Raw genomic sequence first — 56,110 nt, 5'->3', positions numbered from 1 at the left:
AGCTCGGCATCTGCGGCGAGCATGGCGGCGACCCGGCCTCCATCCAGTTCTGCGAGGAGATCGGGCTCGACTACGTCTCCTGCTCGCCCTACCGCGTGCCGGTGGCGCGCCTCGCCGCGGCGCAGGCGGCGCTGCAGGGCGGCGGCGTGGACCGCACCGCCTAGCGCCACCTCATCCCGCGTGCGCCGCGCCCGGCGAGGCGCCGCCGCGGCGCTACCCGGCGGCGCCCTGGGCGCGCCGCGAGGCCAGGGCGTAGGGCATGGCCGCGAAGTCGCGCAGCCGCCGCTCCACCGCGGCGAAGGCGCTGCGCTGCGCGGGCGAAAGCGGCGCGTCCGGCGTCTCGGTGCGGTGCGCGAGGTAGCGTGCGACGCTGCCCGCGCCGCGCCGGTGCGCGGCGGCGACCAGGCCGGCCTCGGTCAGCGGCACCGCCTCGCCGTCGAGCCCGCGCACCGTGCCGCCGGCGCGCGCCAGGCTGCCGTTGCGTTCGAGCTGCGCCTCGGCGCGGCGCAGGAAGGCGTCCATGGCCGCCTCCTGCGCCGCCGGGCTGGCGAGGAAGTCGGCCTCCGAGGCCACGCCGTGGCGGGCGGCCAGCGCGGTCCAGCCGCCCGCCGCGTCCTGCCAGCCGATGTCGCGCAGCGCCACGGGCAGCATCTGGTAGCGGCCGAGGGCGCCCGAGGCCGGGTTGCGCGCCGCGTGGCCCTGCCCCGGCCCGGCGCCGCCGCTCTCCAGCCGGGCGATGGTCTGGCGGAAGGGGCTGCCGGCCTCCGCCGGGGCGGCCTGGGGAAGCCGGATCGGCCGGGGCGAGGCGGGGCGGGGCCCGGCCGGCCCCTGCGGCCCTTCCATCGCCCGCGCCAGCTCCCGCTTGAAGGCGCCTGGCTTCGCGGCCGGCCGCGGCTTGCCCGCGACCCGTTCCATGCTGGCGGCCTTGCCCGCCGGTGCTGCCCGTTCCATGCCGCGAGCCTCGGCCGGCCGGGTTAAGCCTCCGTTGCGCCGCCGCCCGGCAACCCTGCCGCCGCGCCGGCCGTTCCGCAGCTCGGCTTGCAGGAGACCCCGCGCCATGCCCGAGCAGGACACCCCACAACCCCCGCAGAAGCAGGACCGCCAGCCCGGCCTCGAGGGAGAGATGCGGCCGCAGCCGCGCGACCGGATGGAGGGCTGGCGCGCCAGCGGCAAGCTCGCCGGCAAGACCGCCCTCGTCACCGGCGGCGATTCCGGCATCGGCCGCGCGGTGGCGATCGGCTTCGCCAAGGAGGGCGCGGATGTCGCCATCCTCTACAAGGACGAGCACGAGGACGCCGAGGAGACGAAGCGCCACATCGAGGCCGCCGGGCGCAAGTGCTTCGCCATGGCCGGCGACATCGGCGATGCCGCCTTCTGCCGCGAGGCGGTGGCGAAGGCGGTGCGGGCGCTCGGCGGGCGGCTCGACATCCTGGTGAACAACGCCGCCGAGCAGCATGTCTGCAAGGATTTCGCCGCGATCCCGGAGGACCAGGTGGAGCGGACCTTCCGCACCAACATCCTGTCCATGTTCTGGGTGACCAAGGCGGCGCTGCCGCACATGCCCGAGGGGGGCGCGATCATCAACAGCACCTCCATCACCGCCTACCGGGGCAGCCCGGAGCTGATCGACTACGCCTCGACCAAGGGCGCGATCCTGGCCTTCACCCGCAGCCTGTCCCAGGCGCTGTGGGAGCAGCGCAGGATCCGCGTCAACGCGGTGGCGCCGGGCCCGATCTGGACGCCGCTGATCCCCGCGAGCTTCGACGAGGAGCGCACGGCCAGGCACGGCGAGGGCTCCACCATGGGCCGCGCCGGCCAGCCGGACGAGGTGGCGCCGAGCTACATCTTCCTCGCGAGCGAGGCGGACAGCAGCTACATCTTCGGCCAGACGCTGCACCCGAACGGCGGCACGGTGGTGAACGGCTGAGCGGGGCGGGCCGGTGCGGGTGTGGGCCTGGCCGGGACGGCCTGCCCCCCGCGCCGCAGCCCCGAGGAGCGCCCCAGATCCTGGCAAGCCGGTGTCCTCCCCGAGGACCGGGCGCTCTGGTCCATCGGCAGGGCCGGGGAGGTCCGGGCTGCACGGCTGAATTGCCGGGCACTCACCGGCTTCGTGCGGCAGGGCCTGCCGCGGCGCCGGGGTCGGCCTAGCCTGAGCCCGCCCCGGCGGGCGGCGTGCCCGAAGCGGTCCGCCCCCGCCGGCGCCTCGCCGCGGGAGGTGGTCCGTCGGCCCCGACCCTTCCCCGCGAAACCCTTGCGTCGGCGCTATGTTCCTGGTATGTTCCATATCCCCGCCGGACCCGCCCGATGCCCCGCCCCCATCAGCGCCTCCCCCCCGACCTCCTCCCGCCCGACTTCGTGGCACGCCACGACCTCGTCCGCCGTCTGGTCACCGACCCGGTCGAAAGGCTCACGCCGCCCCATCCCTGGGCGCCGATGACCGATGCGGAGTGGCACCTCCTCCGCCCGCTCCTGCCCGGCAGCACCGCCGGCGGCGCCGGCCGCCCGCTCGCCGATCCGCGCGCGCGGCTCGACGCCATCTTCCGCGCCGTCACCCTGAAGCGCCCGGCCGCGCAGGGCGGCGGCCGCGCTCCCTGGGGCGCCCTGCCGCCGGAATACGGCAAGGCCGACACCGTCGCGCGCCTGTTCCGCCGCTGGGCGCGGCAGGGGCTGTGGGAGCGGCTGCTGCGCCTGGTCTCCGGCCGCGCCACGCCGCTCCTCCTCGGCCTGCGCTGGCGGGTCTGCTGCGCCTTCCGCCGCGCCATCCGCCTGCTCGGCCTGCGCGCCATCGTGCTGGCCCGCCGCCTCGGCCTGTTCAGCGCCCTGCCCGGCCCCTCGACGCTGGTGCCGGATCCGGATTTGTCCGAACTCTACCAGGGCGTGATCCGGCGCACGCTCGACCGGCTGCGCGAGAGGCCGGAATGGCGCCCGCCGCGCCGGGTGTGGCGCGTCTTCCGCGGCATGCTGCGCCTCGCCGGCGGCCGCGCCCGCCTGCCCCGCCACCTGGAGCCGGCATGAGCCGCCGCGCGGTTGACGGCCGGTCGCGCGGTGCGCGAGGCTCGCCCGAACCCGAGAGGCGACGCCGATCATGAGCCCGCTCGACCAGCCGCGCCCGCCGCGCAACAGCGACCTCGACGCCGCGCTCGCCGAGGCGCACGAGGCCTACGCCGCCCGCCGGCCGCGCAGCGCCGCCCTGCACGCGAGGGCGCGCGAGGTCATGCCGGGCGGCAACACCCGCACCGTGCTGTTCTACACCCCCTTCCCCACCGCCATGGCGCGCGGCGAGGGCTGCCGGCTGTGGGATGTGGACGGCAACGCGTATCTCGACCTGCTCGGCGAATACACCGCCGGCCTGTTCGGCCATTCCGAGCGGCGCATCCTCGATGCGGTGAAGCGGGCGCTCGATGGCGGCATCAACCTCGCCGCGGTGGGCGAGAAGGAGGGTGAGCTCGCCTCGCTCATCGTCGGGCGCTTCCCCTCGATCGAGATGGTGCGCTTCACCAACAGCGGCACCGAGGCGAATCTGATGGCGCTCGCCGCCGCGCGCGGCTTCACCGGGCGGGTGAAGACGATGGTGATGCGCGGCGGCTACCATGGCGGGGTGCTGACCTTCGCCACCGAGCACAGCCCGGTGAACGTGCCGATCCCCCTCGCCTTCGCCGACTACAACGACGCGGAGGGGGCGCGGCGCGCCATCCTGGCCGAGGGCGATCAGCTCGCCGCGGTGCTGGTGGAGCCGATGCTCGGCTCGGGCGGCTGCATCCCGGCCACGCGCGAGTTCCTGGCCGCGCTGCGCGAGGCGACGCGCGAGACCGGCGCGGTGCTGATCTTCGACGAGGTGATGACCAGCCGCCACGCCGCGGGCGGGCTGCAGCAGCGCCTAGGCGTCACGCCCGACATGACCACGCTCGGCAAGTACATGGCCGGCGGGATGAGCTTCGGCGCCTTCGGCGGGCGGCGCGACATCATGGCGGTGTTCGACGGCCACCGCCCCGGCGCGCTGCCCCATGCCGGCACCTTCAACAACAACGTCTGGTCCATGGCGGCGGGCTGCGTCGCGATGGGCGAGATCTTCGGCGCCGAGGCGGCGGAGGCGCTGTTCGCCCGCGGCGAGCGGCTGCGCGAGCGGCTGAACGCCGCCTGCGCGCGGGCGGGCGTGGCGATGCGGTTCACCGGCGCGGGCTCCATGCTCACCGTGCATTTCCGCGCCGGGCCCATCACCGCCCCCTACGCGGCGAGCGAGGCCGAGAACAAGCTGCGCGAGCTCTACTTCTTCGACATGCTGGCGGCCGGCATCTACCTGGCCCGGCGCGGCATGGCGGCGCTCTCCCTGCCGGTGACGGAGGCCGACTGCGACCGCTACCTGGCCGCTGTCGAGGAGTTCATCGCCGCGCGCCGCCCCCTGCTCGGCGCCGCCGCCTGATGCCGCCCTGGCTCCACCCCCTCCGGCCGGGCTAGGGTGCGTCGCCATGGCCCCCTCCGACCGTCCCAGGCCGGCCTCTGCCGGTCCGCGCCGCACCCTGCTGCTGACCGGCGCCTCGCGCGGCATCGGCCACGCCACGGTGCAGGTGTTCTCCGCCGCCGGCTGGCGCGTCCTCACCGTCTCCCGCCAGCCCTTCCCGGAACAGTGCCCCTGGGAGATGGGGCCGGAGGACCACATCCAGGCCGACCTGGCGAGCCCGGAGGACACGCTGCGCGCCGTCGCCGAGGTGAGGCGGCGGCTGGAGCCCGAGGGCGGGCGGCTGGAGGCGCTGGTGAACAACGCCGGCATCTCGCCCAAGGGGCCGGGCGGCAGCCGCCTCGGCAGCATCGAGACCACGCTCGACGACTGGAAGTGGGTGTTCCAGGTGAATTTCTTCGCCCCCATCATGCTCGCCCGCGGGCTGGTGGAGGAGCTGACGCGCGCCCGCGGCTCGGTGGTGAACGTCACCTCCATCGCCGGCAGCCGGGTGCATCCCTTCGCCGGCGCGGCCTACGCCACCTCCAAGGCGGCGCTGATGGCGCTGACGCGCGAGATGGCGCACGATTTCGGCCCGCTCGGCGTGCGGGTGAACGCGCTGAGCCCGGGGGAGATCGACACCTCGATCCTCTCCCCCGGCACCGAGAGGATCGTGCAGGAGCAGATCCCGATGCGCCGCCTCGGCAAGCCGGCCGAGGTGGCGAAGGCGATCTACTTCCTCTGCACCGAGGCCTCCTCCTACGTGAACGGCGCCGAGATCCACGTGAACGGCGGCCAGCACGTCTGACGGCGGCTACCGCCCGCCGCCCACCGGCAGCAGCGCCGCGTTGACGTAGCTCGCGGCGTCGGAGAGCAGCCACAGCACCGCCTCCGCCACCTCCTCCGCCGTGCCGCCACGCCCCATCGGCACGCCGGCGGAGAGCTTCGCCACCCGGTCGGGGAAGCCGGCCGCGGCGTGGATCTCGGTGTCGATCAGGCCGGGGTTCACGGCGTTCACGCGGATGCCCTCGGCCGCCACCTCGCGCGCGAGGCCGACCGTCAACGTGTCCACCGCTCCCTTGCTCGCGGCGTAGTGGATCCACTCGCCCCCGCCGCCGATCTCCGAGGCGCGGGAGGAGATGTTGACGATCGCGCCGCCCCGCCCGCCGCGTGCGGTGGACATGCGCCGCACCGCCTCCCGGCAGCAGGCGGCGAGGCCGACGACGTTGGTCGCCATCACCTGCGTCCAGGTTGCGTCGGTGGTCTCGGCCAGGCGCTGGCGCGGGCCGGTGATGCCGGCGCTGGTCACCAGCCCGTCCAGCCGCCCGAAGCGCGCGTCCAGGGCGGCGAAGCTCAGCGCGACCGCCTCCGGGTCGGCGACATCGGCCTGCAGCGACAGCGTCTCGGCGCCGGCGGCGCGCGCCGCCCGCTCGGTCTCCGCCGCGCGGGCGGCGTTGCTGGCGTAGGTGAAGACGACATTCCAGCCGCGCGCCGCCGCGAGCCGCACCGTGGCGGCGCCGATGCCGCGCCCGCCGCCTGTCACCATCAGCACCCTGCGTTCCGCCATGCCTCCACCCCTCCGTGCCGGCGCCCGGGAGCCTGCACGGAGACGGGGGGCTTGTCACGCCCGCCCGGCGGAGGTGCCCGGGCGCAGGCAGGCGGCGGCGATCTCCGCGATGTGGACGGTGCCGCGGCCCGTTCCCTGCTCGATCTGCTCGCGGCAGCTGAAGCCGTCGGCGATCACCCAGGTGTCCCGGTCGAGAGAGCGCAGCGCCGGGAACAGGCCGAGCTCGCCGATGCGCTGCGAGACCTCGTACTTCTCCGCCTCGAAGCCGAAGGCGCCGGCCATGCCGCAGCAGCCATAGGGCAGGATCTCGTGGTCGAGCTCCAGCCGGTCGAGCAGCGCGCGCTCCGCCTTGGGGCGGATCACCGCGTGGTGGTGGCAGTGGATCTGCACCTTCGCGCGCTCGCGCGCCGGGCGCAGCGGCAGGCGCTCCGGCTCGCGCATCAGGAAGTCGCTGAGGTAATGCGTGCCGGCGCTGAGGCGCCGCGCCAGCGGATCCTCGGGAAACAGGGCCGGCAGCTCGTCGAGGAAGGCGGAGACGCAGGCCGGCTCCAGCCCCACCACCGGAATGCCGGCCTCGATCTCCGGCCGCAGCGTCTCGAGCGTCCGCCGCCACAGCCGCTTGGCGCGGCCGAGCATGCCGATGTCGTAGAGCGGCCGTCCGCAGCAGAGCGGGCGGCGCGGGATGTGCACCTCGTAGCCGGCCGCCTCCAGCAGCCGCACCGCCGCCTTGGCGGTTCCGGGGCGGAAGTGGTTGTTGAAGGTGTCCGGCCAGAGCAGCACGCGGCGTCCGCCGCGCGGCGAATCGCGGCGGGCGAACCAGCGGGTGAAGCTCTCCTCGGCGAAGCGGGGCAGCGCGCGCGCCTGGGCGATGCCGCCGGCGAATTTGGCCGCCTGGGCGAGGCCGGGCGTGCGCGCCAGCGCGTTCACGAGCCGCGGCGCGAGGCCGGCGAGGCGCGCCCAGTCCTGGATCAGCCCCATGGAATAGGCGGCGCGCGGCCGCAGTCGGCCGCGGTAGTAGTGCGCGTGGAACTCGGCCTTGTAGGTGGCCATGTCCACGTTCACCGGGCAGTCGCTCCTGCACCCCTTGCAGGCGAGGCAGAGGGAGAGCGCCTCGTGCACCGCCGCCTCGCGCCAGCCGCGGCGCAGCGGGTCGCCGTGCAGCATCTCGAACAGCAGGCGCGCCCGCCCGCGGGTGCTGTGCCGTTCCTCGCGCGTGGCGAGATAGCTCGGGCACATGACGTCGCCGTTCATGTCCACGCGCCGGCACTTGCCGACGCCGACGCAGCGCTCCGCCGCGCCGGGGAAGCCGTCCTCGCCGGGAAAGCGGAACCATGTGCGGACCGGCGGCGGCCGGTAGCCGGGGCCGAGGCGGAGATTCGAGGTGATGGGATAGGGATCCACCACCTTGCCCGGGTTCATCCGCCCCTCGGGATCCCAGATCGCCTTGAACTCGCGGAAGGCCCGGACCAGGTCCGGGCCGTACATCTTCTCCAGCAGCTCGGCCTTCGATTGCCCGTCGCCATGCTCGCCGGAGAGCGAGCCGCCGTAGCGCACCACCAGATCGGCGGCCTCGTCCATGAAGCGCCGCCAGGTCTCGATGCCGCGCTCGCTGCGCAGCTCGAAGCTGACGCGGGCATGCACCAGCCCGTCCCCGAAATGCCCGTACATGGGCGTGACGTAGCCGTAGCGCTCCACCAGCGCGCCGAAGTCGCGCAGGTAGTCGCCGAGCCGCTCGCGCGGCACCGCCGCGTCCTCCCAGCCCTCCCAGGTTTCCGGCCGGCCCGGGATGTAGGCGCTGCCGGGCAGCCCGGCCTCGCGCACCTTCCAGACCTTCTCCTGGTCCTGCTCCTCCTTCACCAGCTTGGCGCGGATCCGCGGATGGTCGCGGAAGGCGTCCTTCAGCCGCTCCGCCTTCCCCGTCGCCTCCTCCTCGGTCGCGCCGCCGAACTCCACCACGAGCCAGTCATGCGCTTCCGGCATGATCTCGAGGTTCTGCTCGTTCAGCTCCTTCCGCCGCATCGCGTCCACCAGGAAGTGGTCGATGCCCTCCACGGCCAGGGGGCCGAATTCCAGCACGCGCGGCACCGCGTCGGCGGCCTCGGCGATGCCGTTGAAGCCGAGCACGACCAGCGCCCGCTCCGGCGGGCTCGGGATCAGCCGCAGCTCGGCCTGCAGCACCGTCACCAGCGTGCCCTCGGTGCCGACCAGGGCCTTGGCGACATCGAAGCCGTGCTCGGGCAGCAGCTTGTCGAGATCGGCATAGCCCGAGACGCGGCGCGGGATGGGGGGGAAGCGGGCGCGGATGAGATCGGCGTGGCGGTGGCGGAAGGCGTCGAGCGCGCGGTAGATCTCCGCCCGCCGCCCGCCGGCGGCGAGGATGGCCCGCAGCGCCTCCTCCGTGGTCCGGCCGACGGTGAAGCACGCCCCGTCATAGGTCAGCACCTCCAGGGCCTCGACATTGTCGGCGGTGCGGCCGGCCACCACGGAATGCGGCCCGCAGGAGTTGTTGCCGATCATCCCGCCCAGGGTGTTGCTGCGGTGCGTCGCCGGATCGGGCCCGAAGGTGAGGCCGTGCCTCTCCGCCGCCCCGCGCAGCGTGTCCAGCACGCAGCCGGGCTCCACCCTTGCCCTCCGCCGCGCCGGATCCAGCTCCAGGATCCGGTGCATGTGCCTCGAGAAGTCGAGCACCACGGCGGTGTTGACGGACTGGCCGCAGAGGCCCGTGCCGCCGCCGCGCGCGACGATCGGCACGCCGTGGCGACAGCAGATGGCGACGGCCCGTATCGCGTCCTCGCGCGTGCGCGGCAGCACGACGCCCAGGGGCACCTGCCGGTAGTTGGACGCGTCGGTGGCGTAGAGGGCCCGGCTTCCGTCGTCGAAGCGCACCTCGGCGCCGGTTCCGCGCGCAAGGTCGGAGGCCAGGGCGCGCGCATCGGCCCCCGCCCCTGCGGTGTAGGCGATGCGCACCCGACCCCCTTCGGTCCGCTCCACCTTCCGGCGCAAGGCGGGGTGTCGCTGCATGGATGCCGCGCCCTCCCTCATGCCTGCACCGCGAAGCGCCGGGCCTCCGCCTCGCGGAGCGCGAGACCGTGGCCGGGCCGCGACAGGTCGGGCCGGATCGCGCCCGCGCGGGGCTCGGGCGCGCCCTCGAACAGCATCGCCTCGATGCGCGCATGGTCGTGGAACCACTCCACGTGCCGCAACCCCGGCACGGCGCAGCAGACGGGCAGATGCAGCGCGGGGGCGGTATGGGCCGAGAGCGGCACCTGATGCGCGGCCGCCAGCGCCGCCGCCTGCAGGAAGCCCGTGTAGCCGGCGCAGCGCGTGGCGTCCGCCTGCAGCACGTCCACCGCTCCGGCTTCGAGGAGGCGGCGGAAGTGGAAGCGGTCATAGCCGTACTCGCCCGCGGCGATCTCCACCGGCGCCGGCGCGCGGTCCCGCAGCAGCCGCAGCCCCTCAAGGTCGTCGCTCGAGACCGGCTCCTCGAACCAGGTCACGCCAAGCCCGGCGGCCCGCTCCGCGATGGCGAGCGCCGCCTTGCGGGTGCAGGCGCCGTTGGCGTCGATCATCAGCTCCGCCGCGCCGATCGCCTGCCGCGCCGCCCGCAGGCGCGCCTCCGCCAGGGACGGTTCGCCGCCGATCTTCATCTTCACGCAGCGGCAGCCATCCTCGGCCACCCAGCGGCCGAGCTGCTCCCGCAGCCGCCCTTCGTCGTAGGTGGTGAAGCCGCCGCTGCCGTAGATGGGCACCTCCTCCCTGGCCTGCCCGAAGAGGAGCGCCAGCGGCACCCCGAGCAGCCGCGCCTTGAGGTCCCACAGCGCCACGTCGAGCGCCGCGATGGCGCAAGCAGCGACGCCGCGCGAACCGTAGTTCCGTACCGCGCCGAGCATGGCCTGCCACAGCGCCGGAATGGCGAAGGCGTCGCCGCCCCGCAGCAGCCCCGCGAGAGGGTGCGCCACCAGGCTGGCGACGGAGGCGTGCGCGTAGGTGTAGCCGAGGCCGACCTGCCCCCCCGCCGCGACCTCCGCCACCACCAGGGTGGTGCTGTTCCAGGCGTGGGTGCCGTCCGCCTCCGGCGCGTCGGTCGGAATGGTGAAGGCGCGCGCGCTGACGCGCTCGATCGCGGTGCGTGGCAGCATGGGCTTCCCGGCCGCAGGCGCATGGTGGAGCGGGTCCAACAGCCGCGGCCGGCCCCCGGTTCCTTGCCCGCGCGTCATGTCCCGCCGCCGCGGAACCGCCCCCATTTCCGCCCCGTTCCGCTGCTTCGTGGCAGAGCAGAGAGGCAGCGGAGACGCCCATGCGCAGCAAGCTCGTCCATTCCGCCCACGGACAGCGGACCTTCGTCGTGGTGCTCGACACCGGCGACGAGATCCGCGACTGCCTGACGCGCCTTGCCCGCCAGGAAGGCATCACCGCCGCGCAGATCACCGCGATCGGCGCGTTCTCGCGCGCCGCCTTCCGGTTCTACGAATGGGAAAGCCGGCGCTACGAGCCGATTCCCTGCGAAGAGCAGGTGGAGGTGGTTTCGCTGAACGGGGATATCGCCGTGGACGAGGAGGGGCGTCCCTCCCTCCATCTGCACGCGGCGCTCGGCCGGCGCGACGGCAGCCTGGTCGGGGGCGATCTCGAGGCGGGGCATGTCAGGCCGACGCTCGAGGTGATCGTCACCGAATCGCCGGCGCATCTGCGGCGCGTCGCCAACCCGTCCCTCAACCTGGCCCTGATCCGCCTCGAGGACTAGCGGGAGGGGCGGAACACCCCCAGCCGCGGCGCGTTGCGCCCCATGCACGGGCATGGCCACGGCCGCCCCCCTGGCGCCGGGAGGATCGGGATATGGCGAAGACGGTCGGCGACTATCTCTGGGAACGCCTGCACCAATGGGGCGTGCGCAGGGTGTTCGGCTACCCCGGCGACGGCATCAACGGCCTGCTCGGGGCGCTCGACAGGGCGCAGGACAGGATCAAGTTCGTGCAGGGCCGGCACGAGGAACTCTCGGCCCTCATGGCCTGCGGGCATGCCAAGTACACGGGGGAGGTCGGCGTCTGCCTCGCCACCTCCGGGCCCGGCGCGATCCACCTGCTGAACGGGCTTTACGACGCCCGGCTCGACCACGTGCCGGTGCTGGCGATCGTGGGGCAGCAGGCGCGGTCCGCCCTCGGCGCGCACTACCAGCAGGAGGTGGATCTCCTCACCCTGTTCAAGGACGTGGCGGGCGCCTTCGTGCAGCAGGCGAGCGTGCCGGCGCAGATGCGCCACCTCATCGACCGCGCCATGCGCATCGCCAGGGCCGAGCGCCGCGTCACCTGCATCATCATTCCGAACGACCTCGGGGAGATGCCGGCGGTCGAGTCGCCGCCGCGGGAGCATGGCACCACCTTCTCCGGCATCGGCTACGAGGCGCCGCTGGTTACCCCGTCCCAGGACCAGCTCCAGCGGGCGGCGGAGGTCCTCAACGCCGGCTCGAAGGTGGCGATGCTGGTCGGCGCCGGGGCGCTGCACGCGACCGACGAGGTGATCGCGGTCGCCGAGCGCCTGGGGGCGGGCGTGGCCAAGGCGCTGCTCGGCAAGGCGGCGGTGCCGGACGACCTGCCCTTCGTCACCGGCTCGATCGGGCTGCTCGGTACAAGACCGAGCTGGGACATGATGATGGGCTGCGACACGCTGCTGATGGTGGGCAGCGGCTTCCCCTATTCGGAGCACCTGCCGAAGGAAGGCCAGGCGCGCGGCGTGCAGATCGACATCGAGCCGGGGATGCTCTCGCTGCGCTATCCGATGGAGGTCGCGCTGGTCGGCGACAGCAAGGCGACGCTGCAGGCGCTGCTGCCGCTGCTGAAGCCGAAGCAGGACCGCTCCTGGCGCGAGCAGATAGAGAAGGGCGTCGCCGAGTGGTGGCAGGTGCTCGAATCCCGCGCCATGCACAAGGCCGATCCGCTGAACCCGCAGCGGGTCTTCTGGGAGCTCTCCCCGCGCCTGCCGGAGGGGTGCATCATCGCCGGCGACAGCGGCTCGCACACCAACTGGTACGCGCGCGACGTGAAGCTGCGGCGGGGCATGAAGGCGACGCTCTCCGGCGGGCTCGCCACCATGGGGTCGGGCATGCCCTACGCGGTCGCGGCGAAATTCGCCCATCCGGACCGCCCCGTGCTCGCCATCTGCGGCGATGGCGCGATGCAGATGAACGGGCTGAACGTGCTCATCACCGTCGCCAAGTACTGGCAGGAGTGGTCGGACCCGCGGCTGGTGGCGGTGGTGCTGAACAACCGCGACCTGAACCAGGTGACCTGGGAGCAGCGCGTGCTCGCGGGCGACCCGAAGGCGCTGATCACGCAGAGCCTGCCGGACGTTCCCTACCACCGCTTCGCGGAGCTGCTCGGCCTCAAGGGGATCTACGTGGACAGCCCGGACCAGGTCGGCGCGGCCTGGGAGGCCGCCTTCGCGGCCGACCGGCCCGTGCTGCTGGAGGCCAAGACGGACCCGAACGTGCCGCCGCTGCCGCCGCACATCACCCTGAAGCAGGCGCGCGCCTTCCTCGCCAGCATGGCGGGCGAGCCCGAACTCGGCAGCGTGCTCGTCAACACGGCGCGGGAAGTGGTCTCCTCCCTGCTTCCCGGCTCGGGCGGCAGGGAGGGGCCGGAACGGCGCTGAAGGCCGGGTCCTCCCCGCCCCGGCGCGCGGGGCGGGCGCCCGCTGGACAGCGCCCGCCCCCTGCCCTACCTATCCCCGCATGCGCGCCGATGCAGAAGCCTTGCACGAGCAGATCCGCCATTCGGTGGCCCTGCTGAGGAGGCATCTTTGACTGGGATGCCGCCCTTCGCCGCCTCGACGAGCTGAACGCCCGCGCCGAGGACCCCTCCCTCTGGGACAGGGCCGAGGAGGCGAGCCGCGTCATGCGCGAGCGCACCCGCCTCGCCGACCAGGTGGAGGGCGTGCAGCGGCTGGAGCAGGCGGTCGGGGATGCCGTCGCGCTGATCGAACTCGCCGAGGCCGAGGGCGACGAGGAGGCGGCGGAGGCCGCCGTCTCCGACCTGCGGGCGCTGGCGGCCGAGGCCAAGCGGCGCGAGATCGAGAGCCTGCTCTCCGGCGAGGCCGACGCGAACGACTGCTACGTGGAGGTGAACGCCGGCGCCGGCGGCACCGAGGCCCAGGACTGGGCCGAGATGCTGCTGCGCATGTACACGCGCTGGGCCGAGGCGCACGGCTACAAGGTGACGCTGACCGAGGAGAGCCCGGGCGAGCAGGCCGGCATCAAATCCGCCACCATCCAGGTGAGCGGTCCGAACGCCTATGGCTGGCTGAAGACCGAATCGGGCGTGCACCGCCTGGTGCGCATTAGCCCCTTCGACGCCCAGGCGCGCCGGCAGACCAGCTTCGCCAGCGTCTACGTCTACCCGGTGGTGGACGACCGCATCGAGATCCAGATCAACCCCGCCGACCTGAAGGTGGACACCTTCCGCGCCTCCGGCGCCGGCGGGCAGCACGTGAACAAGACCGAATCCGGCGTGCGCTTCACCCACATCCCGACCGGCATCGTGGTGGCGAGCACGCAGGACCGCAGCCAGCACCGCAACCGCGACATCGCCATGCAGATGCTGAAGGCGCGGCTCTACGAGCTGGAGCTGTCGAAGCGGGAGGCGGTGGCGGCGGCGACCGAGGCCTCGAAGACCGACATCGGCTGGGGCCACCAGATCCGCTCCTACGTGCTGCAGCCTTATCAGATGGTGAAGGACCTGCGCACCGGGGTGGAGAAGGGCAATCCGCAGGCGGTGCTGGACGGCGACCTCGACGAGTTCATGGCCGCGGCGCTGGCGCAGCGCGTCGGCGCCACCCGCTCGGAGGCGAGCGCGGCGGCGCGCTGAGGCCACCCTCCCGCGGCCGGTCATCCGAACAGCCGGCGCAGCAGCAGGTGCATCGGCAGGATCACCAGCAGCGGCAGCGCCAGCATGTACAGCGCCAGGTACAGGAGCGGCGGCAGGACATCCTGCGGGCCGAGCGGCCCGTAAACCAGGTTGATGTTCTCCTCCGGCCCCGTCAGCGCATAGGTGAGCGGCAGCACCACCAGCACCAGCGCCGTCTGCGCCCTGGCCGCCCGCGGATCGTAGCCCTGCCGCACCAGCATCCAGAGGATCAGCGGCGGCAGGAAGAGGTGGAACAGCGACAGCACCCGCAGATGGAGGGGCAGGCTGGCGTCGAACATGTAGGCCGTGGTGCCGGTCAGCCAGCCGCCCGCCGCGAAATCCGCCACCCAGGCGAGTTCCAGCGGCAGCACCCCGACTGCCATCATCGAATAGGGCAGGCGCCAGCCGGTCCACAGCGACAGCACCGCGGCGAACAGGGCGATGTCCGAGAACCACAGGAAATTCGCCGGCCCGTAGCCGACCCAGTAGGCGGGGACGAGAATGGCGGTCCAGAGGGTGACGGGCCAGGTCACCACCCCCGGATAAAATGACAGCCGCCCCATCCTCCGGGCCGGCCCCTCAGCGCGCGGCGCGCGGGGTTCCCGCCCGCTCCGGGGCGGCACGCCCCCCCGGCCCCGCGAAGACCTGCACCACGGCGAAGCCGCCCTCCTCCACCGCCGCGCCGAAGCCGAAGCGGGTGGCGCCGGGGTGGAGGATGTTCTCCCGGTGCCCCTCGCTGTCCATCCAGCCGCGGTGGAAGGCCTCCACCCGCTCCACCCGCAGCGGCGGGCGGCAGCCGCGGCAGCGGGCGATGTTCTCCGCCACCATCCGCGCGGGATCGCCGCCGGCCGCCAGGTAGCGGGACCGAGGATCCTCCCCATCGGGCGAGACATGGGAGAAGTAGCCGCGGCGCAGCATGTCCTCGGCATGTGCCTGCGCCACCCGCTCCAGCCTTTCCGAGCGGCGCAGCGCGGGGAGGCCCCGCGCCCGCCGGGCCTCGTTCACCAGTTCCAGCGCCCGCAGCCGCAGCGCCCCCGCCTCCTCCGGCACCCCGGCCGCCCGGGCCGGGGCGGCGAGCAGCGCCGGCGCCAGGAGGAGGCAGGCGCGGCGGCGGACCCTCAGCATCCCGCCGCCGGGCCCCGGGGCGCCTCGTCATCCGGCAGGCGCAGCGCGTTGCGCACCTGCGCCACGCCCGGCACCGATCCGGCAAGCTCCTCGGCGCGGCGCCGCTGGATGCGGTCCGCGACCCTGCCCTCCAGCCGCACCTCGCCGCCGCCGACCGAGACCTCGATCGCCGAGGCGTCGAGCCAGGCGTCCTCGGCCAGGCGGCTCCGCACCTCGCGCGCCACCCGCTCCGCCGCCTCGGGATCGGCGGGCGTGGAGGCTTCGCCCCCGAGGCGCCCGAGCACCACCTCGCGCGCCTGCTCGGCGTCGCGCGGCGAGACGCCCTCGAGATCCCCGCCGAGGCCGAGGCGGGGCTCCTCCTCCTTGCGCTCCTGCGGGAGCGGTCCGGCGTGCCGGGGGGAATGGTGGGGCATGGCCTGCCTCTCCTTCTGTCGGGGGCGCGCCGCCCGCGCCTCCGTCCTTGCGGAACACCCCTCCGGCCGGAGGGTTCGCCTGCGGGCACCGGCTGGAGGCCCTGGCGCGCGCCGCGTGTGTCAAGGGGGAGCGATTTATCCCCAAAGACGTGCGCAACCTTGTGGACAAGCCTGTGGCAATGCGCGCCATCCCGTGCTGCACCGCGTTTCCGAACCGGGTTCTCCCCCCGTTCGCGGAGCGGCGCCATCCGCGCCGCGAGCGCCTATGGACAGTGGCGGGAAGGCCACGCCGCAACGCGACGCATCCCTCCCCCGCCTGCGCCGTTCGGAAGGGTGACGGAGCATGGAGGCGAGACGTGTCGCAACAGGGGCTTCGGGACGAGCCATTGACGGAGCGCTGCGTGCATCTCTGCGTGGACATGCAGCGCCTGTTCGCGGAACCGACGGAGTGGCACACGCCCTGGATGGAGCGCGTGCTGCCGGTGGTGGAGCGCCTCGCCGCCGCCTGGCCGGAGCGCACCATCTTCACCCGCTTCATTCCCGCGCGCCGTCCCGGCGAGGGCCACGGCACCTGGCGCCGCTACTGGGAGCGCTGGGCCTCGATGACGCTGGAGGCGCTGCCCCCCGGCATGACCGACCTCGTGCCCTCCCTCGCCCGCCTGGTGCCGCCGGCGGAGGTGGTGGACAAGCGCCACTACTCCCCCTGGCTGGACCCCGCCCTCGACGAACGGCTGCGCGCGCGCAACGCCGAGGCCCTGATCGTGAGCGGGGCGGAGACCGATGTCTGCGTGCTGGCCACCGTGCTCGGCGCGGTGGACCGGGGCTATCGCGTAGTGGTGCCGACCGATGCGCTGTGCAGCTCCTCCGACCGCACCCATGACGCGCTGCTGACGCTGTACCGCGAGCGCTACGGCCAGCAGGTGGAGACGGCGACGGCGGAGGAGATCCTGCACGCCTGGCGCTGAGCGCGCGGGGCGGGATTGACCGCGCCGCGCCCGCCGATAGGGTCGCGCCGACGGCGCGGCGGATCGGGGGCGGCATGCGGAGTCCGGCGGTGGAACTGAAGATCCTGGATGCGCGGCTGCACGCCTGGGGCCTGCCGCGCTACCATTCCGAGATGGCCGCCGCCATGGACCTGCACGCCTGCCTCGACGCCCCGCTGGTCCTGCCGCCGGGCGCGCCGCCGGCGCTGGTCTCCTCCGGCATCGCGGTGCACATGGCCGATCCCGGCCTCGCCGCGCTGGTGCTGCCGCGCTCCGGCCTCGGCCACCGCCAGGGCCTCGTGCTCGGCAACCTGGTCGGGCTGATCGACGCGGACTACACCGGGCCGGTGCTGGTCAGCGCCTGGAACCGCAACCCGCCGGGTGGGGAGGCGGTCACGCTGCACCCCGGCGAGCGCTTCGCGCAGATGGTGTTCGTGCCGGTGCTGCGCCCGGAGTTCCGCCTGGTCGAGGAGTTCTCGGCGGAGAGCCGGCGCGGCGCCGGCGGCTTCGGCTCGACCGGCGGAGGGAGGGCGGGCTGATGCCCCCTCCCGCCGGCCGCGGGTTGGGATGCGGCGCGAGGGCGCGGCTCAGGCCGGGATGATCTCCCCGCGCTCGATGGCGAAGGTGGATTCCACCAGCGGCCGCAGCAGTTCCGGATTGCTTTCGGTGATGAGGATGGCGACGTCCGGCAGCCCCTCGTGCAGCCGCCGCAGCGCCTCGGCGTAGCGCAGCGCCAGGGCGGGGGCGAGGCCCTGGAAGGGCTCGTCCAGCAGCACGGCGCGGGTTCCGACCATCAGGGCGCGGCCGAGCGCCACCATCTTGCCCTGCCCGCCGGAGAGGCCGGCGGCGCGGCGCGGCGCGAGGTCGCGCAGCTCCGGCAGCAGCGCCAGCACGGCGTCGAGCCGGCGGCGGGTCTCCTCCGCCGGCAGGCGCAGCACCTGGGCGGGCAGCAGCAGGTTGTCCTGCACCGAGAAGCTGCCGAACAGCCGCCGGTCCTCCGGCGCGTAGCCGATGCCGAGCCGGGGCCGGTGATGGGCGGGGGTGGCGGTGACGTCCTCGCCGGCCGCCAGCACCCGCCCCTCGCGCACCGGCAGGAGGCCCATCAGGGTGCGCAGCGTCGTCGTCTTGCCCGCGCCGTTGCGCCCGATCAGCGCCACCCGCCCGCCCGGCGGGACGTGCAGCGAGACGCGGCGCAGCACCGCCACGCCGGCGATGTCCACGGACACGCCCTCGAGCGCCAGCGCGTCAGGCATGCCCCCCCTCCCCGGCCGCCGGAACCGGCGGGGCGCCCGCCTTCTCGATCCCGATCACCTCGCGCTGCACCGCCGGGTCGGCCAGCACCCGCGCGGGCGGGCCGAGGGCGGCGATGCGGCCCTGCGACCACACCGCGACGCGGTCGGCGAAGCGCTCCACCACCTCCATGTCGTGCTCGACGAACACCGCGGTGACGCGGGCCTCGCGCAGCACCCGCACCAGCGTCTCGACGATGCCCATCTTCTCCGCCGCCGCGACGCCCGAGGTCGGCTCGTCCATCAGCAGCAGGCGGGGCCTGAGGGCGACGGCCATGGCGATGTCGGCGAGCTTGCGCGCGCCCTCGTTCAGCGCGTCCGCCCGGATGTCCGCGAGCGCGGCGAGGCCGAAGCTGCCGAGCAGCGCCGCCGCCTCCTCCCGCCAGCGCGGGCGCAGCAGCGGCGCGAGCGGCGACCAGATCCCCTCCCGCGCCGCCACGGCGAGCGCGGCGTTCTCCAGCACCGTGTGCTCGGTGAAGAGCTGGGGAAGCTGGAAGGAGCGGGCGATGCCGCGGCGCACGATGGCGCGCGGGGAGAGGCCGGTGATGGGCCGCCCCTCATAGGCGATGGAGCCGGCCTGCGGGCGCAGATAGCCGGTGGCCATGTTGATGAAGGTGGTCTTGCCCGCGCCGTTCGGGCCGATGATCGCCAGGAACTCGCCCTGCATCACGTCGAGGTCTATGCCGTCGGCCGCCCGCACGCCGCCGAAGGCGAGGCGCAGCCCGCGCGCCTCCAGCAGCGCCGTCATGCCGCCCTCCGCCGCCGGAACAGCGCCGCGAGCATGCCCCAGAGGCCGCCCGGGGCGAACAGGATCACCAGCAGCAGCACGGTGCCGAGGATCGCCTGCCAGGCCTCGGCCAGGATCGCCGCGGCGTAGACGCGCACCAACTCGTAGGTGACAGCGCCGAGGAAGGGCCCGATCACCCCGCCCGCGCCGCCGAGGATGGCGATGAACACCAGCTCGCCCGAGGCGGTCCAGTAGGCGAGCAGCGGCGTCACGTGCCGCGTCGTCATGGCGATGATGGCGCCGCCGCAGCCCGCCATCAGCGCCGAGAGCACATAGGCAGAGAGCAGCACGTGCCGCGCCGGCACGCCCATGAACTCCAGCCGCGTCTCCCGCGTCTTGATGCCCGCCAGCGCCTGGCCCATGGGCGCGTCGAGATAGGCGCGGGCGAACCAGCCGAAGAGGAGGGCCAGCGCCAGCGCCACGCCGAAGATCGCCCATTCGAAGGAGGTCCGCTCCAGCGCCTGGCCGAGCATGGTGGGCAGGGCGACGCGGATGCCGTCGGTGCCGTGGGTGATGTGGTAGAGCTTCTCCAGCAGCGAGAAGAACACCATGCTGAGCGCCAGGTTCAGCATGCCGAAGAAGATCTGCCGGTAGCGCGAGACGAACAGCCCCACCACCAGCCCGAGCGCCGTCGCCATCGCCGCCGCGACCGGCAGCAGCAGCAGCGAATCGCGCAGCGTCGGCGCGAGGAAGGCCACGGTGTAGGCGCCGAAGCTGACATAGAGGGCGTGGCCGAAGCTCACCTGCCCCGCGCGCAGCAGCAGCATGATGCCGAGCGCGGCCATGCCCTTGGCCAGCGCGATGGTGAGCACGAATTTCAGCCAGGGCGCCGCGAGGGCCGCGACCACCATGGCCGCCGCCGCCGCCAGGGCGAGCAGGGGTTCGGCACGGCGCACGCGCTACACCCTCCGCGTCTCGGTCGTGCCGAACAGCCCCTGCGGCCGCACCAGCAGCACCGCCACCATGATGAGGTAGGGCATCACCACCTCGAACTCCGGGGCGAAATAGACGGCGATGGAGCGGCCGAGGCCGATCATCAGCGCGCTCAGCGCCGCGCCCTCGATCTGCCCGAGCCCCGCGATCGCCACCACGGCGAAGGAGAGCACGATGGTCTGCGCCCCGATCCCCGGCACCAGCGCCGCGGTGGGGGAGGAGAGCGCGCCGCCAAGCGCGGCCAGCGCCGCGCCGAAGGTGAAGGTCAGCAGGAACACGCGGCGGGCGTCGATGCCCATGGCCGTCGCCGCCTCGCGGTCGGTGGTGACGGCGACGATCACCCGCCCCGTCAGCGTGCGGCGCAGGAACCAGGCGAGGCCCGCCAGCGTCAGCAGCGCCACCCCCGGCAGCACGTAGAGCTGGTAGGCGGTGAAGGGGATGACATCGCCCCCGAAGGGCACGTCCACCGTGCCGAGCCAGCGCAGCCCGGCGTCGTGGTGCACCGGCTGCACGCCCCAGACCAGCTTCTGCACGTCCTCGAGGATCATGAACAGGGCGAAGGTGACGAGGAGCTGCAGCACCTCCTCCTGCCCGTAGATCCGGCGCAGGATCAGCCCCTCGATCAGCGGCCCGAGCACCGCCCCAACCACGGCGGCCGCGACCACCAGCGCCACCAGCGAGGCCCAGGGCCCGAGCCCGCCCGCCGCCAGCGCGATGCCGAGCGAGGCCGCGGTGTAGGCACCGATGGCGTAGAGCGAGCCGTGCGCGACGTTGAGAATGCGCAGCACGCCGAACACCAGATTCAGCCCCACCGCGACCAGGAACACCAGCGCCGCATAGGCCAGCCCGTCCAGCAGGGCGAGCCCGAGCAGCAGCCCGTTCTGCTCGAACCAAGCGACCATCCCCCCCGGTCCCGCGGCGGCCTAGCCGGCGCCCAGCGGTCGTCCGGCCTGCTGCACCATCTCCGGCTTCAGCGTGCGCAGCCAGTCCGTGCTCTTCTGCCCGACCGGCGTGCTGACATTGGCCGCCGGGTAGAGGATCATCTTCTCCGGCACCGCGTAGGGGAAGCGGTCGCCGTGGGAGGAAAGGCCGACGATCTGGTCCTCCAGCCCCTGCCCGTCCTCGCGGATGGTGATGGTGGCGGTCGGGGTGGGGAATTCCAGGCCGCGGAAGGCCTGCGCCAGCTCCTGGTCGTTCGGCCAGCCGCCGCCCTTGGCCTCGATCGCGCGCTTGTAGGCGGCGCGCAGCGCCCACATCGCCTGCGCCATGTGGTGGCAGGGATAGATCGGCCACTCGTTGGTGCGCTGGCGGTAGCCCTCCACGAAGCGCCGCAGCGCCTGCGGGTCGCGCGGCTCCGGATGGTTGATCCAGTGGTCGCCGCGCGCGCCGATGATCTGCCCCGCCGGCATGGTGCGGCCGAGCTGCGGCAGCGAAGCCTCGGCCACCGGCAGCACGAAGAGCGAGCGCTCGAACAGCCGCCGCTCACTGGCCTGGCGGATCAGCGTCACCAGCTCCCCGCCCCAGGAGGTGGAGAGGATCACGTCGGGCCTGAGGGCCAGCATGCGCGTGATCTCGGTGGAGAAGTCGGTCGAGTTGAAGCGCGGGAACAGCTCCGCCACCACGCGCACGCCGGGCTTCAGCGCGTCCATGGCGGTCTTCCACAGCTCCCAGGAATCGCGGCCCCAGGCGTAGTCCTGGTTGATCACGGCGAGGGTGCGGAAGTCGGGCCGGTGCTGCAGCAGGTAGAGCAGGGGAGCGAGGATTTCCGGCGTGCCGTAGCCCTGGGTACGGAAGGCGAAGGGGTGGCGCGCCTCCTCGAAGATGCGCTGGGTGCCGCAATCCCACAGCACCGTGGTCTTGCGCAGCTCGTCCGAGAGCGGCGTGCAGGCGAGGCAGGAGCCGGAGGAGATGGAGGCGAACATCACGTGCACGCCTTCCGACTGCACCAGCCGCCGATACTCGCCGACCAGATGGTCGGTGCCCGGTGCCTCGTCCACGTAGAAGGCGCGCAGCGGAACGCCGCCGATGCCGCCCTCGCGGTTGATCTCCTCGATCAGCATGTCCGCGGCCTGGCGGCCCGGCACGCCGAACACGCTCGCCGGACCGGAGAGAAAGGTGGTGATGCCGATCTTCAGCTCGCTCGGCCGCTGCGGCTGCGCCTCCGCCCCCGAACCCGCCATCAGCAGCGAGCCGGAGGCGGCGGCGCCGAGCAGGGCGGCGCGGCGCGTGAGGGATGGGAACTCGGCCATGGTCGTCTCCTCCTCCCCGGGGGTCCGGGCCTCGTCCCGGCCGCGGCCACGATGCCGCAGCCGGAGCGTTGCGGAAAGGGGGGCTTCCGGAGGATCGCGCTCCCCTGATCCCCCCCGGCCGTCGGGAGACCGCCATGTCCTTGCCGTTCCGCTCCGCGTCCCGCCTGCTGCCGGGCCTCGCCCTCTGCCTCGGCATCGCGCTGCTGGCCAGGCTGCTGCACGAGGCGGGGTGCGCGGCCCTCGGCGTCGCCTGGCTGGACGCGCTGGTGATCGCGATCCTGCTCGGTGTCGGGCTGCGCGCCGCCTGGGAGCCGGCGGAGGCCTGGCGCCCCGGCATCCGCTTCAGCGCCGGGCCGCTGCTGGAGACGGCGGTGGTCCTCCTCGGCGCCTCGCTCTCCCCCGGCGCGCTGGCGGCGGCCGGCCTCGGCCTGCCTCTCGCCATCGCCGCGGTGGTCGCGCTGGCGCTCGCCGCGGGCTACGCGCTGTGCCGCGCCCTCGGCCTCTCCTGGCGCATGGCGACGCTCATCGCCTGCGGCAACGCGATCTGCGGCAACTCCGCCATCGCCGCGGTGGCGCCGGTGATCGGCGCCGACAGCCGCGAGGTCGCCTCCGCCATCGCCTTCACCGCCATCCTCGGCGTCGCCGTGGTGCTGGCCCTGCCGCTGCTGGTGCCGCTGCTCGGCCTCGGCGTTACGGAGTACGGGATGCTCGCGGGCCTGACGGTCTATGCCGTGCCGCAGGTGCTGGCGGCGACGGCGCCCTTCGGCAGCCCGAGCATGCAGGCCGGCACGCTGGTGAAGCTGCTCAGGGTGCTGATGCTCGGCCCGCTGGTGCTCGCCCTGTCGCTCGCCATGGCGCGGCGCCGGCGGGAGGGCGGCGCGCCTCCCGCGCCCGGCTTCCGCCTGGGGCGCTACGTGCCGTGGTTCATCACCGGCTTCCTGCTGCTCGCCGCGCTGAACGCGCTCGGCCTGGTGCCGCGGGCGGCGCTCGGCCCGATCCAGGTCGCGGCCGGGCTGCTGACGGCGATGGCGATGGCGGCACTCGGCCTCGGCGTGGAGCTGCGGGCCCTGCTGCGCGTCGCGCCGAGGGTCGGCGCGGCGGTGGCGGCCTCGCTGCTCGCCCTGCTTGGCCTGAGCCTGTTCGCGCTGCGGCTCATCGGCGCGGCGTGAGAGGGCCGACGCGCCCATGCCGCGGCGTGATCCGCCGCTCCGGCGCTCCCGCCTGCGCGGATCAGGCGCTAGACTCGCGTTGCGAATCGGGAATGCGCGCATGGCCGAGACCGGAGATGCCCCTGGCGCCGCTCCGCCCCCGCGGGTGATGCCGTGGGATCTGCACCCCTCGCTGACCGCGGAGCGGTTGCAGGTCTGCGCGCGGCTGCTCGCCAACGCCCGGCGCGACGCCATCGCCATGGCCAGCCACGAGCTCGGCGACGATCCCTGGTCCATCGGCTGCCGCGCCTATGCCTTCAGCCGCCACCGGCTGCGCCGCACCGCCGAGGCGGGGCACTACCCCTGGCTCAGCGTGCTCGACGAGAGCCACCACTTCGTCTTCCTGATCGACGAGGTGCCGGTGCGCTTCTACCGCGGCCCCGCCGAGGAGCCGACCGACCGCACCCTGCGCTGCCAGGAGGTGGAGGCCCGCCAGCTCTCCCTCGCCCTCGGCCGGCAGGCGGAGGAGGACGGGCTGCTGTTCCGCTTCGCCGTGGAGACCGGGGAAGGCGGGCGCGTCGAGCGCGTGGTGTTCCTCGCGCTGCGCGGCGAGGAGCGCACCGAGTGCTTCTGGCCCGTGCCGCTCGAGGTCGCGCCGCCCCAGGCGGCGCCGGGCGCGGCGGTGCAGCTCCGCCTGATCGCGGATGACGGCTATGAGGGGCCGACCATCGGCCGCAACACGGGCGGCGCCCTGCCCCCGCCGCGGCCGCGCCGCGCGGGCGGCGTGCGGCCTGCCCGCCCGGCGCCGGCGACGGGCCTGTTCTGACCGCCGAGGCGGATCCCGGAGGGCGGGACGCGGCCTGAGGCACGGTGCCGCGCCCCAAGCGCGGATCGGTCACGATCCGCGCGGCGGGGCCTCAGGCGAAGGCCAGGCCCTCATTCGCCTCGCGCGCCATGGTCGGGATCAGCAGCAGGTCGGCCAGGACCCAGGTGCCGGTCGCGACCAGGCCGAGCAGGCCGAGGCCGCTGCCGAGCAGCGGCAGGGACAGCAGCGTGATCGCCGCCATCCCCGCGGCGGAGAGACCCCGGCCGAGATACAGCCGGTGCAGGCCGAGCACGCCGAGGCCGAGGCACAGCAGATAGGCAAGCCCCACCGATCGGCGGCTGCCGGGTTTGAGGACGGCGTTCATGTCTTCTGTTCCCCTTCCGCCGCACCGCCCACCGGACGCTGATCGCCCGGCCCCCATGGGCCGCGTGGCAGAGGGCCAGGATGCGCGGCCGGGCGCGCGCTGTGAAGACGTTTCGCGGCGCGGACGGCCGCTTCGCCGCGCGGCGTGGCCGGGCGGCCACGCCTCGCCGAGGCGGCCGGGCCGCGGCGCGATCGGCCTTGGCGGATCACGCTCCCTCCCGGCCGTTTCCAGCCCTCCGCGATCTGCTCTAGGGTGCCCTCGGTCAGGAGAACGGAAGCCGGACGCGCATGATCGAGCTCTACACATGGGACACGCCCAACGGCCGCAAGATCAGCGTGGCGCTGGAGGAGATGGGCCTCCCCTACGCCGTGCGGCCGGTCAACATCACCAAGGGCGAGCAATTCGGCGCGGAGTTCCTGCGCATCAGCCCGAACAACCGGATTCCGGCGATCGTGGATCCGGAGGGGCCGGACGGGCGCCCGATCAGCGTGTTCGAGAGCGGGGCGATCCTGCTCTATCTCGGCGAGAAGACCGGGAGGTTCCTGCCGCGCGACCTGCGCGCGCGGGTGCCGGTCTACGAATGGCTGATGTGGCAGATGGGCGGCTTCGGCCCGATGCCGGGGCAGGTGCACCACTTCCTGATGCAGCCGGACGGGCCGGCGAAGGAGTACGGGCTCGAACGCTACGGCAAGGAGACGCGGCGGCTCTACGGCGTGCTCGACCGGCGCCTGGCGGGGCGGGACTTCGTCGCCACCGAGGGCGAGCCGAGCATCGCCGATTTCGCCATCCTCGGCTGGGCCTGGCGGCACCAGCGCCACCGCGTGGATCTCGGGGAGGTCCCGAACGTGCGGCGCTGGTACGAGGCGATGATGGCGCGGCCGGCGACGGCGCGCGGCTTCGCGGCGGCCCTGTCCTGAGGTGCGCCGCCCCCCGCCGGCGCCGGATCAGCGCCCCGGCGCCGGCGCGGCGTCGAACCCGTCCGCCAGCACGCCGCGCGGGCGGATGAAGGCATAGGGTTCCCGCGGCAGGAAGGCACCGGTGCCGGGCTCGGCCGTCACCTCGCCGTCGCGCATCACCACCGCGCCGCGGCGCAGCGTCGCCACCGGCCAGCCCGTCACCTCCATCCCCTCATAGGGGGTGTAGTCGATGGCGTGGCGCATCAGCGCGTTGGTCAGGCGCACCCTCCGCCGCGGATCCCACAGCACGAGGTCGGCGTCCGCCCCCACCTGGATCGCGCCCTTGCGCGGCGCGAGGCCCATCAGCCGCGCCGGGTTCCACGCGGTCAGGCGCACGAACTCGTCGAGGGTGATGCGCCCCTTCGCCACCCCCTCGCTGAACAGCAGCGGCAGCCGCGCGGCGAGGCCGGGGACGCCGTTCGGAATGTCGCGGAACGGGGCGCCGGCGCCGTGCCTGCGCTTGCCGCGCTCCCCCTCGAAGGAGAAGCCGCTGTGGTCGGAGGAGACGACGTCGAGCACGCCGCGGCGGATCATCTCCCACAGCCGCTCGTGCTCCGCGGCGTCGCGCGGCGCGGGGCTGCACATGAACTTGGCGCCCTCGAAGCCGGGCCGGTCCATGTCGGCGGCGGTCAGCGTCAGGTATTGCGGGCAGGTCTCGCCCCACACCTTCACGCCGCGGGCCTGGGCGCGGGCGATCTCCTCCGCCGCCTCGGCGCAGCTCACGTGGAAGACCTGGATCGGCTGGTCCACCAGCTCGGCGAGCGCGATGGCGCGGTGCGTCGCCTCCCGCTCCACCACCGGAGGGCGCGACCAGGCATGGTATTTCGGCGCCGTCAGCCCGGCGGCGAGCAGCGCCCCGGTGCGCCAGGTGATCGCGTCGTAGTTCTCGCAGTGCACGGTGACCAGGCAGCCGAGCCGCCGCGCCGCCGCCAGCACGCGCAGATACCCGGCATCCGTCAGGTGCAGCGCGTCGTAGGTGAGGAACACCTTCAGGCTGCGCACCCCCTCCGCCACCAGGCGCGGCAGCTCCTCCTCCAGCACGGCATCGGTGGGGTCGCTGATGATCTGGTGGAAGGCGTAGTCCAGCATCCCGCCCGCGGCGCGGCGGCGGTGGTCGCGGTAGCGCTCCCACACGCCGTGGCCCTTCCACTGCGGCACGAAGCAGACGACGGAGGTGGTGCCGCCGGCGAAGGCGGAGGCGGAGGCGGTGAGGAAACTCTCCTCGATCACCGAACCGTCCGGCTGCGGCTCCTCGATGTGGCAGTGGCTGTCCACCCCGCCCGGCAGCACCAGCAGCCCGTCCGCCTCGATGGTCTCGGCGGCGTCGGCGATGCGCCCGGCGAGGGCGGCGATGCGCCCGCCGCTTATGCCGATGTCGCAGCGCGCGGTGCCGAAGCCGGTCGCCACCATCCCGCCCCGCACCGCCAGCTCGTACTCCGCCATCCCTGCCCTCCCTCGCGCCGAGGCGGCATGATGGCGCCGCGCCGGGGGCGGCGCAAAGCGTGAGGGGAGCGCGGCATGGAAGTGGCGGCGGGCGCGCTGCTGGCGGCCTGGATGGCGCAGGCCCTGGCCGCGACGCTGCTCTGCGCCTGGTATCTGCGCCTGCTCGGCCGGCCGCAGCCGGCGCCGCGGGCGCTGCCGCCGGTGCTGGTGCTGGTGCCGGTGCGCGGCCCGCTGCCGGGCCTCGACGGCTTCCTGGCGGGGCTGGCGGCGCAGGACTATCCGCGCTGGCGCGCGGTCTTCGCCCTCGAATCGGAGGCGGACCCCGCCTGGCCCGCCCTGGCGGGCTTCGCTGCCGCCGATCCGGCCCGCGCCTCGGTGGTGGCGGCCGGGCCGGCCGAGGGGCGCGGGCAGAAGGTGCAGAACCTGCTCGCCGCCCTCTCCCGCCTGCGGGAGGAGGCGGCGGTGGTGACGCTGGACGCCGACATGCGGCCGCCGCCCGACCTGCTCTCCCGCCTGCTGCGCCCGGTGCTGGCCGGGCAGGGCGAGATCGCCACCGGCTACCGCTGGACCCTGCCGGCCGATCGCGCCCTGGGCTCGACCCTGGCGGCGCTGGCGGAGATGGCGATCGCCACCCTGCCCCGCTGCGCGCGCTGCAACCTCTGCTGGGGCGGCGCCACCGCCCTCTCGCGCGCGGCGCTGGAACGGCTGGATCTGCCGCGGGCCTGGCGCCGCGCCGTGTCCGACGATCTCGCCCTCACCCGCGCCGCCCGGGCGGCCGGGCTGCGCATCTACGCGCCGCTCGAGGTGCGCCCGGCGAATCCGGTGGCGATGACGCTGCGCGACGCGCTGCGCTTCGGGTGTCGGCAATACCGGCTGGTGCGGCTGCTGGCGCCGCGCGCCTGGGCGCTGGCGGCGCTGGCGCTGCTGCTTCCCGCCGCCGGGGGGGCGGCGGCGCTGGCCGGCGCGGCGCGGGGCAGCACCGCCGCGGCCGCCTGCCTGCTCGCCGCCGCCGCGCTGGGGGCGATCCGCGCGGCGCTGCGCACAGCGATCGCCCGCCGCGTGCTGCCGCCCGCGGAAGCCGCCGTGGCGGCGCGGACGCTGCGGCGCGGCCCCTGGCTGCAGCCGCTGGCGCTCGCGCTGCATCTGGCGGCGGCGCTGGGCGGCGGAGCGGGGCGCGAGCTGCGCTGGGCCGGCCGGCGCTACACCCTCGGCCCCGGGGGCGAGGTGCTGGCGCTGGTCGCGGAGGGCCAGAACCGGCCGGGCGCGTGACTCAGCCCCACGGACCATGGGCCGGAGCCGCCTCCGCGGGCGCGGCCGGGTGGCTGGCGGCTCCAGCGGTGCGCCCCGGCCCCGAGGCGGCGCCGGCCGACCGCCGCGCCTCAGGCCACCCCGGCCGCTGGGATGCCGGCGAGGTCCTCGGGCGCGAGGGCGCGCAGGAAGGACTCGCCCCAGGCCTCGGGCGTCGCCTCGGCGATCGCCGCCCAGCTCGCCTGCCAGCGCGCCCGCCGCTCCTCGAGCGGCATGTCGAGGGCGGCCTGCAGCGCCTCCGCCATGCCCTCGACGTCGTGCGGGTTGACCAGCAGCGCGGAGGGGAGCTGCGCCGCCGCGCCCGCGAAGCAGGAGAGCACGAGCACGCCGGGGTCGCGCGGATCCTGCGCCGCCACGAACTCCTTGGCGACGAGGTTCATGCCGTCGCGCAGCGGCGTCACCACCCCGACGCGGGCGAGCCGCATGAAGCCCGCGACCGTGTCCCGCCGCTGCGCCCGCGCCAGCATGCGCAGCGGCACCCAGTGCGGCTCGCCATGCTCGCTGTTGATGGCTCCGGCGCTGGCATCGAGCTCGGTACGCAGGCGCCGGTAGGCCACGACCTCCTCGCGCGAGGGGGCGGCGATCTGCAGGAAGGTCACGGCCTGGTTCGGGCGGCGGGCCAGCATCCGGGAGAAGGCTTCGAGCCGCTCCGGCAGCCCCTTGGTCGGGTCGAGACGGTCCACGCCGAGCAGCAGCGCCTGCCCGTCGAGCGAGCGTCGCAGCAGGCGCGCCGGCTCCTCGCGCATCTGCGCCTCGGCGGTGGCGGCGAATTCGCGCGCGTTGATCTCGGCGGGGAAGATGCCGAGGCGGACATGCCGCCCGCCATGCTCCAGCCGGTCCTCCGCGCGCCGCGTCGCGCCGGCGAGGCCGCTGGCGGCGGAGGCGAAATTGTCGCGGTCTGCCGCGGTCTGGAAGCCGATCAGGTCGGCCTCCAGCACGTCCTGCACCAGGGCGCGGATGCCGGGGGCGACCGAGGCGGCGTCGGGCGCCGGGAAGGGCACGTGCAGGAAGAAGCCGGTCGGGTTGCGCACGCCGCGCGCCCGCAGGGCGCCCGGCAGCGACAGCAGGTGATAGTCGTGCACCCAGATGCGGTCGTCGCGGCGCAGCATCGGCACCAGGCAGTCGGCGAAGCGGCGGTTGACCCGGCGGTAGGTGTCGAGGTCCTGGCGGCGGAAGGCGATCAGGTGCGGCAGGCCGTGCAGCATCGGCCACAGCACGCCGTTGGAGTAGCCGGTGTAGTAGCCGCGGTGCTCGGCCTCGGTCAGGTCCAGGGTGGCGTAGCCGACGGCGCCGCGCTGGGTCACGGTCGGCTGGCCGGAACGCTCGACCACGGCGCCGCTCCAGCCGAACCAGAGGCCGCCGCGGCGCTCCATCAGCCCGAGCAGGGCCACCGCCAGACCACCGGCCTGCCCGGCATTCCCGGCCGGCACGGGCACCCGGTTCGACACGACAACGATGCGGCTCATCCCACCTCCAGCAGTGCCCACGGGTGACCGGGCGCCCATCACACCAAGGCAGCCGCCCGGAGGCGGCGTCGAGCAAAACTCCCGTGAGCCACAAAGCGGCGCCGCTTCCGCCACATTCCACGCGTCAGGCTGGGTTCGGTTCCGCGCCGTTCCGTAGGCGGCCGGGTTCCGCGACCGCCCTCACCCCTCCGGTCGCGCCAGCGCTAGCGCCGACAGCCGCCGCGCCACCGCCGGCTCGTCGGGCAGCGCCGCGGCCTCGCCCGGCAGGCGCCGGCGCCAGTTCGGGTGCCCGTCCGTGGTGCCGGGCAGGTTCGGCTGCTCCTCGAGGCCGAGCGCGTCCTCGACCGGCAGGATCGCCAGCGCGCAGGCGGCGCGGCCGAGATGCGCCGGCGCCGCCTCCACCACCGGCGCCGGATCGTCGGGGGCGGGCTGCGCGCCGCTCGCCGCGCCGCTCTCCAGCAGGCTGCGCCACAGCGCCGCGCGCTCGGCCTCGCGCCGCGCCCGCTCGGCGGCGGCGTCGCCGGCGGAGGGGAAAAGGGAGAGGCGCTCCCGCCAGGCGATGTCGCGGCCGTGCCACCAGCCGGCGACGGTCGGCAGGTCGTGGGTGCTGGTCATGGCGATGGCCTCGCGCGACCAGGATGGCGGCGGGCGGAAGCTGCCGTCGCGCTCCTGCTCGAACCACAGCACGCGCATGCCGAGGATGCCGGCCCGCTCCATGCGGCCGTGGAAGCCGTGCGGCAGGGTGCCGAGATCCTCGCCGATGACGATGGCGCGGTGGCGGTGCGATTCCAGCGCCAGCAGGCGCAGCAGGTCGTCAAGCGGGTAGCGCAGATAGGCGCCCTCCGTCGGGCCGGCGCCGTGCGGCACCACCCAGAGGCGCTGCAGCCCCATCACGTGGTCCACCCGCACGCCCCCGGCATGGCGGAAGGCGGCGCGCAGCAATTCGAGGAAGGCGGCGAAGCCGCCCGCCCGCATCTCCAGCGGCGAGAAGGCGGTCAGCCCCCAATCCTGCCCGAGCGGGGAGAAGGCGTCGGGCGGGGCGCCGACGCTCACCCCCTGCAGGATCTCCCGCTGCCGGGACCAGACATGGCTGCCGCCGCCATCGGTGCCGACGGCGAGGTCGGCGACCAGGCCGATCGGCATGCCGGCCTCACGCGCCGCGCGCTGCGCCGCCTCGCGGGAGGCGTCGGCGAGCCACTGGCAGAAGGCGTGGAAGGCGACCTCGCCCGGATGGTCGCGGGCGAAGCGCTGCACGCCCGGGGCGCCGGGGGCGCGGAGATCCTCGGGCCAGTCCCGCCAGTTCCACAGCGCCGGATCGCGGCCGAAGAGGTGGGCGTGCAGCGCCTCGAAGCGCGCATGGTCCTCGAGCGCCGGGCCGGCGGCGGCGCGGAACGCGGCGAAGCCCGGATGATCCGCGGCGCGCCCGAACAGGTCCCGCAGCCGCGCGAGCTTGCGCCGCGCCGCCGCCGGCCAGTCGATCAGACCGGCGCCGCCGTCATCGGCCCCCTCCGGCTCCGGCAGCGGGCCGAGCGCCGCCTCGGGGTCGGCGAGCAGGACGTTCAGGAACAGCCGCGTCGAGGGGGCGTAGGGACCGAATTTGTCGGGATCGGCGCTGAACAGCGCATGCGCCGGGCTGACCGCGAGCGCCGCCGCGCCATGCCGCGCCGCCGCGCGGGCGAAGTCGGCGACCGCGCCGAAATCGCCGATGCCGAGGTCGCCGCGCCGGCGCAGCGAGGGGATCTGCACCGCGAGCCCCCAGGGCGCCCGGCCGCGGTGCCGCGCCGCCCCGGCCTCCTGCAGCGTGAAGCAACGCGGCGGTGCCGCGGCGACCACCGCCTGGCCGGCATCGAGGGTGAGGCGGTGATAGCCCGGAATGTCGAGGGCGGGCAGGCGGGGCTCGCCGCCGAGGCCGCGCTCCAGCCGCCCCTCGCGGCGCCCGCCGCCCTCGAGGTCGAGCCGGAAGCCGTCGCCCACCGCCGCGCCGGGCACATGCGCCCCGTCCGGACCGCAGGGCAGGGTCAGCAGCGGCGGCAGGCGCGCGGCGCGCTCGGCGAGGGCGGCGCGCGCCTCCCCGACCCGCTCCGGCAGGCCAAGGGCCCGCAGCACGGCGCGCAGCGCCTCGGGCGCCACCTCGCGCATCCGTCCCTGGCCGTCCTCCCAGACGGTGACGATGCCGGCCTCCTCGGCGAGGGCGCGCAGCGCGTCGTCGGTGTCCGTGCGGTGTCCGCTCATCGGGCCTTCTCCGTCATGCCGGCGTCAGCGCCGTGGCGCCCCCTCCGCCTCGCTCCGGTGGCAGCCGGGCGGCGAGCAGCGCGATGGCGCGCGCCGCCACCCGCACCGAGGCGCCGTGCACGGCGTGCTCGGGCGCCTCGGGGTGGGCGCTGTCGAGCACCAGGGTCCAGTCGAGCCGGGGCGAGGGCAGGGCGAAGACATGGCCGGCCGCGTCGGCGTTCAGCAGCAGCAGCGTCACCTCCACCGCCCCGTCCGGCGCCGCCGCGGCGCGGCGCAGCATCAGGGTGCGCGCCTCCGGCTCGTTCCAGGCCTCCGGCGTCATCGGCTCGCCATGCTGGTCGAACCAGGCGGTGTCGCTCAGGCCGGGGCGGAGGTGCGAGACGCCGTGCAGGAAGGTGGACGGGCGCAGCGTGGCGAAGCGCCGCCGCAGCGCCGTGAGGCGGGCGACGAAGCGCCGCAGCGCCTCCGCCTCCGGCGAGGCGGCGTGCGCCCAGTCCACCCAGCTCGTCTCGTTGTCCTGGCAGTAGGCGTTGTTGTTGCCGCGCTGGGTGCGGTCCAGCTCGTCGCCGGCGAGCAGCATCGGCGTGCCGGCGGAGACGAAGAGGGTGGCGAGCAGCGCCCGCTGCACCGCGGCGCGCGTGGCGCGGATGGCGGGGTCGTCGGTGTCCCCCTCCACCCCCCAGTTGCGGCTGAAATTCTCGGCGTGGCCGTCGCGGTTGTCCTCGCCGTTGGCCCAGTTGTGGCGCTCCTCGTAGCTGACCAGGTCGCGCAGGGTGAAGCCGTCGTGCGAGGCGACGTAGTTCACGCTGGCCCAGGGGCGGCGGCGGCGGCGGTCGAACAGCTCGGCCGAGCCGGTCAGCCGCGCCGCGAGGTCGCTGCGCATCCCCGGATCGCCGCGCCAGAAGCGGCGCACGCCGTCGCGGAAGCGGTCGTTCCACTCGGCGAAGCCGGGCGGGTGGTTGCCGAGCTGGTAGCCGCCCGGCCCGATGTCCCAGGGCTCGCTGATCAGCTTCACCCGCGCCAGCACGGGGTCCTGGCGCACCGCGTCGAAGAAGCCCGAGCCCGGGTCGAATCCCGTGCCCTCCCGCCCGAGGATGGTGCCGAGATCGAAGCGGAAGCCGTCCACGTGGTAGTCCTGCACCCAGTGGCGCAGCGAGTCCATCACCATCTGCAGCACGCGGGGATGCGAGAGGTTGAGCGTGTTGCCGGTGCCGGTGTCGTTGATGAAGTAGCGCTCCTCGCCCGGCACCAGCCGGTAGTAGGAGGCGTTGTCGAGGCCGCGCCAGGACAGCGTCGGCCCCAGCTCGTTGCCCTCGCAGGTGTGGTTGTAGACCACGTCGAGGATCACCTCGATGCCCGCGGCGTGCAGCCGGCGCACCGCCGCCTTCAGCTCGCCGCGCATCCCGGGCTCCACCAGGTAGCGCGGCTCCGGCGCGAAGAAGGCGAGGGTGGAATAGCCCCAGTAATTGCGCAGCCCCCTGTCCACCAGGAAGCGGTCCTGCAGGAAGGCCTGGACCGGCAGCAGCTCGATCGCGGTGACGCCGAGGCCGAGCAGGTGCTCGATGACGGGCGGGCTGGCCAGCGCGGCGAAGGTGCCGGCCTCGCGCGCGCCCACATCCTCGCGCAGCATGGTCAGGCCGCGCACATGCGCCTCGTAGATCACCGTGCGGTCCCAGGGCGTGGCCGGCGGCCGGTCGTCGCCCCAGGGGAAGCTGTCGTCCACCACCACGCATTTCGGCATCGCCGGGGCGCTGTCGCGCGCCGAGAAGGAAAGGTCGGCGGGGCGGGTGCCGACGCGGTAGCCGAACAGCGCGTCCGACCAGCGCAGCCTGCCGCGCAGCTCCCGCGCGTAGGGGTCGAGCAGCAGCTTGTGCGGGTTGAAGCGGTGCCCGCGCCGCGGCTCGTAGGGGCCATAGGCGCGGTAGCCGTAGAGCTGTCCGGGCCGCGCCCCCGGCAGGTAGCCGTGCCACACCTCGTCCGTGCATTCGGGCAGGGGCAGCCGCGCCACCTCCCGCCGCCCCGAGGGATCGAACAGGCAGAGCTCGATGCGCTCCGCATGGGCGGAGAAGACGGCGAAGTTCACCCCGAGCCCGTCCCAGGTCGCGCCCAGCGGATCGGGACGGCCCGGCAGCAGCCGGTCCGGGGCGGACGCCATCAGGCGCCCGGCACCAGGATCAGCGTCGCCAGGGGCGGCAGCACGAGGCAGAGCGACTCGCCGAAGCCGTGGCTCGGCACGGGCTGCGCCCAGACCTGCCCGCCATTGCCGACATTGCTGCCGCCATAGGCGGCGCCGTCGGTGTTCACCACCTCCCGCCATGCCCCGCCGCGGGGGACGCCGATGCGGTAGTCGTGGCGCGGCACGGGGGTGAGGTTGCAGACGACCAGCGCCGGCGGGTCCTGCGGCTCGCCGAGGCGGAGATAGGCGAAGACGCTCTGCGCCCGGTCGTCGCCGACCACCCAGCGGAAGCCCTCCGGCGCGCAGTCCCGGCGGTGCAGCGCCGGCAGGCCGCGGTAGGCGGCGTTGAGGTCGTGCACCAGGCGCTGCATGCCGCGGTGGTTCGGGTCGTCGAGCAGCGCCCAGGGCAGCGCCTGGTCGTGGTTCCACTCCGTCGGCTGCGCCAGCTCCCCGCCCATGAACAGCAGCTTCTTGCCCGGATGCGTCCACATGAAGCCGAGATAGGCGCGCAGGTTGGCGAAGCGCCGCCAGGGGTCGCCCGGCATCTTCCCGAGCAGCGAGCCCTTGCCGTAGACCACCTCGTCGTGGCTGAGCGGCAGCACGAAGCGCTCGCTCCAGGCATAGACCAGGCCGAAGGTCATGTCGTCGTGGTGCCAGGAGCGGTGCGCCGGGTCGCGCTCCATGTAGCGGAGCGTGTCGTGCATCCAGCCCATGTTCCACTTGTAGCTGAAGCCGAGCCCGCCCTCCTGCGAGGGGCGCGTCACGCCGGGCCAGGCGGTGCTCTCCTCGGCGACCATGATGGCGCCGGGGCAGCGTTCCGCGACCAGGGCGTTCAGCTCCTGCAGGAAGGAGACCGCCTCCAGGTTCTCCCGCCCGCCGTAGCGGTTCGGGATCCACTGCCCCTCCGGGCGGGAATAGTCGCGGTAGAGCATGGAGGCCACGGCGTCCACGCGCAGCCCGTCCACGTGGTAGCGCTCCAGCCAGTGCAGCGCGCTGGCGAGCAGGAAGCAGCGCACCTCGTTGCGGCCGAAATTGTAGATCGCGGTGTTCCAGTCGAGGTGGAAGCCCTCGCGCGGATCCGCGTGCTCGTAGAGCGAGGTGCCGTCGAAGCGGTAGAGGCCGTGCGCGTCGGTCGGGAAATGCGCCGGCACCCAGTCGAGGATGACGCCGAGGCCGGCCTCGTGCGCGCGGTTGACGAAGCGGGCGAAGGCCTCCGGGGGTCCGAAGCGCGCGGTCGGCGCGAACATCGCCAGCGGCTGGTAGCCCCAGGAGCCGCCGAAGGGATGCTCCATCACGGGCAGGAATTCCAGGTGGGTGAAGCCCATGCCCTGGGCGTAGGGGATCAGCCGGTCGGCCAGCCGGTCCCAGTCCGGCGCGTTGCCCTCGGCGTCGCGCCACCAGGAGCCGGGATGCACCTCGTAGATGGAGATCGGCGCCTCCGGCCCCTGGCGGGCGGCGCGGGAGGCCATCCACGCCTCGTCCGACCAGACGAAGGGCGCGGGGTCGAGGACGCGGGAGGCGGTGGCGGGCGGCATCTCGGTCGCCAGCGCCACCGGGTCGGCCTTCAGCGGCAGCATCGCCCCATCGGGGCCGAGCAGCTCGTACTTGTACACGGCGCCGGGGGCGAGGCGCGGGATGAACAGCTCCCACACACCCGTCTCCTGCCGCCGCCGCATCGGATGGCGGCGGCCGTCCCAGCCGTTGAAGTCGCCGACCACGGAGACGCGCCGCGCGTTCGGCGCCCAGACCGCGAAGCGCACGCCGGGCACGCCCTCCACCACCATCGCCTGGGCGCCGAAGACGCGCCCGAGCTCGAGGTGGCGCCCCTCCGCGAAGAGGTGCATGTCGAGCGGGCCAAGCAGCAGGCCGAAGGAATAGGGATCCTCCGTCTCTTGCACGGAGTGCGGCCACTCGATGCGCAGGCGGTAGGGCGCGCGCCGCGCCACCCGCCCGGCGAACAGGCCCGCCGGGTGCACCCGTTCGAGCCGGCCGAGTTCCGCGCCGTCCTCGCGCGCCAGCACACTGACGCCGCGTGCGCCCGGCTGGAAGCTGCGCACCTCCTCGCCATGGGGGCCGAGCAGGGCGAAGGGGTCGCCGTGCCGGCCCGCCACCAGCGCCTCGACCGCGGGATCATGCTGCGGGAAGTCCATCGCCATCAGCCGGCCATCCTGTCCGCAAGCGCCGAGAGGCCGCGCAGCGGCACGCCGATCCAGTGCGGCCGGTTCGCCGCCTCGTAGCGCACCTCGTAGGCCGCCTTCTCGAGCAGGAAGAGATCGAGCAGCGGGCCCTCCGCCTCGGGCGGCACCCAGGGCCGCGCCGTCTGCGCGGCGACGGCGTGGTAGGCGGAGAGGAAGCATTCCGCCGCCTCCTCGCGCCATCGCCGGATCATCGCCACGCGCCGCTCGGTCGGCGCCGCCGTGGCGGTCGCCGAGGTCTCGTTGGCGATGGCGACCGCGGCGGCGTAGTCGAGGCTGCGCAGCAGCCCGGCGACGTCGCGCAGCGGGCTGCCCTTGGCGCGCCGCTCCGCGAGCGGGCGGGCGGGCTCGCCCTCGAAGTCCACGATCACCGCGTCGCCCTGCGCGACCAGCACCTGGCCGAGATGGAAGTCGCCGTGCAGCCGCGTCTTCAGCGCGCCCCCGGCCGCCGCGGCGAGGCGCCGCACCGCGCCGCGCAGCGCCTCGCGCCGCGCCAGGAGGTCGGCGACCAGGCGCGCCTCCTCCTCCGTCCAGCCGCTCCGCTGCGCCAGCAGCTCCAGCGCGGGGTCGAGCTGGGCGAGCACGCCCGCGGCCCAGCCCTCGCGGTCGGCCTCGCCGGCGGTCTCGGGGGCGAAGGCCGGGTCGTCGCAGGGGCGGGCCAGGACGGCGTGCAGCTCCGCGAGGCGCTGGCCGATGGCGCGGGCGAAGGGCAGGTAGCCGGCGAAGGGCTCCTCCGGCGCCTCCGCGGTCAGCGCCGCCTCGTCCACCGCGCGGTGCAGCCAGTCGAGCGTCCAGCCCCAGCCGTCGCCCTGGTTGCGGACGAAGCCCTGCACCAGCATCAGGGTGTTCGGCGTGCCGTCGGGGGCGACGCGCACCACCTCGCCGAGCAGCGGCGGCGCGTTGGCGTAGCCGCATTCGGTCAGGTGGCGCGTCATCTCGGCCTCGGGATGGATGCCGGAGCTCACCTTGCGCAGGATCTTCAGCACCACCGCATCGCCCAGGATGAGCGAGGAGTTGGACTGCTCCGCCGAAAGGCGGCGGATCTCCGCCTGCTCGGGTATCGTCACCTCGGGCAGCCTCGAGGTGCCGAGGAAGCGGATCTCGCCGTCATTGGTGGGCAGCACCGCCTTCTCGCGCAGCGCCGCGATCACCGCGCCCGGCATGCGGTCGTCGGCGAAGGCGTCGGTCAGGTAGCCGACGCGCCGCCCGTGCCGCAGCCGGCTGAGCGCGAGCTGCGCCGGTAGCGGGCCCGCGCCCTCGATCTCCTCGACGCTGGCGAGCGGCAGGGCGTAGCGCTCGCTCCGCCCGGGCAGGCTGGCCTCGGCCTCGGCCATCACCACGGCGCCGCCGGTGCCGGGAAGCGGGGCGATCGCCTGCAGGCGCACGCCGAGCAGCCGCTCGTCCTTGGCGGCGAACCAGCGCCGCTTCGGCAGGTATTCGGGCAGCACGTGGGCCTCCAGCTCGTGCCGCACGGAATCGCTGAGCAGGTCCTTCACCCCGCCGCGCAGCACCAGCGTCCTGAGGTCCGGCAGCGGCTCGGGCGCGCGCACGTGCCAGGGCGGCAGCGCGTGCTCGCGCGCCAGCACGAACCAGTAGAAGGCGTAGGGCGGCATCGTCAGCAGGTAGGGAAGCTGCCCGATGGGCGGGAAGCTGGTGCCGCCCAGCATCTCCACCGGCACCCTGCCGGCGCATCCCGAGAGGTCGAGCTCCACCGCCTGCGCGGAGCGGGAGAGGTTGAACACGCAGAGGATGGTGTCCTCCTCGTACTCCCGGACGTAGGCCAGCACCTTGCGGTTGGCGGGGTAGAGCAGGCGCATGCTGCCGCGCCCGAAGGCGCGGCTGCGCTTGCGCACCGCCAGCATGCGGCGGGTCCAGTTCAGCAGGCTGTGCGGATCGCGCGCCTGCGCCTCCACGTTCACCGCCTGGTAGCCGTAGAGCGGATCCTGGATCGGCGGCAGCACCAGCCGCGCCGGGTCGGCCCTGGAGAAGCCGCCGTTGCGGTCGGGCGACCACTGCATCGGCGTGCGCACCCCGTCGCGGTCGCCGAGGAAGATGTTGTCGCCCATGCCGATCTCGTCGCCGTAGTAGATCACGGGCGTCCCCGGCATGGACAGCAGCAGGCCGTTCATCAGCTCGATCCGGCGCCGGTCGCGCTCGAGCAGCGGCGCGAGGCGGCGGCGGATGCCGAGGTTGATGCGCGCGCGCTTGTCCGCGGCGTAGGTGGACCAGAGGTAGTCGCGCTCCTGGTCCGTCACCATCTCGAGCGTCAGCTCGTCGTGGTTGCGCAGGAAGATCGCCCACTGGCACCCCTCGGGGATGTCGGGGGTCTGGCGCAGGATGTCGGTGATCGGGAAGCGGTCCTCCTGCGCGATCGCCATGTACATGCGCGGCATCAGCGGGAAGTGGAACGCCATGTGGCATTCGTCCCCGTGGCCGAAGTAGTGCTGCACGTCCTCCGGCCACTGGTTGGCCTCGGCGAGCAGCATGCGGTTCGGGTAGCCTTCGTCCAGCTTGGCGCGGATGCGCTTCAGCACCTCGTGCGTCTCGGGCAGGTTCTCGTTGTTGGTGCCCTCGCGCTCGACCAGGTAGGGCACGGCGTCGAGCCTGAGCCCGTCCACCCCGATGTCGAGCCAGAAGCGCATCACGTTCAGCACCTCGGCCAGGACCCGCGGGTTGTCGAAGTTCAGGTCCGGCTGGTGGCTGTAGAAGCGGTGCCAGAAATACGCCCCCGCCACCGGGTCCCAGGTCCAGTTGGACTTCTCGGTGTCGAGGAAGATGATGCGCGTGCCCTGGTACTTCTGGTCGGTGTCCGACCAGACGTAGTAGTTGCGGTGCGAGGAGCCCGGCCGCGCCGTGCGGGCGCGCTGGAACCAGGGATGCTGGTCGCTGGTGTGGTTGATGACCAGCTCGGTGATCACCTTCAGGCCGCGCGCATGCGCCTCGCGCACGAAGCGCCGCGCGTCGTAGAGGGTGCCGTAGTCCTGGTGCACGCCGCGGTAGTCGGCGATGTCGTAGCCATCGTCCTTGCGCGGGCTGGGGTAGAAGGGCAGCAGCCACAGCGTGTCCACGCCGAGGTCGGCGATGTAGTCGAGCTTCTGCATCAGCCCGGCGAAGTCGCCCACGCCGTCGTCGTTCGAATCGAAGAAGCTCTTGACGTGAAGCTGGTAGATCACCGCGTCTCGGTACCACTGCGGGTCCAGGTTCCAGGCCACGGGGCGCGGCGCGGCCAGGCGGCGGTACTGCGCCGCCCGGTGCGCCGGCGCCGAGCCGGACCCCTCCTCCTTGCGCACCTCGCGCAGCTCCGCGGCGTCCCCGCGACCGCGCGGCATCACGCGCCCTCCGCGGGGCGGACCCGCCAGATGCCGAAGGGAAGCTCGCGCGGGTCGAGGCGCAGCCGCTGCACCTTGCCGTGCCATACGAAGCGGTGGCCGCGCATCAGGTCCTCGGCCTCCAGCGCCGCGTGGTCGGGCAGGCCCCATTCCCACAGCGGCAGCTCGACGCTCGCCTCCTGCACGTTGTGCGGATCGAGGCTGACGGCGCAGAGCACCACGTTGCCGCGGTCCGGCGTCGCCTTGCGGTACCACAGCACCTGGTCGTTGAACGCGTTGTGGAAGGCGAGGCCCAGATGCGTCTGCAGGGCCGGATTGCTGCGACGGATCGCGTTCAACCGCGTGATCTCCTCCACGATGTCGCCGGGCCGACGGTCGGGCCAGGCGCGGATCTCGTATTTCTCGCTGTCGAGGTACTCCTCGCGCCCGGGCAGCGGCGTCGCCTCGCACAGCTCGAAGCCCTGGTACATGCCCCACAGCCCGGAGAGGGTGGTCGCCAGCGCGGCGCGGATCAGGTGCCCGGGCCGGCCGGAGGTCTGCAGGAACACCGGGTTGATGTCCGGCGTGTTGACGAAGAAGTGCGGGCGGAAGAAGTCCCGCGGCGCCATGGCCGTCAGCTCCGTCAGGTACTCCTGGATCTCCCGCTTCTCGTTGCGCCAGGTGAAGTAGGTGTAGGACTGGCTGAAGCCCACCTTGGCCAGGCGGTACATCATCTTCGGCCGCGTGAAGGCCTCGGAGAGGAACACCACGTCCGGGTGGCGGGAGCGGATCTCGGCGATCATCCACTCCCAGAAGGGCAGCGGCTTGGTGTGCGGGTTGTCCACGCGGAACAGCCGCACCCCCTGATCCACCCAGAAGCGCACCACGTCGCGCAGCGCCAGCCACAGCGAGGGGATGGCGCCCGGGGCGTAGAAGTCCACGTTGACGATGTCCTGGTACTTCTTCGGCGGATTCTCGGCGTATTTCAGGGAGCCGTCGGGGCGCCAGTCGAACCACTCGCGGTGCTCGCGCAGCCAGGGGTGGTCGGGGCTGCACTGGATGGCGAAGTCGAGCGCGAGCTCCAGCCCGTGCGCGGCCGCCGCCGCGCGCAGCCGGCGGAAATCCTCGAGCGTGCCGAGCTGCGGATGGATCGCGTCGTGCCCGCCCTCCTCGGAGCCGATGGCGTAGGGGCTGCCCGGGTCGTCCGGGCCGGGCGTCAGGGTGTTGTTGCGCCCCTTGCGGAAGGCGCGGCCGATCGGGTGGATGGGCGGGAAGTAGAGCACGTCGAAGCCCATCGCCCGGATGTGCGGCAGGCGGCGGATCACATCGTCGAAGGTGCCGTGGCGGCGCGGATCGCCGCTCTGGCTGCGCGGGAACAGCTCGTACCAGCTCGCGAAGCGCGCGCCGCTGCGCTCGGCCTCCAGCGGCATCTCGGCGCTGCGCGCGCGGTGCGGCCGGTCGTCCGCGGCGGCCATCAGCTCCGCGGTGGTGGTGTCGAGCAGCAGGTGCAGCCGCTCGGCCTCGTCGCCGGCCTTGAGGCGCGCGGCGATCTCGGCCAGCGCCCCGCCGGCGCGCTCGGCGGCGGCGGCGACCAGCAGGCGTCCCTCCTCCAGCTCCAGCGTCAGGTCCTGCCCGGCCTCGTGCTTCTTCTCGAGCGCGTGGCGGAAGCTCTGGAAGGCGTCCCACCAGGCCTCCACCGCGAAGTGGTGCAGCCCCAGGCGCTCCAGCGGGAAGCTCGCCGCCCAGCGGTCGTTGCCGAGCGGGCGCATGCGGCACTCCCGCCACTCCGCCTCGTCGGCCGGGCGCCAGAGCAGCGCCGCGGCAAGCTGCTCGTGCCCGTCCATGATGAGGTCGGCGGAGACCTCCACCATCTCGCCGACCACGCGCTTGACCGGAAAACGCCCCTCGTCCACCGCCGGCGCCACCGCCTCGATGGCGATGCGCGGCGCGGCGGCGGCGGCGGCCGCGCTCTCGGCCTCGGTGGCGGTGCGCCGGCGCCGCGCCGGCGCCTCCCGCTGCAGGATGGGGCGCGGCGCCTCGGCCTCGAACAGCCGCGCCTCGCCGGGCTCGAGGGTGACGGTGCTCGCCGGCGTCAGCACCTCGCCCCGCTCGGCGCGGAAGCGGGTGAAGGCGCCCGCCGCCGCCGGCAGCAGCGTCGCCGCCATGGCCGAGGCGGCGCGGCGCAGGTCGGGGTTGGCGAGCACCAGCGTCGCCGCGCGGGCCTCCCGCGCGTCGGCGGCCTCGGCGCGCAGCAGCGCCGCCACCGGGGCGTCGGGCCCGGAGAGCGGGCGAAGCTCGGCTACGCCGCCGCGCCGCGCCGCCAGCCGCGCATTGGCGGCGCGGATCTCGGCCGAGAGGTCGCAGGCAGGGTTGGCCGCCATCCACTCCCAGTCGCCGGGGCGGTCGCGCGCGGGATCGAGCGGGCGGCGGGCGCCGTACTCGAAGCCCATCGGCACCAGCATCCCGGCGCCGATGCCGCTCGCCAGGCGCAGATGCCGCCGCGCCGCGCGCTCCGCCATCCGCGGCTCGTCCCAGCGGGCGGCGAAGCGCGGGCCGAAGGGCGCCTCCACGGTGCTGATCACCGGCCCCACGGCGGCGAGGCGGGCGGCCTCCTCGGCCAGCCACCCCTCCCGCAGGTCCCACCAGGCGAGGCTGTCGAACACGGCGGCGAAGCCGGCGCCGCGCAGCCCCCGCACCGCCTCCGCCGGCAGGCCCGGCGTCCAGGCCAGGAAGCGGCTGCCGGGCAGGGCGGCGGTCAGGCGGCGCCACACCTCCGCGGGCACCGCGGCCGGCGTGTCGCAGCGGAAGCCGGCCACGCCCGTCCCCGCCCAGCGGCGCAGCCGGTCCTCCCACCAGCCGCCCAGCGCCTCGGCCACCCCCGGCTCGTTCCAGCGCGGGCGCAGCACGCCCCGCTCCGGCGGCGGGCGGCGGGGGTCGAGGAGGCCGGCGGCCGCCGCGTCCTCGAACCAGCCGGGGTTGGCGCCGGCCATGGCGCTGTCGGCGGCGACGCGGTCGAGCACCAGGTCGAGAAACAGGGAAAGCCCTTGCGCCCGCGCGCGCTCCACCAGCAGCGCCAGCGCCTCCGCCGCGTCGCCCGGCGCCTCCAGGATCGGGTGCGGGCGGTCGGGGTCGCCCAGGCGGTAGAGGTTGCCGCTGGCCCCGGGCGCGAAGGGCGGCGGCAGCAGCACGGCGTCGAAGCCGAGCCCGGCCACCCGTTCGAAGGCCGCGTCCCAGGCGGGCAGCGCCCCCACCAGCAGCGGATGCACCACGTAGAGGCGCGGCAGGCCCGGCCCGGCGGGGACCGGCGCCTCGGGCTCCTGCACCGCGGCCGGCGCGGCGGCCGCGCGCTCCCCCGCCCTGGTCCTGACGCTGCGTCGTGAAGCCATCCAGATCCCCCTCTGCCTGACCGCCGGGCAACGCGATACCGACATGAAGGAGGCACCCCCGCATATCACCGGTGCGTGATGCCCGCTCCATGCCAGGTTGCAGCCATGCAGGATTCCACCCGCGAAGCTCCCTGTCCCTCCCCCCGCTTCGGCCGCATCGCCGAGGGGCCGCCGACGCCGGAAGGCGGCGGGGAGAGCCATGCCACCCTCCTCGCCGGCGCCGGCGGCGCGCGGGTGGAGCGCATCCTCTCCCGCGCCCATGCCGACCCGCCGGGGCGCTGGTACGACCAGGCGGCGGACGAGTTCGTGCTGCTCCTCGCCGGCCGGGCCCGGCTCGGCTTCGCGGACGGCACCGAGCGCGCGCTCGCCCCCGGGGATTGGGTGGTGATCCCGGCCCGCTGCCGCCACCGCGTCGCCTGGACCGATCCGCAGGCGGAGACGCTGTGGCTCGCGGTGCACATGCCGCGGCCTTGATCCGGCGCAAGGACCGCGCCGGGCGGAGGCGGTAGGGGGCGGCATGAGCCAGCCCGTCCCAACCGGCTACGCCCTCGCCAGCCTGCCGCGCTACACCAGCTACCCGACCGCGCCGCACTTCGCGCCGCTGGAGGAGGCGGCCTGGCGGGGCTGGCTCGGCACGGTCGGGGAAGGGGACGCCCTCTCCCTCTACCTCCACATCCCCTTCTGCCGCTCGCTCTGCTGGTATTGCGGCTGCCACACCGCGGTGACGCGCAGCGCGGCGCGGATCGCCCGCTACGCCGCGGCGCTGCGGCGCGAGGCGGCGCTGCTGGCGGAGGCGCTGCCGGCGCATGGCGGGGTGGCGGCGCTGCATCTCGGCGGCGGCACGCCGAGCGCGCTCGGGGCGGAGGGCCTGCGCGAGGTGTTCGGCACGCTGCGCCGCCGCTTCCGCTTCCGCCCCGGCGCCGAGATCGCCGCCGAATGCGACCCGCGGGTGCTGGACGAGGCGGTGGTGGCGGCGCTCGCCGAGGGCGGGGTGACCCGCGCCTCGCTCGGCGTGCAGGACATCCACCCGGAGGTGCAGCGGCGCATCGGCCGCCTCCAGCCCGAGGCCTGCGTCGCCGAGGCGGCCGCGCGGCTGCGCCGCGCCGGGATCGGCCGCCTCAACCTCGACCTGATGTACGGCCTGCCCGGCCAGACCGAGGCGCATGTCGCCGCCAGCGCCCGCTTCGCCGCCGCCCTCGGCGCCGACCGCGTCGCGGTGTTCGGCTACGCGCACGTGCCCTGGATGAAGCCGCACCAGAACGCGATCCGCGCCGAGGACCTGCCCGGCGCGCTGGAGCGGCTGCGCCAGGCCGAGGCGGCGGAGGCGGCGCTGCGCGCGGCGGGCTACGAGGCGATCGGCCTCGACCACTTCGCCCGGCCGGACGACCCGCTGGCGGCGGCGGCGCGGGAGGGCAGGCTGCGGCGGAATTTCCAGGGCTACACCACGGATGCGGCGCCGGTGCTGCTCGGCCTCGGCGCCTCGGCGATCGGCAGCCTCGCCACGCCGGATCTCGCCGCCTACGCGCAGAACGAGCCCGACGAGCGCGCCTATGTCGCGGCGGTGGAGGCGGGGCGCCTGCCGGTGCGCCGCGGCCGGGCGCTGAGCGCGGAGGACCGGCTGCGCCGCCACGCCATCGAGCGGGTGATGTGCGACTTCGCCCTCGACCTCGCCGCCCTGCCCGCGCCGCTGGTGGCCGAGGCGCGGCCGGCGCTGGCGCGCCTCGCCGCCGACGGCATCCTCGACCTCGCGCCCGACATGCTGCGGGTGACGCCGGCCGGCCGGCGGCATGTGCGCCACGTCGCCGCCTGCTTCGACGCCTATCTCGGCACCGGCGCGGCGCGGCACAGCCGGGCGGTGTGAGGGAGGGCCGCCGGCTCGCCCGCCGCGGCGGGCTCCGCCGGTTCTGACGAGGCCTGACGGCCATGTGACGCCGGCGCGGGGTGCCAGAAGCCGGCTTTGCGCCGATTGTCCGGCGCGCCATGGCGTGGCCGACCCTCTCCCTCCGCCAGCTCCTCGCCGCCGCCTTCGGGGGCGTGGCGCTGCTGGCCGCGCTCGCGGCCAGCCTCCTCGCGGGGGAGGAGGCGGGCGAGCGGCTCGAGGCCCGCATCCGCCAGGGGCTGCTCGCCGATGCCCGCCAGGCGGCGGCGCAGCTCGACCGGGAGATGTTCGGCCGCTGGCGGGACCTGCAGGTGGCGGCCGCCCTGCCGCTGATGCGCAGCCCCGAGACGCCGGCCGAGGTCCGGCGCGCCATCCTGCGCCAGCTCCACGACACCTACGACCACTACGCGCTGCTCGCCTTCCTCGCCCCGGACGGGCGGGTGCTGGCGGACAGCAGCCAGCGGCTGGAGGGCACGGACGCCCTCGGCCGCACGCTGCTGCTGCTCCGGCAGGCGGCGCGGGCGCCGGTCGCCAGCCTGCAGGGCGGGGCAGGCGAGGAGGCGCCGGGCCGGGTCGGCCTCGCGGCGCCGGTGTTCGGCCGGGGCGGCGAGCTGGTCGGGGTCATCGCGGCGCATCTCGACCGGCACTGGGCGGAGGCGATCCTCGGCGCCTCCGCCCCCGGGGAGCCGGAAAGGATGATCCTCTGCCGGGAGGGAGAGGTGCTGCTCGGCCCGCCGGGCCTGATCGGCCGCCGCCTCCCGCTGCCGCCCGCCGGGGGCGTGACGGAGTTCCCCGACGGGGGGCGCTACCTGGCCGCCGCCGCCGCCACCTCCGGCCACCGCGACTATCCGGGCCTCGGCTGGGTGGTGCTGACCCGCCAGGATGCCGAGGCGGCGCTCGGCGAGGTCCGGGCGACGCGGCGGGACATCCTGCTGCACGGGCTGGTCGCCGCCGGCATCGCCGCGGTCCTCGGCTGGCTCGCCGCGGCATGGCTCGCCCTGCCCCTGCGGCGCCTGGCGGGGGCGGCGAGCCGGCTGCAGGCCGATCCCGGCGCCCCGCCCCTGCCGCGCGAGGCGGGCTATGCCGAGGCCACCGCCCTGGCCCGCGCCTTCGACGCCCTGCTCGCCGACCGCAGCCGCGGCGAGACGGCGCTGCGCGAGAGCGAGGAGCGGCTGCGCCTCGCCCAGCAGGCCGGGCAGATCGGCACCTACGAGTGGGACATCCGCCGCGACACCGCCCGCCTCACCCGCGGCTTCGCCCTCCTGCACGGCATGCCCGAGGCGCCCGAGGAGCAGGCCTGGGAGGACGCCTACGCCACCTGGCTCGGGATGCTGGTGGAGGAGGACCGGCCGCGCATCGCCGCCGAACTCGCCGCCGCCCTGGCCTCGCCCGGACCCTACGCCCTCGAGTACCGGATCCGCCTGCCGGATGGCGGCACCCGCTGGCTCGCCGACCGCGGCGAGGTCTTCGCCGGGCCCGACGGGCGCGCCGCCCGCGCCCTCGGCGCGGTGCGCGACGTCACCGCGCGGCGCGAGGCGGAGGCGGCGCTGCTGCGGGCCAAGCAGGAGCTGGAGGCCCGGGTCGCGGCGCGCACGGCCGAACTCGCCCGGAGCGAGGCGGAGCTGCGGCGCATCTACGACCGCACCCCGGCCGCCTTCCATTCCGTGGACGCCGAGGGGCGGCTGATCCGGGTCAGCGAGCAGTGGCTCGCCTTCCTCGGCTACCGGCCGGAGGAGGTGCTGGGCCGCTCCCCCAGCGCCTTCATGGCGCCGGACAGCGCGGCGCGCTGGGAGGCGGCGCTGGCCGAGCTGCGCGAGAGCGCGGACGAGGTGCGCAGCTACGAATACCGCATGCTGCGCCGCGACGGCCGCGCCGTGGAGGTGCTGCTGCGCGCCCGCGCCGAGCGCGACGGGGCGGGCCGGTTCCTGCGCAGCTACGCCGTGCTGTTCGACCTGACCGAGCGCAACCGCACCGAGGCCCGGCTGCGCGAGGCGCAGAAGCTCGAGGCGCTCGGCCGCATCGCCGGCGGGGTGGCGCACGACTTCAACAACCTGCTGCAGGTGGTGACCGGCGCGCTGCGGCTGATGCTGGCGCGTCCCGACGACCCGGCCCGCATCCGCCGCTACGCCGAGGCGGCGCTGCAGGCGGCCGAGCGCGGCGCCGGCGTCACCCGCCGCATGCTGGCCTTCGCGGGGCAGGAGCGGCTGGAGGCGCGGCCGGTCCCGCTCGGGGAGGTGCTGGAGGAGATGCGCGCCCTACTCCGGGGGCCGCTCGGGCCGGGCATCGCCGTCGAGGTCGCGGTCCCGCCCGGCCTGCCCCCGGCGCAGGCCGACCGCACCATGCTGGAGCGGGTGCTGACCGGCCTCGCGCTGAACGCGCGCGACGCCATGCCGGAGGGCGGCAGGCTCCGCCTCGAGGCCGGGGCCGAGACGGTGGGGCCGGGCGACCCGCGCGGCCTCGCGCCCGGGCGCTACCTCCGCCTCTCCGTCCGGGACAGCGGCACGGGCATGGACGAGGCGACCCGGGCGCGGGCGACCGAGCCCTTCTTCACCACCAAGGATGTCGGGCAGGGCAGCGGGCTCGGCCTGTCCATGGCGCATGGCTTCGCCGCCCAGTCCGGCGGCGCGCTGCAGATAGAGAGCCGGCCGGGGCGGGGCACCGCCGTGCATCTCTGGCTGCCCGCGGCCCCCGCCGGCGCGCCGGCGGGGGTGGAGGCCGGGCGCGGCGCCTCGGTCCTGCTGGTGGAGGACGAGGCGGAGGTGCGCGCCGTGCTCGCCGCGACGCTGCGCGAGGCGGGCTTCCGGGTGACCGAGGCGGCGGAGGCGGCCGGGGCGCTGGCGCTGCTCGAGCGGCCGGACGGCTTCGATGCCGTCGTCACCGACCACGCCATGCCGGGCATGAGCGGGGTGTCGCTCGCCGCCCGCCTCGCGGCGCGGGGCAAGGGCCCGCCGGTGCTGGTCCTGACCGGCACGGACACCGGCCCGGAGTTCCGGGCGCTGCCGGAGGGGGTGGGGGTGCTGCGCAAGCCGGTGGAGCCCGCGGCGCTGCTCGCCTGGCTCGGGGCGACGGTGCGGCGCGGCTGAGGCCGCGCGTTCCGGGGAATGGAGCGGCGCCGCGCACCGCGCGGCGGGATGGCGCGCCCGAGAGGATTCGAACCCCTAACCCTCAGATCCGTAGTCTGATGCTCTATCCAGTTGAGCTACGGGCGCCCTGGGGTGGCGGGAGATAGCGAAGGCGGGGCGCCTCCGCAAGCCCCCCGCCCCCCTGGTTCAGGCGGCGAGCTTTTCGAGTTCGCGCACCACGGCCTCGCCCATCACGCTGGTGCCGACGCGGGCCATGCCGGGCTGCATGATGTCGGCGGTGCGCAGCCCGCCGGCCAGCACCCGCTCCACCGCCGTCTCCACCAGCCGCGCCTCCTCCTCGAGGCCGAAGGACCAGCGCAGCAGCATGGCGAAGGAGAGGAGCTGCGCGCAGGGGTTGGCGATGCCCTTGCCGGCGATGTCCGGCGCGCTGCCGTGCACCGGCTCGTACAGCGCGTGGCGCTTGCCGGTGGCCGGGTCCACCGCGCCGAGGGTGGCCGAGGGCAGCATGCCGAGCGAGCCGGTCAGCGCCGCCGCGAGGTCGGAGAGCAGGTCGCCGAACAGGTTGGAGCCGAGGATCACGTCGAACTGCTTCGGCCGGGCGCAGAGCTGCATCGCGCAGTTGTCGGCGTACATGTGCTCGAGCTCGACGTCGGGGAACTCGGCGCGGCCCACCTCGGTCACCACGGCGCGCCAGAGGCGGCCGGACTGCATGACGTTCGCCTTCTCGACGCTGGTGAGCTTGTTGCGCCGCTTGCGCGCGAGGTCGAAGGCGACGCGCGCGACGCGCGCGATCTCGTCCTCGCTGTAGACCTCGGTGTCCACGCCGACGCGCCTGCCCTTCGCGTCGGTGTGGATGCCGCGCGGCTCGCCGAAGTAGATGCCGCCCGTGCTCTCGCGCACGATCATGATGTCGAGGCCGCGCACCAGGTCCGGCTTGAGGGAGGAGGCCTCCACCAGCGGGTCCAGCACCACCGCCGGGCGCAGGTTGGCGAACAGGCCGAGCTCCTTGCGCAGCCGCAGGATGCCGAGCTCCGGCCGCTTCTCGAAGGGCAGCCCGTCCCACTTCGGGCCGCCGACGCTGCCGAACAGCACCGCGTCCGCCGCCTTCGCCCGCGCCACCGTGGCGTCGGAGCAGGGGCTGCCCTCGGCGTCGAGGGCGGCGCCGCCGACCAGCCCCTCCTCGATGTCGAAGGTCACGGCGCGGCGCCTGCCCATCCAGTCGATGACGCGGCGGACCTCGGCCATCACCTCGGGGCCGATGCCGTCGCCGGGCAGCACGAGAAGCTTCTTGTTCGAGGGCATCGGACCTCCGGAGGGGTGGGGCGTGGCGGGCGCTGGCTCAGCGCGCCGCCAGCCAGGGCTGGGTCGCGCGCTGCCGCGCCTCGTAGGCGTCTATGGCGGCGGCGTGCTGCAGGGTCTGGCCGATGTCGTCGAGGCCGTTCAGCAGCAGGTGGCGGCGCAGCGGGTCCACCTGGAAGGGGATCTCCTCCCCGTTCGGGCGCACCACCACCTGGCGCTCCAGGTCCACGGTGATGCGGGCGTTGCCGCCCAGGCGGGCGTCCTCCATCAGCCGCTCGCACACCTCCCGCGGCAGGCGCACCGGCAGGATGCCGTTCTTGAAGCAGTTGTTGTGGAAGATGTCGGCGAAGTCGGGCGCGATGACGCAGCGTATGCCGAAGTCGAGCAGCGCCCAGGGCGCGTGCTCGCGGCTCGAGCCGCAGCCGAAATTCTCGAAGGCGATCAGGATCTCGGCCCTGCGGTAGGGCTCCTGGTTCAGCACGAAGTCGGGGTTCTCCGAGCCGTCCTCGCGGTAGCGGAAATTGGCGAAGAGGTTCTTGCCGAAGCCCGAACGGCTGATGGACTTCAGGAAGCGGGCGGGGATGATCTGGTCGGTGTCCACGTTCGCGCGCGGCAGCGGCGCGGCGATGCCGGTCAGCGTGGTGAAGGGCTGCATCACGCCGCCTCCTTCGGCTGGAAGTCGCGCACATCGGCGAGCCGCCCGGCGATGGCGGCGGCGGCGGCCATGGCCGGGGAGAGCAGGTGGGTGCGCCCGCCCGGCCCCTGCCGCCCCTCGAAATTGCGGTTGGAGGTGGAGGCGCAGCGCTGCCCCGGCGTCAGCTTGTCCGGGTTCATGCCGAGGCACATGGAGCAGCCGGGCTCGCGCCATTCGAAGCCCGCCTCCTTCAGGATGCGGTCGAGCCCCTCCTCCTCCGCCTGCTTCTTCACCAGGCCCGAGCCCGGCACCACCATGGCGCGCACGCCCTCGGCCACCCTGCGGCCGCGGGCGATGGCGGCGGCGGCGCGGATGTCCTCGATCCGGCTGTTGGTGCAGGAGCCGATGAAGACCACGTCCACCTTCAGGTCCTGCAGGCGCTGACCGGGGGTGAGGCCCATGTACTCGATCATGCGGCGCATCTGCGCGCGCCGCGCCTCGTTCGGCTCCGCCTCCGGGTCCGGCACCGCGCCGGTGATCGGCAGCACCGTCTCCGGGCTGGTGCCCCAGGTCACCTGCGGCGCGATCTCGTGCGCGGCGAGCCGCACCTCGGTGTCGAAGCGCGCCCCCGGATCGGAGGGCAGGGTGCGCCACCAGCGCAGCGCCTGCTCGAAAGCCTCGCCCTTCGGGCCGTAGGGGGTGCGGCGGATGTAGTCGTAGGTGGTCTCGTCCGGCGCCACCATGCCGGCGCGCGCCCCGGCCTCGATGGACATGTTGCACACCGTCATGCGCCCGGCCATGTCGAGGGCGCGGATCGCATCGCCGGCGTACTCGATCACGTGGCCGGTGCCGCCTGCGGTGCCGATCCTGCCGATGATCGCCAGCACGATGTCCTTGGCCGAGCAGCCGAAGGCGAGGTTGCCCTCGACCAGGACGCGCATGTTCCTGGCCGGCTTCTGCAGCAGCGTCTGCGTCGCCAGCACGTGCTCCACCTCGCTCGTGCCGATGCCGAAGGCGAGCGCGCCGAGGGCGCCGTGGGTGGAGGTGTGGCTGTCCCCGCAGACGATGGTCATGCCGGGCAGGGAGCGGCCGAGCTCCGGCCCGATCACGTGCACGATGCCCTGCCGCGCGTCGAGCAGCGGGATGTAGGGGACGCCGAATTCCCGGACGTTCCTCTCCAGCGTCTCGACCTGCAGTCGGCTCTCCGGGTCCTCGATGCCGGTGCGGCGGCTCTCGTCGGTGGCGATGTTGTGGTCCACCACCGCCAGGGTCAGGTCGGGCCGTCGCACCCGGCGGCCGGCCTGGCGCAGCCCCTCGAAGGCCTGCGGCGTCGTCACCTCGTGGGTGAGGTGGAGGTCGATGTAGAGCAGTGCCGTGCCGTCGGGCAGCGTCTCGACGACATGCGCGTCCCAGATCTTGTCGAACAGCGTCTTCGGCGTCTGCCCGGACATGGCTCACCTCACCGGTTCAATGCCGCGACGGGCGCGGCGCGCCCGGTGGCCAGGGCCGGGGAAGGCGGCTGGTGCCCGGGCGTGGTTGCAATCAGGCCTGCGGCTGGTCGGCGGCGGCCCCTTCGGCCGCGGCCGAGGCGCCGCCCCTCGGGGTGGACTTCTCCTGGATGCGCGCCGCCTTGCCGGTGCGCCCGCGCAGGTAGTAGAGCTTCGCGCGCCGCACCCGGCCGCGCCGCACCACCTGGATCTCGGCGATCGCCGGGGAGTAGAGCGGGAAGACGCGCTCCACCCCCTCGCCGTAGGAGAGCTTGCGCACGGTGAAGCTGCTGTTCACCCCGCGGTTGGAGCGCGCGATCACCACGCCCTCATAGGCCTGGACGCGGCTGCGCTCGCCCTCCACCACCTTCACCATCACCCGCACCGTGTCGCCGGGCGCGAATTCCGGCACCGGGCGGGCGGCGGCGAGGCGCGCCATCTGCTCCGCCTCGAACTGCTGCAACAGGTTCATCGGTCTGATCCTCTCGTGCGATCCTTTAGGCGGCGGCGGGGTGGCCGGCAATGCCCCCCTCCGCCGCGTCGTTGCGATCCCGGCGCGACCACAGGTCGGGCCGCCGCTCGCGCGTGATCCGCTCGCTCTCCGCCCGCCGCCAGCGCGCCACCTCGGCATGGTGGCCGGACAGCAGCACCTCCGGCACCCGCCGCCCCTGCCACTCCGCGGGGCGCGTATAGTGCGGATATTCCAGCAGCCCCGCGGCGCCGTGGCTCTCCTCCTCCGCGCTCGCCGCCCCCGCGCCCATCACCCCCGGCAGCAGCCGCACGCAGGCATCGAGCAGCACCAGCGCCGCCGGCTCGCCGCCCGAGAGCACGTAGTCGCCGATCGAAAGCTCGATCATGCCCCGCGCCTCGACCACGCGCTGGTCCACCCCCTCGTAGCGGCCGCAGAGCAGGATCAGCCCCGGCCCGGCGGCGAGGTCGCGCACCAGCGCCTGGTCGAGCAGCCGCCCGCGCGGCGTGAGGTAGATGAGCGGCCGCTCCGCCGGCCCCTCGGCCAGCGCCGCGGCGCAGGCGGCGTCCACCACGTCCGGGCGCATCACCATGCCCGGCCCGCCGCCGAAGGGCGCGTCGTCCACGGTGCGGTGGCGGTCGGCGGCGAAGCCGCGGATGTCGAGGGCGGAAAGCGCCCAGCGCCCCTCGCGCAGCGCCCGGCCGGCGAGCGAATGGCCGAGCGGCCCCGGGAACATCTCCGGGAACAGGGTCAGCACGGTGGCGCGCCAGCTCATGCCGCGCTCTCCCCTTCGTCCGGGGCGGGCGGCACCACCACCTCCGCGGGCGGCGCGACGACCAGGCGGCCGGCGGCGAGGTCCACCACCGGCACCACCGCGCGGGTGAAGGGCAGCAGATGCTCCGCCCGGCCATCCGTCACCACCAGGAAGGCGCCCGCCCCGTGGTCCTCCACCGCCGCGACGCGGCCGAGCGCCCGGCCCGCCTCGGTCTCGACGGCAAGGCCGATCAGGTCGGCGAGGTAGAACTCCTCCTCCCCCGGCGGCGGCAGGCGGTCGCGCTCGGCGTAGAGGCGCGTGCCGGTCAGGCGCGCGGCGGCGTCGCGGTCCGTCACCCCCTCGATGCGGGCGATCCCGCCGCCGAGCAGGGTGACGGCGAAGCGGCGCGCCCCCGCCTCATCGGTCAGCGGGCCGTAACCGGCGATGGCGGCGGGATCGGCGGTGAAGCTCCTGAGCCGCACCAGGCCGCGCACGCCGTGCGGCCGCCCGATCTCCCCCACCAGGATGCGCCTGCCCGCCACCTGTCACGCCCGCCGCGCGGCGCGCCTCAGCCGGCCGCGGCGGCGGCGGCGGCGGCGCGCTCCTGCGCCTTCTTCTTCGGCGCCGAGCGCTTCGGCTGCTCGCGGATCTCGGGCATCGGCGCGAGACCCGCCTTGCCGAGGAACCGCGCCACCCGGTCGGTGGCGACGGCGCCCTGGCCGAGCCAGTGGCGCAGCCGCTCGTCCTGCAGCCGCACGCGGTCGGCGTGGTCCGAGGGCAGCATCGGGTTGTAGCTGCCCACCTTCTCGATGAAGCGGCCGTCGCGCGGCGCGCGGCTGTCCGCCACCACGATGTGGTAGTAGGGGCGCTTCTTGGCGCCGGCGCGCGCGAGGCGGATCTTCAGGCCCATCGGTCTCTTCTTCCTGCTCCTGGGTCGTGGTTCAGAAGGGGCGTCCGCCGCCCCGCAGGCCGGGGGGCAGCAGCGCGGCGAGCCCGCCCCGCATCAGCCCCTTCTGGCCCATCTTGTTCATCCGCTTCATCATCGTGGACATGTCGTCGAACTGCTTCAGCAGCCGGTTCACCTCCTGCACCGTGGTGCCGGAGCCGGCGGCGATGCGCCGCTTGCGCGAGGCCTTGATGATCTCGGGCCGGCGCCGCTCGGCCGGCGTCATGCTGCCGATGATCGCGGCCTGGCGCTTCAGCATCGTCTGGTCGAGGTTCGCCTCCTCGATCTGCTGCTTCATCCTGCCGATGCCGGGCAGCATGCCGAGGATCCCCGAGAGGCTGCCCATCTTGGTGATCTGCCTGAGCTGGTTCGCGTAGTCCTCGAGGTCGAACTGCCCCTTCTGCATCTTCGCCGCGAGCTTCTCCGCCTGCTCGCGGTCGATCGTCTCCGCCGCGCGCTCGACCAGCGAGACGATGTCGCCCATGCCGAGGATGCGGTTGGCGATGCGGTCGGGGTGGAACTCCTCCAGCGCGTCGAGCTTCTCGCCGGCGCCGAGCAGCTTGATCGGGGCGCCGGTCACGGCGCGCATGGACAGCGCCGCGCCGCCGCGGGCATCGCCGTCCACCCGCGTCATGACGATGCCGGTGACGCCGACCTTCTCCTGGAAGGCCCTGGCGGTGTTCACCGCGTCCTGGCCGGTCATGGCGTCCACGACCAGCAGCGTCTCGTGCGGTCGCGTCGCCGCCTTCACCGCCGCGACCTCGGCCATCAGCGCCTCGTCGATGGCGAGGCGGCCGGCGGTGTCGAGGATCACCACGTCGTAGAGCTCGCGCCGCGCCACGTCCATGGCGCGCGCCGCGATCTCGAGCGGCCCCTGGCCCGGGACGATCGGCAGGCTCGCCACCCCCGCCCGCTCCGCGAGCTGGGCGAGCTGGAGCTGCGCCGCCGGGCGCTGCACGTCGAGCGAGGCGAGCAGCACCTTCTTCTTCTCGCGCGTGCGCAGCCGGAGCGCGATCTTGCCCGAGGTGGTGGTCTTGCCCGAGCCCTGCAGGCCGACCATCAGCACCGGCACCGGCGCCGGGGCGTTGAGGTCGAGGCCGCGCGGCCCCTCCCCACCCCCGCCCAGCGCCTCCACCAGGCAGTCGTTGACGATCTTGATGACCTGCTGCGCCGGGGAGACGGAGCGGATCACCTCCTGGCCCACCGCGCGCTCGCGCACCCGGGCGATGAAGTCCTTCACCACCGGCAGGGCGACGTCGGCCTCGAGCAGGGCGATGCGCACCTCGCGCAGCGCCTCCTGCACATCGGCCTCGGACAGCGCGCCGCGGCGGCGCAGCCGGTCGAATACCCCGTTCAGCCTGCTCGACAGCGCCTCGAACATCAGCGGCCGATCGCCTTCCCTCGCCTTGGCCATCCGCCCGGACGGAGCCGGGCGCCCGCGCGCCCGCCCCAAGACAGAACGCGCCGCTGCGCGAGCCTTCGCGGAGCGGCGGAGCCGCCCTGCCGCGCAGGGCGACCGATGGGCCGGGACCACCCCGGCGGAGGGGCGGGATTACGCCCCGCCGCCGCCAGGGTCAAGCCGCCCGCCCGCGATCCGCTGCTACGCCACGGCCCGGGATACGACCCGTGCGAGCCTCTCACCCGTCCAGGGGGCCACCGGAACGCGATCAGGCGCTAGAGCCGTTTCCACGCGGCCATGACCGCGGAAACGGCTCCAGCCCATCGTTTGTAGGGCAGAGTCACGCCCCCGGCGGTTCCCAGCCGTCCGCGACCCGCTCTAGCGCCGCCGCGGCGACGCCGCCCCGCCCAGCGTCGCCAGGTTCTCCGCCGCCAGCTCGGCGGTGGCCGAGCCGGGGGCGAGCGCGATCACCCGCCCCCAATCCCCGCGCGCCCCCGCCAGGTCGCCGCGGTGGCGGCGGAGCAGACCGCGCTCCAGCAGCGCCTCCGCATGGTCGGGCGCCAGGGACAGCGCGCGGGCGATGTCCGCCTCGGCCTCCGCGAGGCGGCCGAGGTTGCGCAGCGCCGCGGCCCGCAGCACCCAGCCCTCCGCCCGCCCGGGATCCAGCGCCAGCAGCCGGTCCAGATCCTCCCGCGCCTCCGCGAAGCGCCTGGCGGTGCCGAGGGCGACGGCGCGGTCGAGCAGCAGCTCCGCATCCTCGGGCGCGAGCGTCAGCCCCAGGGTGGCGGCGGCGAAGGCGCGGTCGGCCTCCCCGGCCAGCATCCAGGCCTGCCCCGCCTGGGCGAAGAGGGCGGCACGCGCCGCGCGGTCGGCGCCGCTGCGCAGCGCCAGCGCCTCCAGCCGCTCCGCTGCGCGCGCGCTCTCCCCGAGGCCGAGCAGGGCGAGGGCGGCGCAGCGCTCCGCCTCCTCCCCGCCGCCGGCCTGCCGCCAGGCCTCGGCGGCGGGGAAGGCCGCCTCGGGGCCCTGCCGCAGCAGCGCCGCGCAGCGCCCGCGATCCGGCGCGGCCTGCGGCGGCTCGGGCAGGCGGGGAGGCAGCGGCAGGGCGGTCTCCGCGGCGGCGCCCGCCGCGGCGAGGAGGAGGCCGGCCAGGGCGCCGGCCGGAAGCGGAGGGAGGAGGCGCATCACGCGCGGCGTTCTACAGCATGATCCGCCCTGGCGGATCACGCTTCCGTCCCTCCCTCCGGGCGGCCGAGGCACCAACCCGGCGGTGCCGCCGCCGGATCCCGCGCGGCGGCGCGCGCCGGGCGCCTGCCCCTACCGCAGCGAGAACCTGACCGGGACGACGATCTCCACCGGATCGCCCGCCAGCTCGGGCGGGGGCGCGGGCAGGGGGGAGGCGCGCCGGATCATCTGCTCGACGGCCGCGTCGAGGTCGCGATGGCCGCTCGAACGCTCGATCTGCCAGGCGGCGACGCTGCCGTCGCGGCGCATCGTGAAGCGCAGCAGCGCCACCCCCTCGGCCCGGCGGAAGCGCGCGGAGGAGGGATAGTCCTTGTGCCGGTCGAGGGCGGCGAGCAGGCGGCCGACATAGCTCGCCGATGGCTGGCGCGCGGCCGACGCCGGCGCCGCCGGCGCGGCGGCGACGGGCGGCGCCTCCGCCGGCGCGGGGCCCGGCG

47 protein-coding genes and 1 tRNA gene (1 of these 48 cut by a window edge) are annotated in these 56,110 nt (G+C 74.7%); 17 read left to right on the top strand and 31 right to left on the bottom strand.

Annotated features, from left to right (window positions below; translation table 11 throughout):
• Nucleotides 1-164 carry the end of a pyruvate, phosphate dikinase gene (gene ppdK / locus ET526_RS12120; protein WP_135467967.1) on the top strand. It extends 2,509 nt beyond the left edge of the window, so 164 of the gene's 2,673 nt are visible here — the last part of the coding sequence; the start codon falls outside the window, past its left edge; the stop codon is at nt 162-164.
• A 49-nt stretch (nt 165-213) separates the two neighbouring features.
• Here the strand turns inward: ppdK and ET526_RS12115 are convergent, their stop codons facing one another.
• Nucleotides 214-915 carry a hypothetical protein gene (locus tag ET526_RS12115; RefSeq protein ID WP_135467966.1) on the bottom strand — a complete coding sequence of 234 codons (702 nt, stop codon included), beginning with the start codon at nt 913-915 and terminating at the stop codon, nt 214-216.
• A gap of 142 nt (nt 916-1,057) precedes the next feature.
• Here ET526_RS12115 and ET526_RS12110 point away from each other — a divergent pair, with 142 nt between their 5' ends.
• The 4 genes from ET526_RS12110 to ET526_RS12095 all read left to right on the top strand — a co-directional run bounded on the left by ET526_RS12110 (nt 1,058) and on the right by ET526_RS12095 (nt 5,243).
• On the top strand, nt 1,058-1,927 hold the full coding sequence (locus ET526_RS12110) for an SDR family oxidoreductase (RefSeq protein ID WP_135467965.1): 870 nt from the start codon (nt 1,058-1,060) through the stop codon (nt 1,925-1,927).
• Nucleotides 1,928-2,304: 377 nt separating this feature from the next.
• Nucleotides 2,305-3,015 (top strand): transposase, encoded by a 711-nt coding sequence (locus ET526_RS12105; protein ID WP_192898688.1) that lies wholly within the window; start codon nt 2,305-2,307, stop codon nt 3,013-3,015.
• A 70-nt stretch (nt 3,016-3,085) separates the two neighbouring features.
• Entirely contained in the window at nt 3,086-4,420 is a 1,335-nt protein-coding gene (locus ET526_RS12100) for an aspartate aminotransferase family protein (RefSeq protein ID WP_135467964.1), read from the top strand.
• A gap of 46 nt (nt 4,421-4,466) precedes the next feature.
• Nucleotides 4,467-5,243, top strand: a complete 777-nt coding sequence (locus ET526_RS12095) for an SDR family NAD(P)-dependent oxidoreductase (RefSeq protein WP_135467963.1) — start codon at nt 4,467-4,469, stop codon at nt 5,241-5,243.
• 6 nt (nt 5,244-5,249) lie between these two features.
• Here ET526_RS12095 and ET526_RS12090 read toward each other — a convergent pair whose 3' ends face one another.
• The 3 genes from ET526_RS12090 to ET526_RS12080 are packed head-to-tail and all read right to left on the bottom strand — an operon-like array spanning nt 5,250 to nt 10,141.
• The gene (locus ET526_RS12090; protein ID WP_135467962.1) at nt 5,250-6,002 is read right to left on the bottom strand and encodes an SDR family oxidoreductase; all 753 of its coding nucleotides are present in this window, start codon (nt 6,000-6,002) and stop codon (nt 5,250-5,252) included.
• A gap of 54 nt (nt 6,003-6,056) precedes the next feature.
• A complete protein-coding gene (locus tag ET526_RS12085; protein WP_158295567.1) occupies nt 6,057-9,023 on the bottom strand; it encodes an FAD-binding and (Fe-S)-binding domain-containing protein in 2,967 nt (988 codons plus the stop codon).
• A 17-nt stretch (nt 9,024-9,040) separates the two neighbouring features.
• A complete protein-coding gene (locus ET526_RS12080) occupies nt 9,041-10,141 on the bottom strand; it encodes an enolase C-terminal domain-like protein (protein WP_135467960.1) in 1,101 nt (366 codons plus the stop codon).
• A 158-nt stretch (nt 10,142-10,299) separates the two neighbouring features.
• On the opposite strand from ET526_RS12080, the gene ET526_RS12075 reads away from it, so the two are divergent.
• The 3 genes from ET526_RS12075 to prfB all read left to right on the top strand — a co-directional run bounded on the left by ET526_RS12075 (nt 10,300) and on the right by prfB (nt 13,858).
• Complete coding sequence (locus ET526_RS12075; RefSeq protein ID WP_135467959.1) at nt 10,300-10,743, top strand: PPC domain-containing DNA-binding protein; 444 nt, start codon at nt 10,300-10,302, stop codon at nt 10,741-10,743.
• A 92-nt stretch (nt 10,744-10,835) separates the two neighbouring features.
• The gene (locus tag ET526_RS12070; protein ID WP_135467958.1) at nt 10,836-12,647 is read left to right on the top strand and encodes a thiamine pyrophosphate-requiring protein; all 1,812 of its coding nucleotides are present in this window, start codon (nt 10,836-10,838) and stop codon (nt 12,645-12,647) included.
• A 79-nt stretch (nt 12,648-12,726) separates the two neighbouring features.
• Nucleotides 12,727-13,858 (top strand): peptide chain release factor 2 gene (gene prfB / locus ET526_RS12065; protein WP_135467957.1). Its coding sequence is split into 2 segments (ribosomal slippage): nt 12,727-12,795 and nt 12,797-13,858, totalling 1,131 coding nucleotides; the frame shifts between segments, so codons are not numbered across the junction.
• A 20-nt stretch (nt 13,859-13,878) separates the two neighbouring features.
• Here the strand turns inward: prfB and ET526_RS12060 are convergent.
• The 3 genes from ET526_RS12060 to ET526_RS12050 are packed head-to-tail and all read right to left on the bottom strand — an operon-like array spanning nt 13,879 to nt 15,435.
• Nucleotides 13,879-14,430, bottom strand: a complete 552-nt coding sequence (locus ET526_RS12060; RefSeq protein WP_204623610.1) for a hypothetical protein — start codon at nt 14,428-14,430, stop codon at nt 13,879-13,881.
• Nucleotides 14,431-14,476: 46 nt separating this feature from the next.
• Complete coding sequence (locus ET526_RS12055) at nt 14,477-15,022, bottom strand: CAP domain-containing protein (RefSeq protein WP_135467955.1); 546 nt, start codon at nt 15,020-15,022, stop codon at nt 14,477-14,479.
• Nucleotides 15,016-15,435: a BON domain-containing protein gene (locus ET526_RS12050; RefSeq protein ID WP_135467954.1), complete on the bottom strand. Its 420-nt coding sequence runs from the start codon at nt 15,433-15,435 to the stop codon at nt 15,016-15,018. The genes ET526_RS12055 and ET526_RS12050 overlap by 7 nt, the downstream gene beginning before the upstream one ends.
• A 386-nt stretch (nt 15,436-15,821) precedes the next feature.
• Between ET526_RS12050 and ET526_RS12045 the strand changes: the two genes are divergently transcribed.
• Together ET526_RS12045 and dut are read left to right on the top strand one after the other, a co-directional pair.
• Nucleotides 15,822-16,400: a cysteine hydrolase family protein gene (locus ET526_RS12045; RefSeq protein WP_240048369.1), complete on the top strand. Its 579-nt coding sequence runs from the start codon at nt 15,822-15,824 to the stop codon at nt 16,398-16,400.
• Between the two features lie 89 nt (nt 16,401-16,489).
• A complete protein-coding gene (dut, locus tag ET526_RS12040) occupies nt 16,490-16,957 on the top strand; it encodes a dUTP diphosphatase (RefSeq protein ID WP_456305114.1) in 468 nt (155 codons plus the stop codon).
• Between the two features lie 48 nt (nt 16,958-17,005).
• On the opposite strand, the gene ET526_RS12035 is transcribed toward dut, so the two are convergent.
• The 5 genes from ET526_RS12035 to ET526_RS12015 are packed head-to-tail and all read right to left on the bottom strand — an operon-like array spanning nt 17,006 to nt 21,676.
• Nucleotides 17,006-17,671, bottom strand: a complete 666-nt coding sequence (locus ET526_RS12035; RefSeq protein ID WP_135467951.1) for an ABC transporter ATP-binding protein — start codon at nt 17,669-17,671, stop codon at nt 17,006-17,008.
• On the bottom strand, nt 17,664-18,455 hold the full coding sequence (locus ET526_RS12030) for an ABC transporter ATP-binding protein (protein ID WP_135467950.1): 792 nt from the start codon (nt 18,453-18,455) through the stop codon (nt 17,664-17,666). The genes ET526_RS12035 and ET526_RS12030 overlap by 8 nt, the downstream gene beginning before the upstream one ends.
• A complete protein-coding gene (locus ET526_RS12025; RefSeq protein ID WP_240048368.1) occupies nt 18,452-19,390 on the bottom strand; it encodes a branched-chain amino acid ABC transporter permease in 939 nt (312 codons plus the stop codon). Before ET526_RS12025 ends, ET526_RS12030 begins: the two co-directional genes overlap by 4 nt.
• A gap of 3 nt (nt 19,391-19,393) precedes the next feature.
• On the bottom strand, nt 19,394-20,329 hold the full coding sequence (locus ET526_RS12020) for a branched-chain amino acid ABC transporter permease (RefSeq protein WP_135467949.1): 936 nt from the start codon (nt 20,327-20,329) through the stop codon (nt 19,394-19,396).
• Nucleotides 20,330-20,350: 21 nt separating this feature from the next.
• A complete protein-coding gene (locus ET526_RS12015) occupies nt 20,351-21,676 on the bottom strand; it encodes an ABC transporter substrate-binding protein (protein WP_135467948.1) in 1,326 nt (441 codons plus the stop codon).
• 134 nt (nt 21,677-21,810) lie between these two features.
• Here ET526_RS12015 and ET526_RS12010 point away from each other — a divergent pair, with 134 nt between their 5' ends.
• Together ET526_RS12010 and ET526_RS12005 are read left to right on the top strand one after the other, a co-directional pair.
• On the top strand, nt 21,811-22,845 hold the full coding sequence (locus tag ET526_RS12010) for a YeiH family protein (protein WP_135467947.1): 1,035 nt from the start codon (nt 21,811-21,813) through the stop codon (nt 22,843-22,845).
• Nucleotides 22,846-22,945: 100 nt separating this feature from the next.
• The gene (locus ET526_RS12005) at nt 22,946-23,650 is read left to right on the top strand and encodes a hypothetical protein (RefSeq protein WP_135467946.1); all 705 of its coding nucleotides are present in this window, start codon (nt 22,946-22,948) and stop codon (nt 23,648-23,650) included.
• A gap of 91 nt (nt 23,651-23,741) precedes the next feature.
• Here the strand turns inward: ET526_RS12005 and ET526_RS12000 are convergent, their stop codons facing one another.
• On the bottom strand, nt 23,742-24,014 hold the full coding sequence (locus ET526_RS12000; protein ID WP_135467945.1) for an NINE protein: 273 nt from the start codon (nt 24,012-24,014) through the stop codon (nt 23,742-23,744).
• A 287-nt stretch (nt 24,015-24,301) separates the two neighbouring features.
• On the opposite strand from ET526_RS12000, the gene ET526_RS11995 reads away from it, so the two are divergent.
• Nucleotides 24,302-24,931: a glutathione S-transferase family protein gene (locus tag ET526_RS11995; protein ID WP_135467944.1), complete on the top strand. Its 630-nt coding sequence runs from the start codon at nt 24,302-24,304 to the stop codon at nt 24,929-24,931.
• A gap of 27 nt (nt 24,932-24,958) precedes the next feature.
• Here the strand turns inward: ET526_RS11995 and hydA are convergent, their stop codons facing one another.
• Complete coding sequence (gene hydA / locus ET526_RS11990; RefSeq protein ID WP_135467943.1) at nt 24,959-26,413, bottom strand: dihydropyrimidinase; 1,455 nt, start codon at nt 26,411-26,413, stop codon at nt 24,959-24,961.
• A gap of 75 nt (nt 26,414-26,488) precedes the next feature.
• Here hydA and ET526_RS11985 point away from each other — a divergent pair, with 75 nt between their 5' ends.
• Complete coding sequence (locus ET526_RS11985; RefSeq protein ID WP_135467942.1) at nt 26,489-27,682, top strand: glycosyltransferase; 1,194 nt, start codon at nt 26,489-26,491, stop codon at nt 27,680-27,682.
• 110 nt (nt 27,683-27,792) lie between these two features.
• Here ET526_RS11985 and ET526_RS11980 read toward each other — a convergent pair whose 3' ends face one another.
• The 6 genes from ET526_RS11980 to ET526_RS11955 all read right to left on the bottom strand — a co-directional run bounded on the left by ET526_RS11980 (nt 27,793) and on the right by ET526_RS11955 (nt 42,484).
• Nucleotides 27,793-29,187: an alpha,alpha-trehalose-phosphate synthase (UDP-forming) gene (locus ET526_RS11980; RefSeq protein WP_135467941.1), complete on the bottom strand. Its 1,395-nt coding sequence runs from the start codon at nt 29,185-29,187 to the stop codon at nt 27,793-27,795.
• 180 nt (nt 29,188-29,367) lie between these two features.
• Entirely contained in the window at nt 29,368-31,419 is a 2,052-nt protein-coding gene (gene malQ, locus ET526_RS11975; RefSeq protein ID WP_135467940.1) for a 4-alpha-glucanotransferase, read from the bottom strand.
• Between the two features lie 13 nt (nt 31,420-31,432).
• Nucleotides 31,433-33,574 (bottom strand): glycogen debranching protein GlgX, encoded by a 2,142-nt coding sequence (gene glgX, locus ET526_RS11970; RefSeq protein WP_135467939.1) that lies wholly within the window; start codon nt 33,572-33,574, stop codon nt 31,433-31,435.
• Nucleotides 33,574-35,751, bottom strand: a complete 2,178-nt coding sequence (gene glgB / locus ET526_RS11965; protein WP_135467938.1) for a 1,4-alpha-glucan branching protein GlgB — start codon at nt 35,749-35,751, stop codon at nt 33,574-33,576. Before glgB ends, glgX begins: the two co-directional genes overlap by 1 nt.
• Nucleotides 35,751-39,119, bottom strand: coding sequence for a maltose alpha-D-glucosyltransferase (treS, locus tag ET526_RS11960; RefSeq protein ID WP_135467937.1), 3,369 nt, complete (start codon nt 39,117-39,119; stop codon nt 35,751-35,753). The genes glgB and treS overlap by 1 nt, the downstream gene beginning before the upstream one ends.
• Complete coding sequence (locus ET526_RS11955) at nt 39,119-42,484, bottom strand: maltotransferase domain-containing protein (RefSeq protein WP_135467936.1); 3,366 nt, start codon at nt 42,482-42,484, stop codon at nt 39,119-39,121. Before ET526_RS11955 ends, treS begins: the two co-directional genes overlap by 1 nt.
• 105 nt (nt 42,485-42,589) lie before the next feature.
• Here ET526_RS11955 and ET526_RS11950 point away from each other — a divergent pair, with 105 nt between their 5' ends.
• The 3 genes from ET526_RS11950 (at nt 42,590) to ET526_RS11940 (ending at nt 47,446) form a co-directional block, all read left to right on the top strand.
• The gene (locus ET526_RS11950; protein ID WP_135467935.1) at nt 42,590-42,958 is read left to right on the top strand and encodes a cupin domain-containing protein; all 369 of its coding nucleotides are present in this window, start codon (nt 42,590-42,592) and stop codon (nt 42,956-42,958) included.
• Nucleotides 42,959-43,001: 43 nt separating this feature from the next.
• Nucleotides 43,002-44,345: an oxygen-independent coproporphyrinogen III oxidase gene (gene hemN, locus ET526_RS11945; protein WP_135467934.1), complete on the top strand. Its 1,344-nt coding sequence runs from the start codon at nt 43,002-43,004 to the stop codon at nt 44,343-44,345.
• 119 nt (nt 44,346-44,464) lie between these two features.
• On the top strand, nt 44,465-47,446 hold the full coding sequence (locus ET526_RS11940) for a PAS domain S-box protein (RefSeq protein ID WP_135467933.1): 2,982 nt from the start codon (nt 44,465-44,467) through the stop codon (nt 47,444-47,446).
• Nucleotides 47,447-47,495: 49 nt separating this feature from the next.
• On the opposite strand, the gene ET526_RS11935 is transcribed toward ET526_RS11940, so the two are convergent.
• From ET526_RS11935 to ET526_RS11885, 11 genes are all read right to left on the bottom strand, one after another.
• Nucleotides 47,496-47,572: transfer RNA gene (locus ET526_RS11935), tRNA-Arg, on the bottom strand.
• A 60-nt stretch (nt 47,573-47,632) separates the two neighbouring features.
• Entirely contained in the window at nt 47,633-48,748 is a 1,116-nt protein-coding gene (gene leuB / locus ET526_RS11930; RefSeq protein WP_135467932.1) for a 3-isopropylmalate dehydrogenase, read from the bottom strand.
• A gap of 37 nt (nt 48,749-48,785) precedes the next feature.
• A complete protein-coding gene (leuD, locus tag ET526_RS11925; RefSeq protein WP_135467931.1) occupies nt 48,786-49,400 on the bottom strand; it encodes a 3-isopropylmalate dehydratase small subunit in 615 nt (204 codons plus the stop codon).
• Entirely contained in the window at nt 49,400-50,830 is a 1,431-nt protein-coding gene (gene leuC / locus ET526_RS11920) for a 3-isopropylmalate dehydratase large subunit (RefSeq protein ID WP_135467930.1), read from the bottom strand. Before leuC ends, leuD begins: the two co-directional genes overlap by 1 nt.
• Before the next feature lie 91 nt (nt 50,831-50,921).
• The gene (gene rplS, locus ET526_RS11915; protein WP_135467929.1) at nt 50,922-51,338 is read right to left on the bottom strand and encodes a 50S ribosomal protein L19; all 417 of its coding nucleotides are present in this window, start codon (nt 51,336-51,338) and stop codon (nt 50,922-50,924) included.
• Between the two features lie 25 nt (nt 51,339-51,363).
• Nucleotides 51,364-52,110, bottom strand: a complete 747-nt coding sequence (gene trmD, locus ET526_RS11910; protein WP_135467928.1) for a tRNA (guanosine(37)-N1)-methyltransferase TrmD — start codon at nt 52,108-52,110, stop codon at nt 51,364-51,366.
• A complete protein-coding gene (gene rimM, locus ET526_RS11905) occupies nt 52,107-52,631 on the bottom strand; it encodes a ribosome maturation factor RimM (RefSeq protein ID WP_135467927.1) in 525 nt (174 codons plus the stop codon). The genes trmD and rimM overlap by 4 nt, the downstream gene beginning before the upstream one ends.
• Nucleotides 52,632-52,657: 26 nt before the next feature.
• The gene (gene rpsP / locus ET526_RS11900) at nt 52,658-52,999 is read right to left on the bottom strand and encodes a 30S ribosomal protein S16 (RefSeq protein WP_135467926.1); all 342 of its coding nucleotides are present in this window, start codon (nt 52,997-52,999) and stop codon (nt 52,658-52,660) included.
• 31 nt (nt 53,000-53,030) lie between these two features.
• Entirely contained in the window at nt 53,031-54,416 is a 1,386-nt protein-coding gene (gene ffh / locus ET526_RS11895) for a signal recognition particle protein (protein ID WP_135467925.1), read from the bottom strand.
• A 396-nt stretch (nt 54,417-54,812) separates the two neighbouring features.
• Nucleotides 54,813-55,616, bottom strand: a complete 804-nt coding sequence (locus tag ET526_RS11890; protein WP_135467924.1) for a tetratricopeptide repeat protein — start codon at nt 55,614-55,616, stop codon at nt 54,813-54,815.
• 132 nt (nt 55,617-55,748) lie between these two features.
• Nucleotides 55,749-56,110 (bottom strand): energy transducer TonB (locus ET526_RS11885; protein WP_135467923.1); only part of this gene is annotated, 362 nt, incomplete at its 5' end.

It is taken from the genome of Crenalkalicoccus roseus (assembly GCF_004761865.1).
Classification (GTDB): Bacteria; Pseudomonadota; Alphaproteobacteria; order Acetobacterales; family Acetobacteraceae; genus Crenalkalicoccus; species Crenalkalicoccus roseus.
This window is presented reverse-complemented; position numbering and strand designations above follow the sequence as displayed.

Bases quoted from the DNA above. Each gene is read 5' to 3' on its own strand.
- ET526_RS12020 (WP_135467949.1), bottom strand. From the start codon at position 20,329: ATGGTCGCTTGGTTCGAGCAGAACGGGCTGCTGCTCGGGCTCGCCCTG.
- ET526_RS11985 (WP_135467942.1), top strand. From the start codon at position 26,489: ATGGAAGTGGCGGCGGGCGCGCTGCTGGCGGCCTGGATGGCGCAGGCC.
- ET526_RS12095 (WP_135467963.1), top strand. From the start codon at position 4,467: ATGGCCCCCTCCGACCGTCCCAGGCCGGCCTCTGCCGGTCCGCGCCGC.
- rplS (WP_135467929.1), bottom strand. From the start codon at position 51,338: ATGAACCTGTTGCAGCAGTTCGAGGCGGAGCAGATGGCGCGCCTCGCC.
- ET526_RS11950 (WP_135467935.1), top strand. From the start codon at position 42,590: ATGCAGGATTCCACCCGCGAAGCTCCCTGTCCCTCCCCCCGCTTCGGC.
- ET526_RS11890 (WP_135467924.1), bottom strand. From the start codon at position 55,616: ATGCGCCTCCTCCCTCCGCTTCCGGCCGGCGCCCTGGCCGGCCTCCTC.
- trmD (WP_135467928.1), bottom strand. From the start codon at position 52,110: ATGAGCTGGCGCGCCACCGTGCTGACCCTGTTCCCGGAGATGTTCCCG.
- ET526_RS11995 (WP_135467944.1), top strand. From the start codon at position 24,302: ATGATCGAGCTCTACACATGGGACACGCCCAACGGCCGCAAGATCAGC.
- ET526_RS12015 (WP_135467948.1), bottom strand. From the start codon at position 21,676: ATGGCCGAGTTCCCATCCCTCACGCGCCGCGCCGCCCTGCTCGGCGCC.
- ET526_RS12035 (WP_135467951.1), bottom strand. From the start codon at position 17,671: ATGCCTGACGCGCTGGCGCTCGAGGGCGTGTCCGTGGACATCGCCGGC.
- ET526_RS12030 (WP_135467950.1), bottom strand. From the start codon at position 18,455: ATGACGGCGCTGCTGGAGGCGCGCGGGCTGCGCCTCGCCTTCGGCGGC.
- ET526_RS12005 (WP_135467946.1), top strand. From the start codon at position 22,946: ATGGCCGAGACCGGAGATGCCCCTGGCGCCGCTCCGCCCCCGCGGGTG.
- leuC (WP_135467930.1), bottom strand. From the start codon at position 50,830: ATGTCCGGGCAGACGCCGAAGACGCTGTTCGACAAGATCTGGGACGCG.
- ET526_RS12080 (WP_135467960.1), bottom strand. From the start codon at position 10,141: ATGCTGCCACGCACCGCGATCGAGCGCGTCAGCGCGCGCGCCTTCACC.
- glgB (WP_135467938.1), bottom strand. From the start codon at position 35,751: ATGGCGATGGACTTCCCGCAGCATGATCCCGCGGTCGAGGCGCTGGTG.
- ET526_RS11940 (WP_135467933.1), top strand. From the start codon at position 44,465: ATGGCGTGGCCGACCCTCTCCCTCCGCCAGCTCCTCGCCGCCGCCTTC.
- leuB (WP_135467932.1), bottom strand. From the start codon at position 48,748: ATGCCCTCGAACAAGAAGCTTCTCGTGCTGCCCGGCGACGGCATCGGC.
- ET526_RS12055 (WP_135467955.1), bottom strand. From the start codon at position 15,022: ATGCTGAGGGTCCGCCGCCGCGCCTGCCTCCTCCTGGCGCCGGCGCTG.
- ET526_RS11980 (WP_135467941.1), bottom strand. From the start codon at position 29,187: ATGAGCCGCATCGTTGTCGTGTCGAACCGGGTGCCCGTGCCGGCCGGG.
- glgX (WP_135467939.1), bottom strand. From the start codon at position 33,574: ATGGCGTCCGCCCCGGACCGGCTGCTGCCGGGCCGTCCCGATCCGCTG.
- ET526_RS12085 (WP_158295567.1), bottom strand. From the start codon at position 9,023: ATGCAGCGACACCCCGCCTTGCGCCGGAAGGTGGAGCGGACCGAAGGG.
- ET526_RS12090 (WP_135467962.1), bottom strand. From the start codon at position 6,002: ATGGCGGAACGCAGGGTGCTGATGGTGACAGGCGGCGGGCGCGGCATC.
- ET526_RS12075 (WP_135467959.1), top strand. From the start codon at position 10,300: ATGCGCAGCAAGCTCGTCCATTCCGCCCACGGACAGCGGACCTTCGTC.
- ET526_RS12050 (WP_135467954.1), bottom strand. From the start codon at position 15,435: ATGCCCCACCATTCCCCCCGGCACGCCGGACCGCTCCCGCAGGAGCGC.
- ET526_RS12105 (WP_192898688.1), top strand. From the start codon at position 2,305: ATGCCCCGCCCCCATCAGCGCCTCCCCCCCGACCTCCTCCCGCCCGAC.
- ET526_RS12115 (WP_135467966.1), bottom strand. From the start codon at position 915: ATGGAACGGGTCGCGGGCAAGCCGCGGCCGGCCGCGAAGCCAGGCGCC.
- treS (WP_135467937.1), bottom strand. From the start codon at position 39,119: ATGCCGCGCGGTCGCGGGGACGCCGCGGAGCTGCGCGAGGTGCGCAAG.
- ET526_RS12110 (WP_135467965.1), top strand. From the start codon at position 1,058: ATGCCCGAGCAGGACACCCCACAACCCCCGCAGAAGCAGGACCGCCAG.
- ET526_RS12070 (WP_135467958.1), top strand. From the start codon at position 10,836: ATGGCGAAGACGGTCGGCGACTATCTCTGGGAACGCCTGCACCAATGG.
- rpsP (WP_135467926.1), bottom strand. From the start codon at position 52,999: ATGGGCCTGAAGATCCGCCTCGCGCGCGCCGGCGCCAAGAAGCGCCCC.
- ffh (WP_135467925.1), bottom strand. From the start codon at position 54,416: ATGTTCGAGGCGCTGTCGAGCAGGCTGAACGGGGTATTCGACCGGCTG.
- hydA (WP_135467943.1), bottom strand. From the start codon at position 26,413: ATGGCGGAGTACGAGCTGGCGGTGCGGGGCGGGATGGTGGCGACCGGC.
- ET526_RS12100 (WP_135467964.1), top strand. From the start codon at position 3,086: ATGAGCCCGCTCGACCAGCCGCGCCCGCCGCGCAACAGCGACCTCGAC.
- ET526_RS12010 (WP_135467947.1), top strand. From the start codon at position 21,811: ATGTCCTTGCCGTTCCGCTCCGCGTCCCGCCTGCTGCCGGGCCTCGCC.
- ET526_RS11955 (WP_135467936.1), bottom strand. From the start codon at position 42,484: ATGGCTTCACGACGCAGCGTCAGGACCAGGGCGGGGGAGCGCGCGGCC.
- hemN (WP_135467934.1), top strand. From the start codon at position 43,002: ATGAGCCAGCCCGTCCCAACCGGCTACGCCCTCGCCAGCCTGCCGCGC.
- malQ (WP_135467940.1), bottom strand. From the start codon at position 31,419: ATGAGCGGACACCGCACGGACACCGACGACGCGCTGCGCGCCCTCGCC.
- leuD (WP_135467931.1), bottom strand. From the start codon at position 49,400: ATGCAGCCCTTCACCACGCTGACCGGCATCGCCGCGCCGCTGCCGCGC.
- ET526_RS12000 (WP_135467945.1), bottom strand. From the start codon at position 24,014: ATGAACGCCGTCCTCAAACCCGGCAGCCGCCGATCGGTGGGGCTTGCC.